General features: G+C 42.4%; 52 protein-coding genes, 3 tRNA genes, 3 rRNA genes, 1 other RNA gene and 1 pseudogene (2 of these 60 running past the window's edge). 31 read left to right on the top strand and 29 right to left on the bottom strand.

What is annotated here, in order from left to right:
* A protein-coding gene (gene rnhA / locus AACL30_RS09730) for a ribonuclease HI (RefSeq protein WP_339056507.1) crosses the window boundary here: on the top strand, positions 1 to 164 show its 3' portion. 322 nt of this gene lie to the left of the window's left edge; only the last 164 of its 486 coding nucleotides appear in the window; its start codon lies off the left edge, out of view; its stop codon occupies positions 162 to 164.
* Between the two features lie 29 nt (positions 165 to 193).
* Here the strand turns inward: rnhA and AACL30_RS09725 are convergent, their stop codons facing one another.
* The gene (locus tag AACL30_RS09725; RefSeq protein ID WP_339056506.1) at positions 194 to 907 is read right to left on the bottom strand and encodes a class I SAM-dependent methyltransferase; all 714 of its coding nucleotides are present in this window, start codon (positions 905 to 907) and stop codon (positions 194 to 196) included.
* Positions 908 to 950: 43 nt separating this feature from the next.
* On the opposite strand from AACL30_RS09725, the gene gloB reads away from it, so the two are divergent.
* The 9 genes from gloB to tig all read left to right on the top strand — a co-directional run bounded on the left by gloB (position 951) and on the right by tig (position 11304).
* Positions 951 to 1706 (top strand): hydroxyacylglutathione hydrolase, encoded by a 756-nt coding sequence (gene gloB, locus AACL30_RS09720; protein WP_339056505.1) that lies wholly within the window; start codon positions 951 to 953, stop codon positions 1704 to 1706.
* Between the two features lie 87 nt (positions 1707 to 1793).
* A complete protein-coding gene (mltD, locus tag AACL30_RS09715) occupies positions 1794 to 2990 on the top strand; it encodes a murein transglycosylase D (RefSeq protein WP_339056504.1) in 1197 nt (398 codons plus the stop codon).
* A gap of 174 nt (positions 2991 to 3164) precedes the next feature.
* Positions 3165 to 3947 carry an endonuclease/exonuclease/phosphatase family protein gene (locus AACL30_RS09710; RefSeq protein WP_339056503.1) on the top strand — a complete coding sequence of 261 codons (783 nt, stop codon included), beginning with the start codon at positions 3165 to 3167 and terminating at the stop codon, positions 3945 to 3947.
* A gap of 353 nt (positions 3948 to 4300) precedes the next feature.
* Positions 4301 to 5843, top strand: a 16S ribosomal RNA gene (locus tag AACL30_RS09705).
* A 102-nt stretch (positions 5844 to 5945) separates the two neighbouring features.
* Positions 5946 to 6022 (top strand) — tRNA-Ile (locus AACL30_RS09700).
* A gap of 87 nt (positions 6023 to 6109) precedes the next feature.
* Positions 6110 to 6185: transfer RNA gene (locus AACL30_RS09695), tRNA-Ala, on the top strand.
* Positions 6186 to 6297: 112 nt separating this feature from the next.
* Positions 6298 to 9208 (top strand): 23S ribosomal RNA (locus tag AACL30_RS09690).
* Positions 9209 to 9278: 70 nt separating this feature from the next.
* A 5S ribosomal RNA gene (gene rrf / locus AACL30_RS09685) occupies positions 9279 to 9394 on the top strand.
* The 16S, 23S and 5S rRNA genes sit together here with 2 tRNA genes alongside, the layout of an rRNA operon.
* Positions 9395 to 9996: 602 nt before the next feature.
* The gene (gene tig / locus AACL30_RS09680) at positions 9997 to 11304 is read left to right on the top strand and encodes a trigger factor (RefSeq protein WP_339056502.1); all 1308 of its coding nucleotides are present in this window, start codon (positions 9997 to 9999) and stop codon (positions 11302 to 11304) included.
* Positions 11305 to 11438: 134 nt separating this feature from the next.
* On the opposite strand, the gene coaE is transcribed toward tig, so the two are convergent.
* The gene (coaE, locus tag AACL30_RS09675; RefSeq protein WP_339058446.1) at positions 11439 to 12059 is read right to left on the bottom strand and encodes a dephospho-CoA kinase; all 621 of its coding nucleotides are present in this window, start codon (positions 12057 to 12059) and stop codon (positions 11439 to 11441) included.
* A 185-nt stretch (positions 12060 to 12244) separates the two neighbouring features.
* On the opposite strand from coaE, the gene htpG reads away from it, so the two are divergent.
* The 3 genes from htpG to AACL30_RS09660 all read left to right on the top strand — a co-directional run bounded on the left by htpG (position 12245) and on the right by AACL30_RS09660 (position 15392).
* Positions 12245 to 14239 (top strand): molecular chaperone HtpG, encoded by a 1995-nt coding sequence (gene htpG, locus AACL30_RS09670; RefSeq protein ID WP_339056501.1) that lies wholly within the window; start codon positions 12245 to 12247, stop codon positions 14237 to 14239.
* A 107-nt stretch (positions 14240 to 14346) separates the two neighbouring features.
* Positions 14347 to 15180: a 2,3,4,5-tetrahydropyridine-2,6-dicarboxylate N-succinyltransferase gene (gene dapD / locus AACL30_RS09665; protein WP_339056500.1), complete on the top strand. Its 834-nt coding sequence runs from the start codon at positions 14347 to 14349 to the stop codon at positions 15178 to 15180.
* 139 nt (positions 15181 to 15319) lie between these two features.
* Positions 15320 to 15392, top strand: a tRNA-Lys gene (locus tag AACL30_RS09660).
* Between the two features lie 400 nt (positions 15393 to 15792).
* Here the strand turns inward: AACL30_RS09660 and slyA are convergent.
* Both slyA and rpmE read right to left on the bottom strand, forming a co-directional pair.
* Complete coding sequence (gene slyA / locus AACL30_RS09655; RefSeq protein ID WP_339056499.1) at positions 15793 to 16233, bottom strand: transcriptional regulator SlyA; 441 nt, start codon at positions 16231 to 16233, stop codon at positions 15793 to 15795.
* Positions 16234 to 17429: 1196 nt separating this feature from the next.
* Positions 17430 to 17645 carry a 50S ribosomal protein L31 gene (gene rpmE, locus AACL30_RS09650; protein WP_339056498.1) on the bottom strand — a complete coding sequence of 72 codons (216 nt, stop codon included), beginning with the start codon at positions 17643 to 17645 and terminating at the stop codon, positions 17430 to 17432.
* Positions 17646 to 17945: 300 nt separating this feature from the next.
* Here rpmE and priA point away from each other — a divergent pair, with 300 nt between their 5' ends.
* Positions 17946 to 20144: a primosomal protein N' gene (gene priA, locus AACL30_RS09645; protein WP_339056497.1), complete on the top strand. Its 2199-nt coding sequence runs from the start codon at positions 17946 to 17948 to the stop codon at positions 20142 to 20144.
* Between the two features lie 111 nt (positions 20145 to 20255).
* On the opposite strand, the gene AACL30_RS09640 is transcribed toward priA, so the two are convergent.
* On the bottom strand, positions 20256 to 20507 hold the full coding sequence (locus tag AACL30_RS09640) for a hypothetical protein (protein ID WP_339056496.1): 252 nt from the start codon (positions 20505 to 20507) through the stop codon (positions 20256 to 20258).
* Between the two features lie 52 nt (positions 20508 to 20559).
* Here AACL30_RS09640 and cytR point away from each other — a divergent pair, with 52 nt between their 5' ends.
* Entirely contained in the window at positions 20560 to 21636 is a 1077-nt protein-coding gene (gene cytR, locus AACL30_RS09635) for a DNA-binding transcriptional regulator CytR (RefSeq protein WP_339056495.1), read from the top strand.
* A gap of 241 nt (positions 21637 to 21877) precedes the next feature.
* Here cytR and AACL30_RS09630 read toward each other — a convergent pair whose 3' ends face one another.
* Positions 21878 to 22507 (bottom strand): MBL fold metallo-hydrolase, encoded by a 630-nt coding sequence (locus AACL30_RS09630; RefSeq protein ID WP_339058445.1) that lies wholly within the window; start codon positions 22505 to 22507, stop codon positions 21878 to 21880.
* A gap of 360 nt (positions 22508 to 22867) precedes the next feature.
* A complete protein-coding gene (tilS, locus tag AACL30_RS09625) occupies positions 22868 to 24208 on the bottom strand; it encodes a tRNA lysidine(34) synthetase TilS (RefSeq protein ID WP_422389602.1) in 1341 nt (446 codons plus the stop codon).
* 230 nt (positions 24209 to 24438) lie between these two features.
* Between tilS and AACL30_RS09620 the strand changes: the two genes are divergently transcribed.
* The 3 genes from AACL30_RS09620 to AACL30_RS09610 all read left to right on the top strand — a co-directional run bounded on the left by AACL30_RS09620 (position 24439) and on the right by AACL30_RS09610 (position 27386).
* The gene (locus AACL30_RS09620; RefSeq protein ID WP_339056493.1) at positions 24439 to 25899 is read left to right on the top strand and encodes a hypothetical protein; all 1461 of its coding nucleotides are present in this window, start codon (positions 24439 to 24441) and stop codon (positions 25897 to 25899) included.
* Between the two features lie 85 nt (positions 25900 to 25984).
* A protein-coding gene (locus AACL30_RS09615; protein WP_422389587.1) for an IS5 family transposase occupies positions 25985 to 26748 on the top strand; the annotation gives its coding sequence in 2 pieces (ribosomal slippage) (positions 25985 to 26345 and positions 26345 to 26748; 765 coding nt in all).
* A gap of 17 nt (positions 26749 to 26765) precedes the next feature.
* Positions 26766 to 27386, top strand: coding sequence for a hypothetical protein (locus AACL30_RS09610; RefSeq protein WP_339056492.1), 621 nt, complete (start codon positions 26766 to 26768; stop codon positions 27384 to 27386).
* 514 nt (positions 27387 to 27900) lie between these two features.
* On the opposite strand, the gene yihA is transcribed toward AACL30_RS09610, so the two are convergent.
* Positions 27901 to 28539 (bottom strand): ribosome biogenesis GTP-binding protein YihA/YsxC, encoded by a 639-nt coding sequence (yihA, locus tag AACL30_RS09605; RefSeq protein ID WP_422389542.1) that lies wholly within the window; start codon positions 28537 to 28539, stop codon positions 27901 to 27903.
* Positions 28540 to 28859: 320 nt separating this feature from the next.
* The gene (locus AACL30_RS09600; protein ID WP_339056491.1) at positions 28860 to 29072 is read right to left on the bottom strand and encodes a SlyX family protein; all 213 of its coding nucleotides are present in this window, start codon (positions 29070 to 29072) and stop codon (positions 28860 to 28862) included.
* A 255-nt stretch (positions 29073 to 29327) separates the two neighbouring features.
* Between AACL30_RS09600 and fkpA the strand changes: the two genes are divergently transcribed.
* Positions 29328 to 30149 (top strand): FKBP-type peptidyl-prolyl cis-trans isomerase, encoded by an 822-nt coding sequence (gene fkpA / locus AACL30_RS09595; protein WP_339056490.1) that lies wholly within the window; start codon positions 29328 to 29330, stop codon positions 30147 to 30149.
* A gap of 491 nt (positions 30150 to 30640) precedes the next feature.
* Positions 30641 to 31039, top strand: a complete 399-nt coding sequence (gene tusD / locus AACL30_RS09590; protein ID WP_339056489.1) for a sulfurtransferase complex subunit TusD — start codon at positions 30641 to 30643, stop codon at positions 31037 to 31039.
* Positions 31040 to 31378: 339 nt separating this feature from the next.
* Here tusD and rplS read toward each other — a convergent pair whose 3' ends face one another.
* From rplS to pdxH, 7 genes are all read right to left on the bottom strand, one after another.
* Entirely contained in the window at positions 31379 to 31726 is a 348-nt protein-coding gene (gene rplS, locus AACL30_RS09585) for a 50S ribosomal protein L19 (RefSeq protein ID WP_006706498.1), read from the bottom strand.
* Positions 31727 to 31938: 212 nt separating this feature from the next.
* Positions 31939 to 32649: a tRNA (guanosine(37)-N1)-methyltransferase TrmD gene (gene trmD / locus AACL30_RS09580; protein ID WP_422389601.1), complete on the bottom strand. Its 711-nt coding sequence runs from the start codon at positions 32647 to 32649 to the stop codon at positions 31939 to 31941.
* A gap of 101 nt (positions 32650 to 32750) precedes the next feature.
* Positions 32751 to 33299: a ribosome maturation factor RimM gene (gene rimM, locus AACL30_RS09575; RefSeq protein ID WP_339058442.1), complete on the bottom strand. Its 549-nt coding sequence runs from the start codon at positions 33297 to 33299 to the stop codon at positions 32751 to 32753.
* 28 nt (positions 33300 to 33327) lie between these two features.
* Positions 33328 to 33576: a 30S ribosomal protein S16 gene (rpsP, locus tag AACL30_RS09570; RefSeq protein ID WP_339056487.1), complete on the bottom strand. Its 249-nt coding sequence runs from the start codon at positions 33574 to 33576 to the stop codon at positions 33328 to 33330.
* A gap of 151 nt (positions 33577 to 33727) precedes the next feature.
* Positions 33728 to 33853, bottom strand: coding sequence for a hypothetical protein (locus tag AACL30_RS09565; protein WP_339056486.1), 126 nt, complete (start codon positions 33851 to 33853; stop codon positions 33728 to 33730).
* Between the two features lie 84 nt (positions 33854 to 33937).
* Positions 33938 to 35299 (bottom strand): signal recognition particle protein, encoded by a 1362-nt coding sequence (gene ffh / locus AACL30_RS09560; protein WP_339056485.1) that lies wholly within the window; start codon positions 35297 to 35299, stop codon positions 33938 to 33940.
* A 208-nt stretch (positions 35300 to 35507) separates the two neighbouring features.
* The gene (gene pdxH, locus AACL30_RS09555) at positions 35508 to 36164 is read right to left on the bottom strand and encodes a pyridoxamine 5'-phosphate oxidase (protein WP_339056484.1); all 657 of its coding nucleotides are present in this window, start codon (positions 36162 to 36164) and stop codon (positions 35508 to 35510) included.
* A gap of 457 nt (positions 36165 to 36621) precedes the next feature.
* Here pdxH and AACL30_RS09550 point away from each other — a divergent pair, with 457 nt between their 5' ends.
* Together AACL30_RS09550 and ampC are read left to right on the top strand one after the other, a co-directional pair.
* Positions 36622 to 37089: a glycine zipper 2TM domain-containing protein gene (locus tag AACL30_RS09550; protein ID WP_176488654.1), complete on the top strand. Its 468-nt coding sequence runs from the start codon at positions 36622 to 36624 to the stop codon at positions 37087 to 37089.
* A 301-nt stretch (positions 37090 to 37390) separates the two neighbouring features.
* Positions 37391 to 38557 (top strand): class C beta-lactamase, encoded by a 1167-nt coding sequence (gene ampC, locus AACL30_RS09545; protein WP_339056483.1) that lies wholly within the window; start codon positions 37391 to 37393, stop codon positions 38555 to 38557.
* Between the two features lie 91 nt (positions 38558 to 38648).
* Here the strand turns inward: ampC and AACL30_RS09540 are convergent, their stop codons facing one another.
* The 4 genes from AACL30_RS09540 to trxA all read right to left on the bottom strand — a co-directional run bounded on the left by AACL30_RS09540 (position 38649) and on the right by trxA (position 41763).
* A complete protein-coding gene (locus AACL30_RS09540; RefSeq protein WP_339056482.1) occupies positions 38649 to 39041 on the bottom strand; it encodes a hypothetical protein in 393 nt (130 codons plus the stop codon).
* A 585-nt stretch (positions 39042 to 39626) separates the two neighbouring features.
* Positions 39627 to 40886, bottom strand: coding sequence for a transcription termination factor Rho (gene rho, locus AACL30_RS09535; protein WP_339056481.1), 1260 nt, complete (start codon positions 40884 to 40886; stop codon positions 39627 to 39629).
* A gap of 13 nt (positions 40887 to 40899) precedes the next feature.
* Complete coding sequence (locus AACL30_RS09530) at positions 40900 to 41040, bottom strand: hypothetical protein (RefSeq protein WP_339056480.1); 141 nt, start codon at positions 41038 to 41040, stop codon at positions 40900 to 40902.
* Between the two features lie 396 nt (positions 41041 to 41436).
* Positions 41437 to 41763 carry a thioredoxin TrxA gene (gene trxA / locus AACL30_RS09525; RefSeq protein WP_339056479.1) on the bottom strand — a complete coding sequence of 109 codons (327 nt, stop codon included), beginning with the start codon at positions 41761 to 41763 and terminating at the stop codon, positions 41437 to 41439.
* A 118-nt stretch (positions 41764 to 41881) separates the two neighbouring features.
* Between trxA and rhlB the strand changes: the two genes are divergently transcribed.
* Complete coding sequence (gene rhlB, locus AACL30_RS09520; RefSeq protein WP_339056478.1) at positions 41882 to 43177, top strand: ATP-dependent RNA helicase RhlB; 1296 nt, start codon at positions 41882 to 41884, stop codon at positions 43175 to 43177.
* Between the two features lie 6 nt (positions 43178 to 43183).
* Positions 43184 to 44083, top strand: a pseudogene (locus AACL30_RS09515) (guanosine polyphosphate pyrophosphohydrolase); the annotation flags it as partial.
* Between the two features lie 195 nt (positions 44084 to 44278).
* Here AACL30_RS09515 and queF read toward each other — a convergent pair.
* The 4 genes from queF to AACL30_RS09495 all read right to left on the bottom strand — a co-directional run bounded on the left by queF (position 44279) and on the right by AACL30_RS09495 (position 47652).
* Positions 44279 to 45118 carry an NADPH-dependent 7-cyano-7-deazaguanine reductase QueF gene (gene queF / locus AACL30_RS09510; protein ID WP_339056477.1) on the bottom strand — a complete coding sequence of 280 codons (840 nt, stop codon included), beginning with the start codon at positions 45116 to 45118 and terminating at the stop codon, positions 44279 to 44281.
* A 129-nt stretch (positions 45119 to 45247) separates the two neighbouring features.
* Positions 45248 to 45829 carry a conjugative transfer signal peptidase TraF gene (gene traF, locus AACL30_RS09505; protein WP_339056476.1) on the bottom strand — a complete coding sequence of 194 codons (582 nt, stop codon included), beginning with the start codon at positions 45827 to 45829 and terminating at the stop codon, positions 45248 to 45250.
* Positions 45830 to 45956: 127 nt separating this feature from the next.
* The gene (locus AACL30_RS09500) at positions 45957 to 47147 is read right to left on the bottom strand and encodes an amino acid aminotransferase (protein WP_339058441.1); all 1191 of its coding nucleotides are present in this window, start codon (positions 47145 to 47147) and stop codon (positions 45957 to 45959) included.
* Between the two features lie 256 nt (positions 47148 to 47403).
* Positions 47404 to 47652, bottom strand: a complete 249-nt coding sequence (locus tag AACL30_RS09495) for a GrxA family glutaredoxin (RefSeq protein ID WP_339056475.1) — start codon at positions 47650 to 47652, stop codon at positions 47404 to 47406.
* Between the two features lie 349 nt (positions 47653 to 48001).
* Here AACL30_RS09495 and feoA point away from each other — a divergent pair, with 349 nt between their 5' ends.
* Positions 48002 to 48226, top strand: coding sequence for a ferrous iron transporter A (feoA, locus tag AACL30_RS09490; RefSeq protein WP_006704934.1), 225 nt, complete (start codon positions 48002 to 48004; stop codon positions 48224 to 48226).
* A 108-nt stretch (positions 48227 to 48334) separates the two neighbouring features.
* On the opposite strand, the gene ffs is transcribed toward feoA, so the two are convergent.
* Positions 48335 to 48431, bottom strand: an RNA gene (ffs, locus tag AACL30_RS09485) — signal recognition particle sRNA small type.
* 547 nt (positions 48432 to 48978) lie between these two features.
* On the opposite strand from ffs, the gene aroQ reads away from it, so the two are divergent.
* The 5 genes from aroQ to panF all read left to right on the top strand — a co-directional run bounded on the left by aroQ (position 48979) and on the right by panF (position 53323).
* The gene (gene aroQ, locus AACL30_RS09480) at positions 48979 to 49440 is read left to right on the top strand and encodes a type II 3-dehydroquinate dehydratase (protein WP_339056474.1); all 462 of its coding nucleotides are present in this window, start codon (positions 48979 to 48981) and stop codon (positions 49438 to 49440) included.
* A gap of 21 nt (positions 49441 to 49461) precedes the next feature.
* Positions 49462 to 49917, top strand: coding sequence for an acetyl-CoA carboxylase biotin carboxyl carrier protein (accB, locus tag AACL30_RS09475; protein ID WP_339056473.1), 456 nt, complete (start codon positions 49462 to 49464; stop codon positions 49915 to 49917).
* Between the two features lie 25 nt (positions 49918 to 49942).
* The gene (accC, locus tag AACL30_RS09470) at positions 49943 to 51292 is read left to right on the top strand and encodes an acetyl-CoA carboxylase biotin carboxylase subunit (protein ID WP_339058440.1); all 1350 of its coding nucleotides are present in this window, start codon (positions 49943 to 49945) and stop codon (positions 51290 to 51292) included.
* 362 nt (positions 51293 to 51654) lie between these two features.
* Positions 51655 to 51897, top strand: a complete 243-nt coding sequence (locus AACL30_RS09465) for a YhdT family protein (protein ID WP_006707829.1) — start codon at positions 51655 to 51657, stop codon at positions 51895 to 51897.
* Positions 51887 to 53323, top strand: a complete 1437-nt coding sequence (gene panF, locus AACL30_RS09460; protein ID WP_339056472.1) for a sodium/pantothenate symporter — start codon at positions 51887 to 51889, stop codon at positions 53321 to 53323. Before AACL30_RS09465 ends, panF begins: the two co-directional genes overlap by 11 nt.
* Positions 53324 to 53449: 126 nt before the next feature.
* On the opposite strand, the gene AACL30_RS09455 is transcribed toward panF, so the two are convergent.
* The 3 genes from AACL30_RS09455 to AACL30_RS09445 form a co-directional block, all read right to left on the bottom strand.
* Positions 53450 to 54169 carry a LuxR family transcriptional regulator gene (locus AACL30_RS09455; RefSeq protein ID WP_339056471.1) on the bottom strand — a complete coding sequence of 240 codons (720 nt, stop codon included), beginning with the start codon at positions 54167 to 54169 and terminating at the stop codon, positions 53450 to 53452.
* A gap of 93 nt (positions 54170 to 54262) precedes the next feature.
* Entirely contained in the window at positions 54263 to 55153 is an 891-nt protein-coding gene (locus AACL30_RS09450) for a PAS domain-containing protein (RefSeq protein ID WP_339056470.1), read from the bottom strand.
* On the bottom strand, positions 55089 to 55349 hold the full coding sequence (locus tag AACL30_RS09445) for a hypothetical protein (protein ID WP_339056469.1): 261 nt from the start codon (positions 55347 to 55349) through the stop codon (positions 55089 to 55091). Before AACL30_RS09445 ends, AACL30_RS09450 begins: the two co-directional genes overlap by 65 nt.
* Before the next feature lie 326 nt (positions 55350 to 55675).
* Here AACL30_RS09445 and AACL30_RS09440 point away from each other — a divergent pair, with 326 nt between their 5' ends.
* A complete protein-coding gene (locus AACL30_RS09440; protein WP_339056468.1) occupies positions 55676 to 56989 on the top strand; it encodes a cytosine permease in 1314 nt (437 codons plus the stop codon).
* Here AACL30_RS09440 and AACL30_RS09435 read toward each other — a convergent pair.
* On the bottom strand, positions 56986 to 57671 hold the 3' portion of the coding sequence (locus AACL30_RS09435) for a hypothetical protein (protein WP_339056467.1). The gene runs 466 nt beyond the window's last position; 686 of the gene's 1152 nt are visible here — the last part of the coding sequence; its start codon lies beyond the right edge, outside the window — the gene reads right to left on this strand; the stop codon is at positions 56986 to 56988. The genes AACL30_RS09440 and AACL30_RS09435 overlap by 4 nt on opposite strands.

The raw sequence follows: 57671 nt of genomic DNA, 5'->3' as shown, positions 1-57671 counted from the left end.
ATGGCGTGATCCAAAACCATCAAGTGACCTGGTTATGGGTGAAAGGTCATGCAGGTCATCTTGAAAACGAACGCTGTGATCAATTAGCACGAACAGCTGCCAACAACCCAAGTCAAAAAGACATCGGTTATGAAGCTTCATCCCTGTCAGATCAAGGCACCTGACGATATAAGCTGAATTAAATTGGGCTGATTCAGCTATAGTTTTTGGTCACACCCAGGGCACGGTTAAAGCAAGGCTTTCTTGTGGCAAATTTGATTGGCATCAACGTTAATGGCAACGTACGTTTACGTGCAATGGTCAGGCTAATACAACCCAGCGCGGTAAGATGAGTATTCATAGCACTTCCGCCGCCTCTCTTATGCCAGGGTAATACGTGAAAATGAGATTGATGCATCACCTGGTAATTGAGCAAATTAAGCCAATCAAGTATACGTATTCGGGTAAACATTCTGCTGACATAAGGTTCACGATGGCGTAATAGCGGTAATAATTTTCCCACTCCTAATAAACTTAGCGGATTGAAGTGAGTGGTGACTAACCAGCCGTCGTCGGTTAATATTCGATCAACTTCACGTAAAATACGATGAGGATCCGTCCCGTAGGCTAAAGTATGTAAAAGTAGACAAACATCCACTGATTTTTCGGCAAAAGGGAGTTGATAAGGGCTAGCGAGCACTTGTGTATTGTAACCTTGTTCAACAGCACTCACTTGGTGACTGATGCTACACTGATCACTGGCGATTTCAGCACTGAGATGACCTATCTTGAGTAAATGAAAACCAAAAAATTTTGACCACCAGGGCTGCATTGCCTCTTCAATAGCAGCCCGATAATACTCTCCCCAAGGGAGTTCGCTCCAAGATGTGGGCGCATGAGTCTTCAGGTATAATTGCGCAGGTTTCATGTTTTATTATCTTCATATTTGAATGGTTGAGCATAGGTATCGGATGAATCTGATCAGTATTCCAGCATTACAAGATAATTACATTTGGTTATTAATAGACGAACAAGATCATTGCATTATTGTCGATCCTGGAGAAGCGTCTCCCGTTTTAGCCATCTTAAATAAACGACATCTCATTGTGGATGCCATTTTATTAACTCATCATCATCAGGATCATCTCGATGGTGTTCCTGAATTGCTAAAACATTTTCCACAGATACCTGTTTACGGGCCGCAAGAAACAGAAAAAAAAGGTGCAACCAAGCTAATAGAAGAGGGCGATGATTTGATTATTGGTCGTCAAAATTTTTCGGTTATCGCTGTTCCGGGGCATACATTGGGTCATATTGCATACTACAATGCGCCTTATCTTTTTTGTGGAGACACGCTATTTTCTGCCGGTTGTGGCCGGTTATTTGAAGGTACCGGCGATCAAATGTATAGATCATTGCAAAAAATTATGCAATTGCCTGACGATACCTTAATTTGTGGTGGCCACGAATATACGCTCTCCAATTTAGCCTTTGCTCGTTCAATTTTAGCGGAAGATAAAAAAATTGAAGCCTATCAAAAAAAAGTAATGCAATTACGGGCAGAAAAACAACCTAGCCTACCGACAACTTTGCAATGGGAACGTGAGATCAATATTTTTTTACGTTGTGATGAGATTGAGCTACAAAAAAGAGTTCTGGGGGGAAAATCCTTAACTTCTCTTTCTTTAGTTTTCTCTGCTTTACGGATGATGAAAGATCGTTTTTAAAGCTTTTAGTTGTTTTATTTGTCAGATCAAAGTATTATCGCTCATCTTTTAACCAGGAAAGATGAGAGTAACAGAGATATATAATAGATGAAGACTAAAGCGATATTTCTCGCCTCGGTCTTGCTGGTGGGCTGTCAAACATCAAAATTAGGTACACAGCTCCCCATACAGCATGCACAGAGTTTGTCTTCGGCAAGTGTAGAAAACGAAGCAAGAAAATACATAGATAGCAATCAAGAGAAATTGGGACGGTTAACGAAAGGTAAAGATAGCCTCTCGCAACCCAATCTGTGGCACTTTGTTAGTAGCGAGCTGAAGATGAAGTTTCAGGATAACAGCCTGATCCGTGAACAAAAAATAAAATATTTAAAAAATAAGAGTGATCTCCACCATGTTATAGCACGAGCTAACCCGTACATGTACCTGATTGTATCTGAGATCCAAAGACGTGAGATGCCGATGGAATTGATACTGATACCCATAGTGGAGAGTGCTTTTGACCCCAGTGCAACTTCTGGAGCCGGTGCCGCCGGGTTGTGGCAGTTCGTGCCTAGTACTGGCTTGCATTATGGCTTAAAACAAAATCGATGGTATGACGGTCGCCTGGATATTGTGGCGTCTACTAAAGCAGCGCTTGACTTAATGGAGAATTTAAATCGCAGGTTTGATGGTGATTGGTTGTTGACGCTCGCGGCGTACAATAGTGGTGCAGGGCGAGTTAATAAAGCGATAAGCGCTAATAGACGACAAGGTAAATCAACGAATTTTTGGGAATTATCTTTGCCACGTGAAACCTCTATTTACGTGCCAAAAATGCTCGCTTTGAGTCATATTATCAAAAATCACAAACAGCATAACTTTAAATTACCTAATACCGATAAAAGACATGGGTTAGCCCGTGTGGATATTGGGCGCCAGATGAAACTCAGTCGAGTTGCTGAGATGTCTGGTTTGTCGTTAGCTCAGTTGAAATTTTATAATGCTGGCTATAAATTAGATGTAACAGCGCCTAACGGCCCTCATTACATCGTGCTGCCTGAGGATAATGCTAGGCATTTTAAAAATTCACTCGCCGAGGCTAAATTTATGGTGCCTCAGCCTGCGCGATTGGTGAAAAATAATCCTAATGCAGAGTCAGTTTTACAATATAAAGTACGCCAAGGGGACACTTTATCTACGATAGCCAAGCGTTTTAATATCGATCCATATGATTTGCAAAATTGGAATAACTTAACTACGTCAGATTTTTTGAAAGTTGGCCAAACTTTAAAAACAGGCAGGTAGGAGAAGATAATATACCCAATGAATTTCGAGTTACGGCAAGGAGGCCATCAATCGAATCCCAGGAGTGTACAAATAGTACATGACAGAGGAGGATAAGTGATCGTTGCCAACGCCGTCTTAACTTGAAAGGCGAAGGGTATAGAATAGATATGAGCGATGGAATAGACAATTAGCGTGCCGAAACGAACACATGCAATGCGATATGTGGCTGGTAAACCAGTTGAACAGATCTTTTCAAGCTCTGCCTATTTTCCCAGGCAGGGCTTGCCTTTGTGTGCGCCGTTACAAGCATCAAAATTTTTACGGGTTGTGGTGTGGAATATTTTTAAGCAACAGCGGGTCAGCTGGTTGGCTGTACTAAAGAAATTTGGTAAAGATTCTCAATTGATGTTGTTGCAAGAAGCGCGAACGACGCCTGAAATGGTGCGCTTTGCTACCTCTCACTATTTGACAACAGATCAAGTGCCTGCTTTTACTTTGCCTCATCATCCTTCTGGCGTAATGACGTTAGCTGCTGCTCATCCTATTTATTGTTGCCCGCTGCGTGAACGAGAGCCATTGTTACGTTTGTCCAAATCAGCTTTAGTTACAGTTTATCCCATTCAGGATGGACGATCACTGATGGTGGTTAATATCCATGCGGTAAATTTCAGTGTAGGGGTGAATGTTTACAGTAAACAATTTAGCTCGATCGGCGCAAAAATTGCGTTGCATCGTGGGCCACTAATACTCGCAGGAGATTTCAATGCTTGGAATCGTCAGCGGGTGAATGCTTTACGTTTATTTACCCGAAGCATGGAATTACAAGAGGTAGAATTTTTTATTGATAATCGTAGTCGAGTATTTGGGTTTCCACTGGACTTTATTTTTTTCCGTGATTTGTATGTGGCCGAAGCATCTGTATTAGTAACACGCGCTTCGGATCATAATCCTCTACGTGTTGATTTTTTACTATAATGAAATCTTTTGAACGATAAATAGACATCTAATTTTTTTTCTTAAATTAAAGGTTGCGGGCGTTAATAAAGGGGCTATAATGCGACCCCACAGAAGAAGGGGAGCTTAGTAAAAGAAGGCCTTGACTCTGTGAGAAGAAAGGGTAGAATGCGCCCTCTCGTTGTAAGGCTAGACGAGAAGCTCTTTAACAATTTATCAGACAATCTGTGTGGGCACTGGCGAGTGCGCTGTTGTGCTGCTCTGTAATATTGAGGGCAGTAAAAGCAGTATAAAAGCTGACAGCGGATTGGAATTTGTTTTTTTTATGGAAACATAATAGAAAGCAGGGTCTATGAAGTTGTTAAAAAAGTAATAAATTGAAGAGTTTGATCATGGCTCAGATTGAACGCTGGCGGCAGGCCTAACACATGCAAGTCGAGCGGCAGCGGGGAGTAGCTTGCTACTCTGCCGGCGAGCGGCGGACGGGTGAGTAAAGTCTGGGGATCTGGCTTATGGAGGGGGATAACCATTGGAAACGGTGGCTAATACCGCATGATGTCGCAAGACCAAAGTGGGGGACTTTAGGGCCTCACGCCATAAGATGAACCCAGATGAGATTAGCTAGTAGGTGCGGTAATGGCGTACCTAGGCGACGATCTCTAGCTGGTCTGAGAGGATGACCAGCCACACTGGAACTGAGAAACGGTCCAGACTCCTACGGGAGGCAGCAGTGGGGAATATTGCACAATGGGCGGAAGCCTGATGCAGCCATGCCGCGTGTGTGAAGAAGGCCTTAGGGTTGTAAAGCACTTTCAGCGGGGAGGAAGGAGGTAAGAGTAATATGCTTATCGATTGACGTTACCCGCAAAAGAAGCACCGGCTAACTCCGTGCCAGCAGCCGCGGTAATACGGAGGGTGCGAGCGTTAATCGGAATAACTGGGCGTAAAGGGCATGTAGGCGGTAAGTTAAGTCAGATGTGAAATCCCCGAGCTTAACTTGGGAACGGCATTTGAGACTGGCTGGCTAGAGTTTTGTAGAGGGGGGTAGAATTCCAGGTGTAGCGGTGAAATGCGTAGAGATCTGGAGGAATACCGGTGGCGAAGGCGGCTCCCTGGACAAGGACTGACGCTGAGGTGCGAAAGCGTGGGTAGCAAACAGGATTAGATACCCTGGTAGTCCACGCTGTAAACGATGTCGATTTGGAGGTTGTGACCTAGTGTTATGGCGTCCGAAGCTAACGCGATAAATCGACCGCCTGGGGAGTACGGCCGCAAGGTTAAAACTCAAATGAATTGACGGGGGCCCGCACAAGCGGTGGAGCATGTGGTTTAATTCGATGCAACGCGAAGAACCTTACCTACTCTTGACATCCACGGAATTTAGCAGAGATGCTTAAGTGCCTTCGGGAGCCGTGAGACAGGTGCTGCATGGCTGTCGTCAGCTCGTGTTGTGAAATGTTGGGTTAAGTCCCGCAACGAGCGCAACCCTTGTCCTTTGTTGCCAGCACGTGATGGTGGGAACTCAAAGGAGACTGCCGGTGATAAACCGGAGGAAGGTGGGGATGACGTCAAGTCATCATGGCCCTTACGAGTAGGGCTACACACGTGCTACAATGGCGCATACAAAGAGCGGCGAGCGTGCGAACGTAAGCGAACCTCATAAAGTGCGTCGTAGTCCGGATTGGAGTCTGCAACTCGACTCCATGAAGTCGGAATCGCTAGTAATCGTGGATCAGAATGCTACGGTGAATACGTTCCCGGGCCTTGTACACACCGCCCGTCACACCATGGGAGTGGGCGGCAAAAGAAGTAGGTAGCTTAACCTTCGGGAGGGCGCTTACCACTTTGTGGTTCATGACTGGGGTGAAGTCGTAACAAGGTAACCGTAGGGGAACCTGCGGTTGGATCACCTCCTTACCAAAGATGGCGGCTACGCTGAGTGCTCACACAGATTGTCTGATGAAAGTAGCGAGCAATTTTAATAAGAAAGCGGGTTAGGTTTAGCAATCGAACCTTGTTGGGTCTGTAGCTCAGGTGGTTAGAGCGCACCCCTGATAAGGGTGAGGTCGGTGGTTCAAGTCCACTCAGACCCACCAACGCGGCACGATAGGACGAAGAACTGCTTTGTGAGGTGATTCTACCAGGGCGTGCTGTGACGATGGGTCAAGTTAATTTTTGCCTATGGGGCTATAGCTCAGCTGGGAGAGCGCCTGCCTTGCACGCAGGAGGTCAGCGGTTCGATCCCGCTTAGCTCCACCATGTGAAGTGGTCAAAATTTATTCTAATGTATTAAAATGCTCTTTAACAATCTGGAACAAGCGAGTAATGAACAGCGAGAAGTGTTTATTAGTAAGACACTTTCGGGTTGTGAAGTTAAGTGATAGAAGCGTACAGGGCGGATGCCTAGGCAGTCAGAGGCGAAGAAGGGCGTGCAAATCTGCGAAAAGCGACGGTGAGCTGATAGGAAGCGTTATTAGCCGTTGATACCCGAATGGGGAAACCCAGTGCAAGCAGTTGCACTATCGTTAGATGAATAAACTAGTTTAACGAGGCGAACCGGGAGAAGTGAAACATCTAAGTACCCCGAGGAAAAGAAATCAACCGAGATTTCCTGAGTAGCGGCGAGCGAAAGGGAAGCAGCCCAGAGTGTGCATCATTGTTGTTATCAGAGGAAGGGTCTGGAAAGGCCTGCGAAAGAGGGTGATAGCCCCGTACTCGAAGGTAGCAATAGTGTGAGCTCGAAGAGTAGGACGGGACACGAGAAATCCTGTTTGAAGAAGGGGGGACCATCCTCCAAGGCTAAATACTCCTGACTGACCGATAGTGAACCAGTACCGTGAGGGAAAGGCGAAAAGAACCCCGGGAGGGGAGTGAAATAGACCCTGAAACCCTGTACGTACAAGCAGTGGGAGCCTGAATCATACGCGAGTGTGGTAAGGGTGACTGCGTACCTTTTGTATAATGGGTCAGCGACTTATATTCTGTAGCGAGGTTAACCGAATAGGGGAGCCGTAGGGAAACCGAGTCTTAACTGGGCGAATAGTTGCAGGGTATAGACCCGAAACCCGGTGATCTAGCCATGTGCAGGCTGAAGGTTGGGTAATACTAACTGGAGGGCCGAACCGACTCCTGTTGAAAAAGTAGCGGATGACGTGTGGCTGGGGGTGAAAGGCCAATCAAACCGGGAGATAGCTGGTTCTCCCCGAAAGCTATTTAGGTAGCGCCTCGTGGGTTAATCTTTGGGGGTAGAGCACTGTTTCGGCTAGGGGGCCATCCCGGCTTACCACCCCGATGCAAACTGCGAATACCGAAGAATGTGACCACGGGAGACACACGGCGGGTGCTAACGTCCGTCGTGGAAAGGGAAACAACCCAGACCGCCAGCTAAGGTCCCGAAGTGAGGGTTAAGTGGGAAACGAAGTGGGAAGGCGAAAACAGCCAGGATGTTGGCTTAGAAGCAGCCATCATTGAAAGAAAGCGTAATAGCTCACTGGTCGAGTCGGCCTGCGCGGAAGATGTAACGGGGCTAAACCCTCCACCGAAGCTGCGGCAGTAGCGTTGGAGACGACGTTATTGGGTAGGGGAGCGTTCTGTAAGCCGTAGAAGGTGAGCTGAGAGGCGAGCTGGAGGTATCAGAAGTGCGAATGCTGACATAAGTAACGATAAAGCGGGTGAAAGGCCCGCTCGCCGAAAGACCAAGGGTTCCTGTCCCACGTTAATCGAGGCAGGGTGAGTCGACCCCTAAGGCGAGGCTGAAAAGCGTAGTCGATGGGAAACGGGTTAATATTCCCGTACTGGTTGTGACTGCGAAGGGGGGACGGAGAAGGCTAGGCTATCCGGGTGACGGTAATCCCGGTTTAAGCGTGTAGGTGGAAAGAGTAGGCAAATCCGCTTTTTCATAGACACTGAGGCGTGATGACGAAGCACTTAGGTGCAGAAGTAGTTGATGCCCGGCTTCCAGGAAAAGCCTCTAAGCTTAGGTTACAGTCAATCGTACCCGAAACCGACACAGGTGGTCAGGTAGAGCATACTAAGGCGCTTGAGAGAACTCGGGTGAAGGAACTAGGCAAAATGGTGCCGTAACTTCGGGAGAAGGCACGCTGGCATTAGGTGAGGGGACTTGCTCCCTGTAGCTGAAGTCAGTCGCAGAGACCAGCTGGCTGCAACTGTTTATTAAAAACACAGCACTGTGCAAACACGTAAGTGGAGGTATACGGTGTGACGCCTGCCCGGTGCCGGAAGGTTAATTGATGGGGTTAGTAGAGATACGAAGCTCTTGATCGAAGCCCCGGTAAACGGCGGCCGTAACTATAACGGTCCTAAGGTAGCGAAATTCCTTGTCGGGTAAGTTCCGACCTGCACGAATGGCGTAATGATGGCCAGGCTGTCTCCACCCGAGACTCAGTGAAATTGAAATGGCTGTGAAGATGCAGTGTACCCGCGGCAAGACGGAAAGACCCCGTGAACCTTTACTATAGCTTGACACTGGGAGTTGAAACTGACTGTGTAGGATAGGTGGGAGACGTTGAAGCGATGACGCCAGTTGTTGTGGAGTCGCCGTTGAAATACCACCCTGTGAGTTTTGGTTTTCTAACTCAGCGCCGTAATCCGGTGCGAGGACAGTGTCTGGTGGGTAGTTTGACTGGGGCGGTCTCCTCCTAAAGCGTAACGGAGGAGCACGAAGGTTAGCTAATCACGGTCGGACATCGTGAGGTTAGTGCAAAGGCATAAGCTAGCTTGACTGCGAGAGTGACGGCTCGAGCAGGTACGAAAGTAGGTCTTAGTGATCCGGTGGTTCTGAATGGAAGGGCCATCGCTCAACGGATAAAAGGTACTCCGGGGATAACAGGCTGATACCGCCCAAGAGTTCATATCGACGGCGGTGTTTGGCACCTCGATGTCGGCTCATCACATCCTGGGGCTGAAGTAGGTCCCAAGGGTATGGCTGTTCGCCATTTAAAGTGGTACGCGAGCTGGGTTTAGAACGTCGTGAGACAGTTCGGTCCCTATCTGCCGTGGGCGTAGGAAGATTGAGGGGGGCTGCTCCTAGTACGAGAGGACCGGAGTGGACGCATCACTGGTGTTTGGGTTGTCATGCCAATGGCATTGCCCGGTAGCTACATGCGGAAGAGATAACCGCTGAAAGCATCTAAGCGGGAAACTTGCCCCGAGATGAGTCTTCCCTTGAGGGACGTTTAAGACTAAGACGTTGATAGGCTGGGTGTGTAAGTGTGGTGACACATTGAGCTGACCAGTACTAATGACCCGATAGGCTTAACTTCACAACACCGAAAGTGTTTTGGTTTACGCGCTTGTTAACAGATTAGCTGTGTACGCAGCATACAGAATTTGCCTGGCGGCTATAGCGCGGTGGCACCACCTGAGCCCATTCCGAACTCAGCAGTGAAACACCGTTGCGCCTATGGTAGTGTGGGGTCTCCCCATGTGAGAGTCGGTCACCGCCAGGCACCCAATACCACAAGCCTCTTGTTCAATGCCAGAGGCCTTTTTCTCGAAAATCAAAAAATCGGTGGTGCGGTAGTTCAGATGAAACACGGTGTTTTTCAATTATGAGTAAAATTCGTCGTGGGTATAAGTTACTGTACTGTAAAACCGTTTTATTCACGGATTTTTTAATTTCTTAAAACCCTCCTCAAATATAAATAAAAATCTCTTCGCATCGCTTTCGTCAGCCGGAATTTTATGGGGCGATCATGAGCAAATACCTTACTTCCCTCGACTCATATCCTATGCTTCGCTATAATGCTGCCTCTCATTTTTCCAGAATGGTTTCGGGATACTTGTGATATTTGGGGCACTCAGTATTTGTAATACGGTTGTCCTGGTTTCTAGGAGACATTTTCAAAGTTAGCTATGATTATTACCGTTCGCCTTTAAGTTGCCACTAGGCGGCCAGGGCGAGAGACCGATGAGCGTAGACATGCTACGTGATTTGGCGAGCACCCGCAGCTAACAACGCGGTGGGGCTTCAAAGGCGAACGGTATATGCTGCTTTGTTATGCATTCTACAGTTGACCGAGCATGATAATATTTTTTTGAGGTAACATAGATGCAAGTTTCTATTGAAACCACCCAGGGTTTGGGTCGCCGTGCCACTATTACGCTTATTGCTGATCCTATTGAAACCGCAGTTAAAAATAGACTCATTAAAAAAGCTCAGAATGTTCGAATTGACGGTTTCCGTAAAGGTAAAGCACCAATGGATATTGTTAAACGTCACTACAGTGTTGAGGTGCTTCAATACGTGTTGGGTGATATGATGGAGCGTAATTTTTTTGATGCGATTGAAAAAGAGAATATTAATCTTGCTAGCCCTCCAAGTTATTTTCCTGGTGAATATAAAAAAGGTGAAAATTTTAGTTACTCTGTAGAATTTGAGGTTTATCCGGATATCGAATTAAAAAATCTGCAAGATATTGAAGCAGAAAGGCCTATCGTTGAAATAAATGATGCTGATGTTGACGCCATGCTGGAAACCTTACGTAAACAGCAAGCTAGTTGGCAAGAAACTAACGATGTGGTAAAAGCTAAAGATCATCGTGTAACCATTGATTTTGCTGGTTCTATTGATGGTGTGGAATTTGAAGGAGGATCAGAGACGGATTTTATTCTGGTTATGGGTGAAAATAAAATGATCCCCGGTTTTGAAGAGGGTATTTTAGATCATAAAATCGGAGATAAATTTGTCATCGAGACAAATTTTCCAGAGGACTACCAAGTTGAAAAATTACGCGGTAAATTGGCCAGCTTTGCTATAGTCTTGAAAAAAATAGAAGTCCGACAATTACCAGAATTAACTGAAGAGCTTATTAAAAAACTTGGTATAGTTGATGGTTCTTTAGTTAATTTACGTGGTGAAGTACGTAAAAATATGGAACGTGAGCTGAAAAATACGGTACGTAACAGTATTAAAACTAAGCTTATAGAAGAATTGCTAAAATCGCATGAAATTGATGTTCCGAAAGCGTTAGTTGAGAAAGAAATTGATGCCCTCTATGGACAAGTCATCAGACGTTTTAGTGATAATAAAACATCAATGTCAGGACTACCGCGTAAGCTATTTGAAGAAAAAGCAAGGCAGCGCGTAGTTGTTGGTTTGTTGTTCGCAGAAATAATTTCTAAAAATGATCTGAAAGTTGATAAAGTACTGTTGGATAAACGACTATCAGAAATTGCATCAGCTTATGAAAACCCGCAGCAAGTTATCGATTATTATAATAATAACGAAGAATTGTTGAATAATATACGTAGCGCAATTTTAGAAGAGAAGGCAGTAGAATATATTTTAGATAAAGTAAAAGTTATTGATAAAAAAATGAATTTTACTGAATTAATGAGCCAAGTACCTACTATGTAGTGTTTATCGTATGGTTGTGGATTAATGTTAATTTTTAAGATTTTAAAGGATAAATAGCATTATTACCGGGTACAATAATATTTGTGCCCTTTTTTTATATAATATTGGCAAGCAGAATCGTTTTTTCATGTAATTTAAAATTTTTTAGTTAAATTTGGTAACAATAAAAAATCTAAATATTGCTGATGTAGGGTGCTAACCATCGATGAAAGCTCTGCAAAATTGCCATTATTATTAATAACATCATCAGCACAAGCTAACCGTTCTTTTTGTGTGGTTTGTGCGGATAAAATTTGTTTTGCTTGCTGACGAGTTATATTATCTCGGGATATTATCCTAGTTAATTGTATTCCTTTATCTACATCGACTAATAAAACTCGGTCGGCTTGAGAAAATAAGTTATTTTCGATCAATAGAGGAATAACCCAAATTAGATATGGTTCTTTAGTTGCTGTTATTCTGCGCTGGGTTTCTTGTTGGATAAGAGGATGCAATAGCGAATTTAACCATGCTCTTTCTTGTTGCTCACTGAATATTTTTTGCCGTAATACCGCTCGATTTAGCGAACCGTCAGCAAGCAATATATTATTTCCATAACGTGTTACAATCTGACTCAATGCATCTGTGCCGAGCTGAACTACTTGACGAGCAATGACATCTGCATCGATTAAAGGTACTCCCAAATTGGCGAACGCTTCAGCGACAGTGCTTTTTCCGCTACCGATTCCACCTGTGAGTGCGACAACATAAGTCATTAATAGTATATCTTTCGGTTTTTCATTGCATGTTAACATTATAGTTAGTATTACACTTATATTTACTCTGTAAATTTTTATAGAAATCGTTTCCTCTTTTTTTATTGCCACACTTGAAACCCTTTCAGGTTACCCCCATCTGATCTGCACTGCTTTACTTATCAGCCTTGGATTGAGGTAATTTAATGAGTACGAAAAATCAAGAAACACGTGGGTTTCAATCTGAAGTCAAACAACTGCTCCATTTGATGATCCATTCACTTTATTCTAATAAAGAAATATTTTTGCGTGAATTAATTTCAAACGCGTCGGATGCTGCAGATAAGCTGCGTTTTCGCGCGCTTTCTAAGCCAGAATTGTACGAAGGAGATACTGATCTACGGGTTCGAGTTTCCGTTAACAAGGAGAAACGCACCCTTACCATAAGTGATAACGGTATTGGTATGAGCCGTGATGAAGTGATTGATAATTTGGGAACCATTGCTAAATCAGGTACCAAAGCTTTCCTTGAATCTATGGGTTCAGATCAGAGCAAAGACAGTCAGTTAATCGGTCAATTTGGTGTTGGTTTTTATTCTGCTTTTATCGTAGCAGATAAAGTCACCGTCTGTACCCGCGCAGCTGGCGAGCCAGTCGATGCTGGCGTATTGTGGGAATCCTCTGGAGAGGGCGATTACACTATCGCCACTATCACCAAAGAAGCTCGTGGTACTGAAATTACACTGCATTTACGTGAAGGTGAAGATGCATATCTCGACAACTGGGGAATACGCTCAATCATCAGCAAATATTCCGACCATATTGCATTACCAGTAGAAATCGAGAATAGAACAAAAGTAGAAAAGGCAGTAGAAGCGAAAAAAGATGAAAACGCAGAGGCCGATCAAGAATCTGTTATTGACGCTGAAGCCACTGATGATGCTGCTCAAGATCCTGCAACACCTACTGAGACAGAGGAAACGGTTACCTGGGAACAGATCAACAAAGCCAAGGCGTTATGGCTTCGTAGTAAAAATGAAATCAAAGAGGCGGAATACAATGAACTTTACAAGCATATCTCTCACGATTTTGTCGATCCTTTGCTGTGCAGTCATAATCGTGTAGAAGGCGAGCAAGAGTATACCAGTCTACTGTATATTCCTGCGCAAGCCCCTTGGGATATGTGGAACCGTGAGCATAAACACGGTTTAAAGCTGTATGTGCAGCGGGTATTTATTATGGACGATGCAGAACAGTTTTTACCTAACTATTTGCGCTTTGTCCGTGGTTTAATTGACTCCAATGATCTTCCTCTCAATGTTTCACGCGAACTTTTGCAAGATAACAAAATTACTCAAAGTTTGCGTAGCGCATTAACAAAACGTGTGCTGAAAATGTTAGCGAAATTGGCTAAAGACGACAGTGAAAAATATCAAAAATTTTGGCTGCAATTTGGCAAGGTATTAAAAGAAGGGCCGGCAGAAGATTATGCCAATAAAGAAAGCATTGCTAAACTGCTACGTTTTGCTTCAACACATAATGACAGCTCGGAACAAACCGTTTTACTGGAAGAATATATTGCTCGCATGTCCTCAGAGCAGGATAAAATTTACTTTATCACTGCAGACAGTTACGATGCTGCGAAGAGTAGCCCACATTTGGAATTATTCCGCAAAAAAGGAATTGAAGTGCTACTATTATCTGATCGTGTCGACGAATGGATGATGGGATACTTCACTGAATTTGAAGGAAAAAAATTACATTCCGTGAGCAAGGCAGATGATTCTATCAATAAACTGGCTGATGAAGAAAAAAAACCGGAGCAGAAAGAAGCAGAAAAAGCGCTAGAGCCTTTTGTTAAACGGGTAAAAGAGCTCTTGGGTGACAAAGTAAAAGAAGTGCGATTAACACATCGTTTAACAGAGACACCGGCTATCGTCACCACGGATAGTAATGAAATGGGCACGCAGATGGCGAAATTACTTGCTGCTGCGGGTCAGAAAGCACCGGAAGTAAAATATATTTTCGAATTAAATCCAGATCATCTTTTGGTAAAACGTGTTGCTGATATGAGTGATGATAAACAATTCGCAGAATGGATTGAGCTATTCCTCGATCAAGCATTATTGGCCGAGCGAGGTACTTTAGATGATCCTAACTGTTTCGCACGTCGTATAAATCAATTATTGTTGAGTCTGTAATTTTTATTAATGTCGTCTCTAATCTTTATTTTAGGGGCGGCATTAATGCTTTGCTTAAAATGATTTGCTTGTCAAAATTTTAATCTCTTTTCAGGAAAAAGCATGATATGCAGCAACTACAAACTGTGATTGAGCAAGCTTTCGACCTGCGTACTGCGCCAGATAAGATAGACTCGAGCGCCCGTATTGTGATTAACCAAGTGATAAATGAGTTAGACACAGGTTTACTGCGAGTAGCAGAAAAAATTAATGGTCAGTGGATCACGCATCAATGGCTAAAAAAAGCGGTATTACTCTCTTTTCTTATCAATAACAATCAGTTAATTTCAGGTGCTGAAACGCACTATTACGACAAAATCCCATTGAAATTTTCCAACCATGATACAGCACGCTTTCAACTTGAGGGTGTGCGGGTGGTTCCTCCGGCTAGTGTACGAAAAGGGGCATTTGTCGCACCTGGCGCCATTTTGATGCCCTCTTATGTTAATATTGGTGCCTTTATTGATGAGGGGTCGATGGTAGACACCTGGGCTACCGTAGGATCTTGTGCACAAATTGGTAAAAATGTTCATCTCTCTGGTGGTGTTGGCATTGGTGGGGTGTTGGAGCCATTACAAGCTAATCCGACAATTATTGAGGATAACTGTTTTATTGGTGCTCGCTCCGAAGTAGTTGAAGGGGTCATCGTAGAAGAAAACACAGTAATCTCAATGGGAGTTTATCTTGGTCAAAGCACCCGTATTTATGATCGTGAAACTAAGAGAATTTCTTATGGCCGTATACCCGCAGGCTCTGTTGTTGTGTCGGGTACTCTTCCCTCACAAGCAGGTGATTACAGCTTATACTGTGCGATTATTGTGAAAAAAGTGGATGCAAAAACCCGGGCTAAAACAAGTATTAATGAGTTGTTACGTAATATTGATCAATATTCATTAAAATGATTGTATTTTACTCGAGATGAACAAATAAAAAACAATCAGTTATTTTATAAGAAATTTAAGTTGCACTAAAAAGATAAGATAGTAGCATATGCTTTCATTGTCAGGGTTAGATAGAAAATCCAAGCAATAAAGAAATAGGGGGTCGTTAGCTCAGTCGGTAGAGCAGTTGACTTTTAATCAATTGGTCGCTGGTTCGAATCCAGCACGACCCACAAAACAGTTGTCTAGTTACAAAAGCTTATTCGAAATTTTTCTAGCACAACGCCGATAAAAAATGGGCAAGAAAATTTAAATGGGTCTTAGTGATCTTATTGGTTTAAGCTGAAGCATGTTGTCATTGCCGGTTTCTAACTAATACCTTCTAAAAATACCATAAACTCTTTTGATATAGCCGAAATCAGCTTAATTTGATTTAAGGCGGAGGAGCGCGCAGCAGTACAAATAGTACGGCAAGCGACGACAACACAGAATCAAATTAAGCTGATTTCGGCTATAGTCAGGCTCTGGGAGCGATTGTGTTCCTTATTGGATGGTAAATTGTATAAAGCCGAGTTTTACTCGGCTTAGTTTTTTGTATTGTGGAAAAGGACATGAATGAAATTTTATTATTACCTACCGCTTCGTGTCTTGCAATTTTATAATATTATCTTCAAGTTTTTTGATGATTTTTGATAAGAATTCAAGATCCTCTTTTGGTATATTTTCTAAAATTTCTTTACATGTTCTTTCAATAATGACGCAATTAACGTGTTCGATAATAGGCTTGGCAGCCTCAGTTAACTGTATCTTTTTAGCACGACGATCATTTTTACACGTATGCCGTACTATTAATTTTTTTTCCTCTAATTGATCTAAAGTTCTAACAAGTGAAGGTTGTTCGATACCGATGGCTTTCGCAAGTTGTATCTGGGATTGCTCTTCTGGTAAACAATTAATATTATGTAATGTAACCCAATGGGATTGAGTCAGCCCCTGTGGTTTTAGCCTCTCATCGATTACTGTCCGCCATTGGCGAACTAATCTTGCTAAATCAGCTCCTAATGTTGATTCCACCTGCCTCTCCTTATAATTAGCTTGCTATCATAATTCCCATGGTCCAATATATTTCAAGACAACAATATTAAAAACACGAACATATATATACTGCATAATGTTATGATTAGGCAATAAATATAGTGAATGCATTGGCCGTAGTGAGATATTCGTTTAGGTTAATTCATTCAAAGTACAGTATTACTTTTTAATTCACTTATTGAACCCCACTTTCGTTGTGTTTGTCCGTCTACGCCGTCACTACAGAAACTATGTTTTGACATAGTTTCTGTACAGTCATTAACATTTAGCGGTATTTCTTTTAGCAGTGATAGGTGACAATGATCTTTACACCCCACAACCTATTTGCCCCAAAAATCTGTAGCCGGTTGGCAAGAATACTAGTCCATGATAATCAATTGATCACTGAAGGAAGTCTGATAATGATTGTTTTACTGTAATTTTATCAATTTGTGACTGCTCCCCACTCTATTAGGCGAGCCCTCCCCGCTTCACAGGTCGCCGCTTGTGCATGAAAAGTCTTAGAGCCTATTTGAAATCCCTTGTCTTCGCTGATATTTTGTCAAAAACGGGCTTAAAATGCTCATTTACTGCCTTGTTTTGTATAAAAAAGGCCGCTGCGCTTTTTCCTCGTTTGAGCGTCGTTCAAGAAGATTTCGAATAAATTTTAAGGCCGCAAAATTTTCATTTATACCCTGTAACCGGTACGCCACTAGCTAAAGCACCATAGAATTTCTACAAAATTTAGTGTTTTAAGAGCTATAAATGCCTTGCCATACAATGTTTTCATTAATGGTGTTGTGATTATTGTGTGTTATATGCATCGTTAATAGAAACTCATTGAGCATAACAATCCAATTTCAAGGGTGCATAGCCTATCATTTCTGTGCCAGACACGCTAGCAATGTCAATAGGGTTAATACCTTGAAAAAGATATCATGGTTAATAAATCATTACTATAATTTATCATCTCTAACTGTGACGACATCCTCCTCATCGAGGATCATTTTCGGCTTAAGCTCTAAATAGGTTGCAGCATGCCACTAATGATAATTCCTGATACGGGAAAAACACTCATACACAACCAGAGATATATAATCTTGATAGTATAGGATTTTGAATCTTTTATTTAATTTTCTGTTATCATGGAAAAGACGCCTAAGGCGCCTTTCTTTGTATGTAGATTGAAGAGATTATTATCGAGAAATGCTAGGCATAGTAAAACGTTTGTTAAAGCGATCAACACGACCACCTGTAGCTACCTCACGTTGTTTACCGGTATAAAAGGGGTGGCATTTACCACAAACATCTAAGTTTATGTTGTGATTAAGGGTCGAACAGATATTCATAACGTTACCACAAGAGCAAGATGCAGTAATTGAATGGTATTGCGGGTGGGTATTATCTTTCATAGCAAAGCTCTCTTTAAGACCGTGTCGCTATCAGGCCTTTATCCCGCCAGACACCACACGTAGTTATCAATAGTCGCGGATCATACAAGATGTTAACCTTCGACGCAATCTAGCCATATATCCCCTTCGCATTTGAAGTTGCCTTCGGCTGCCAGGGCGGCCGACCGATGAGCGTGGACATACCATGAGGGCGAGAGAGCTGGCAGCCAACAACGCGGCGGCTTCAAAGGCGAAGAGGATATGTTGTTATTAACAATGTAAGCGCCACTCATTTTTATTTACCAAGAAGGATGAGATCCCATGCTCGTTTTTCAAATTGCATTACCTGTACCGCTGGCTCGTACTTTCGATTATCAGTTAGGTAATACCATGGTGTCTCCAACGGTGGGAGCGCGGGTTAGAGTTCCTTTCGGAAAACGCACAGCGATTGGTATAGTGACAGCGATAAGTACAACGAGTGAACTACCCCCTGAAAAACTTAAGACGATTGATGCCATTTTAGATAAGCAAAGCCTATTTCCTACCGCTCTTTGGCGTATTCTTTTATGGGCATCTGATTATTATCATTGCCCTATCGGCGAAGTTCTGTTCCATTCATTACCTGTTTTATTACGCCAAGGTAAACCGACTCAACTTCCTCCAAGATACGAGTGGGTTGTTACTGAAAAAGGCAGGATGACTCCTTTAGATAGTTTGAAAAGAGCACCGAAACAACAACAAGTGTTGGCAATATTGTTAAAACAATCGCTTTACTGTGATGAAGCGCAAAAAATGGCTTTAGCTACAAGGGCATTACATACGTTACACAGTAAGGAATTAATTACACTGCGTGAGCAGAAACCTGTTTTTAATGATTGGCGTCACAAAGCTTTAGTAGTAGGTGAACCTTTACCGCTTAACACTGAGCAATCCGCTGCGGTAACTGCGATTAGTAATGAAGCTCACCATTTTGTGGCTTGGTTATTGGCGGGCGTAACAGGCTCGGGTAAAACCGAAGTTTATCTCAGTATATTAGAAAATATCTTGGCTCAAGGGAAACAGGCTCTTATTTTAGTGCCTGAAATTGCGCTAACCCCTCAAACTATTACTCGCTTTCGGCAACGCTTTAATGTGCCTGTTGTAACGCTGCATTCAGCATTAAATGACAGTGAACGATTATCGATATGGTTACGGGCGCGTAGCGGTGAGGCTGCTGTTGTTATAGGTACTCGCTCTGCATTGTTCACCCCTTTTTTACGATTGGGTGTGATTATTATTGATGAAGAACATGACAATTCGTATAAACAGCATGAAGGCTGGCGTTATCATGCGCGTGATCTTGCAGTATGTCGCGCGAAGGAAGAGGATATTCCGATCATCATGGGATCGGCGACCCCTTCTTTGGAAACGTTACACAATGTGCAGATAGCAAAATATCGGCAGCTAAGGTTATTAAAACGCGCCGGTAATGCTAAACCTGAAGTCCAACACTTAATTGACTTGAAAGGCTTGGCATTGACTGTAGGGCTTTCACAACCTCTGTTAGCACGGATCAGAACTCACCTTCAGGCTAATAATCAGGTAATGTTATTTCTAAACCGTAGGGGCTATGCTCCCGTGTTGCTTTGCCATGAATGTGGTTGGATTGCAGAATGTCAGCGTTGTGATCATTATTATACTCTGCATCAAAATTTGCGTCAGCTACGTTGCCACCATTGTGATAGTCAGCGGCCTGTCTTAAAACAATGTCTCAATTGTGGTTCTACTCATTTGATTACCGTCGGGGTAGGCACTGAACAATTGGAAAATCATTTATTGCCGTGCTTCCCTGATATTCCAATTACACGTATTGATCGTGATACTACTAGCCGCAAAGGAGCATTGGAAAAATATTTGGCAGAGATTCATCAAGGTGGAGGCCGTATTTTGATTGGTACTCAAATGTTGGCTAAAGGGCATCATTTTCCAGATGTTACTTTGGTGGCACTATTGGATGTCGATGGTGCACTTTTTTCTTCTGATTTTCGTTCGGCGGAAAATTTTGCTCAGCTTTATATTCAAGTTTCTGGCCGCGCTGGCCGAGCGGGTAAGCCAGGAGAAGTTTTTTTACAAACACATCATCCGGAACATCCCTTACTGCAAATTTTATTGCAACAAGGCTATAACGCCTTTGCTGAACAGGCATTAATAGAGCGAAAAAGCGTATCTTTACCCCCTTATAGCAGTCATATCGTCGTGCGTTGCGAAGATCACGATAACCAACAATCAGCATTATTTTTACGACAATTAAAAAGTTTACTGGAATCTAGTCCTTGGAAAGACGAAGCATTGTGGATCATGGGACCAGTACCTGCTTTACAAGCAAAGCGCAGTGGACGCTTTCGTTGGCAACTATTATTACAACATCCTTCTCGTTCATTATTACAACGGTTAATTACCCATGCCAAGCCACTGATCAATAAATTACCATTAGCTAGAAAGGTTAAATGGGCGTTGGATATTGATCCTATCGATCATTAGTTTATTTTTTGTTGCTGCAACAAAGAAAAGATTCACAGATTTTGCGTGTCGGATCGAAAAAAATAATTTTGAGTATCTATTTTAGGTGTATTAGGTAACACATGGCGCTAATTATCTGTATATATACCCTTCGCCTTTGAAGCCGCCGCGTTGTTGGCTGCGAGTGTTCGCCGAATCACGTAGTTGTCTACGTTCATCGGTCTCACCCCCTGGCCGCCTAGCGGCAACTTCAAGGACTGTGGGTATATACCCTTCGCCTTTCAAGTTACGGCGGCGTTGGCTGCGGGTGTTCGCCTCATCAGGTAGTATGTCTACGCTCATCGGTCGGTCGCCCTGGCCACCTAGCCGTAACTCGAAATTCATTGGGTATACAATATACGAATTGTCAGTTGCAGCCAGCGGGGGGAGAAAACTGTTGGAGCAGAAAAAAAAACTAACCATGAAAAATGTTGCTGAAATAGCAGGTGTTTCAACTGCCACGGTATCCCGTACATTGATGAAACCGGAAAAAGTCTCATCTGATACGAGGAAAAAAGTAGAACAGGCTGTAGTCAAAGCGGGGTATTATCCGAATGCTCTTTGTCGCAATGTTAAACATCGTAAATCACATAATATTTTGGTTATTGTACCGGATATCAGCGATCCATTTTTTTTAGAGATTATTCAGGGGATCAAAGAAACGGCACTCGATCATAGTTACCTTATTATTATTGTTGATTGCGTACAACAAATTTGGTCAAAAAAAACCATTATTGATCTTACTATAAGTAAAAAAATTGCTGGTATGTTGCTTTTGGGTGCCAATCTGCCTTTTGATATTACTAAAGAACAACAACCCAATTTGCCACCGATGGTGATGGCTAACGAGTTTGTGCCTGAATTGGAGCTTTCTACGGTACACATTGATAATCTCAGCGCGGCTTTTCAAGCTGTTAATTACCTCTACAAGTTGGGTCATCAACATATTGCTTGTGTCGCCGGATTGGAAACTATGCCACTGAGTTATTATCGTTTACAGGGCTATATTCAAGCATTGCGTCGTAACAACATTGCAATAAAAAATGAATATATTGTTCGTGCACATTGCAGCTATGAGTCTGGCATAAAGGCATTTGCTACTTTAATGGCTCTGCCTTATGCACCAACCGCCATATTTTTTTACAGTGATATTATGGCGGTTGGGGCAATTTGGCAGGCAAAACAATTGGGATTACGGATCCCACAAGATGTTTCGTTAATCGGTTTTGATAATTTGAAGTGTTCGCAGTATTGTGATCCTCCATTAACTACGGTAGCACAACCTAGCTATCAAATTGGTCAAAAAGTGATGTTATTGTTACTTGACCAATTAGCTGGAAAGCGAGCGAAAACGGGTTCTCATTTACTAGATTACGAATTAATTATTCGAAAAAGTACTGCTATACCCACAGCCCTTCAAGTTGCCGCTAGGCGGCCAGGGCGTGAGACCGATGAGCGTAGATATACTACGTGATTCGGTCGAACCCCGTAGCCAACAACGCGGCGGCTTCAAAGGTGAGGGGTATGGTACATGACAGAGGATGAGTGCCAGCAGCCAACGCCGCCGTAACTTGAAAGGCGAAGGTATAGACATACTACCCGATTCGGGCGAATCCCCGCCGCCAACAACGCAGCGGCTTTAAAGGCTAAGGGTATAATCTTAAAGTGACCGGTTAGCCGGCAGATAAATACGCTAAAGCGTTAATCATGGGTATTTAACTGATAAAAGGATTATGCTTTCTTTCATCGCCGAAAGTTGAAATTTTTCCATGGCCAGGAATGAAGGTTATATCATCACCGAGAGGTAATAATTTATTCCGGATAGAAGAAATGAGTTGTGAATGGCTGCTGCCTGGAAAATCAGTACGCCCCACACTACCATGAAAAATGACATCACCGACTAAAGCTAAACGGTCTTTTCGATTAATGAATACGATATGGCCAGGTGTATGTCCAGGACAGTGCAAGACCATTAATTTTATATCGCCGATAGTAATTTCATCACCTTCTTTCAACCAGCACGTTGGCTCGAAGGGTTGGCATTCATCAAGACCAAACATTTTGCTTTGTATGGGTAATTTTTCTAATAAAAAGCGGTCTTCTACTGCTGGGTCATGAATGGGAACCTGAAAATGTTTAGCCAATTGAGCAGCGGCACCGACGTGATCCAAATGCCCATGCGTTAATAATATTTTGCTGATGGTCACTTTTTTGTGGTTTATTGCAGCAGTTAATTTATCCGCGTCACCGCCGGGATCGATTAACACCGCCTGATGCGTCCTTTCGCACCAAATTAATGAGCAATTCTGATTAAATGCTGTGACCGGAAGAATTTCATATTTCATTATCGGAAGAGTTTTATACTTCATGTCAATCTAGCCCAATAAACAGTACCAAAAAGAAATAATATAATAGCAATCTATAGCTGAATCATTTTAATTTGATTCAAGGTGGAGAAGCAAGACAGTACAAATAGTACGGCAAGCGACGACGACACAGTCCCATTATTGGGGGCGAACTTTTAGAGGGTTTACTCAACCCTACCCTTTAACTCGAAATTCATTGGCTATAGACCTCAAACCTACTGCATGACGTGAATCCTGCGTTGCCCGGTGCGCGTAATCCTCATATACTTTATGTCAACGAAGGTTGCTGTGTGCCGGGTGCCTTGATTTCACATCATTCGCTACGGTTTCAAAAGAGGTCTATTGCATTGATTTATTCCAATGCAAATGCCAACAATGCTCACCTTGTTTTGCTTGTCCTTCAGCAGTAACAAAAAAATCACAGGCTGCGATTAGTTGTTCATTAAAATACAACAATGGGATCTGATTCCTCATCAAAGGAGCAACTCCCAGCTCTTGCCATAATTTTTTACTTTCTCTTGAACGATCACGCCCGACAATTTTCACCCTTCCTTGCAGGCCAAAACGGATCTTCACGCTTTCATCTGGCCTTGCTGCCCGAATTTGTTGTCCATCGGCATTAGTCAGGCGCAGAACCCCTAAGTTAGCGGGAAGTAATAGATCTTCACTGACACACCAGTGTAAACACTGGGGGGTTATGTTGATTTGTTGCGAGGATGATAAATAGAGACGCTGGCGAAAACGCCGTACTTGATGTTGCCCTAGTTGTAAACAAGGATTGGCATCGATACGCGCTAATACAACTTCATGCCATAAACGTTGTAACTGATCTCGAGACGGCATGCTGACATGGTGGCGAGATAACCAGCGCCGCAATACCGCATTGCGTTTCACTTCTGACATAGTGATTAATCCGTCAGTCGCTAGAGACCCATCAGTATGCTGCCATTGATCTAATGTGGCAGTGAGTAATTCATCAAGCAATTGTTCTTGCTCTGCACAAAGGCTAGCACTGCGCGTGACCGTTTGGGAAAAATGCGGCCAACGTTGATTGAGCAAAGGGATAATTTCTTGCCGTAGAAAATTACGATCAAAACGTCTATCTTGATTACTCCCATCCTCTACCCACTGAATTTGATGCCGTTGCGCATAGTCCATTAAATTTTGTCGGGAACAGCTCAATAAAGGACGGAGTAACTGACTTTGCGCGAAAGCCATTTTTGACGCCATGGCAGACAACCCCGTTGGCCCACTCCCCCGTTTTAATGCCAGCAGAAAGGTCTCACATTGATCATCTTGATGTTGAGCGGTCAATAACACTTCTTTGTCGGTGAGATGGGTGGAAAAAGCGTGATAACGCGCTGTGCGCGCAGCGGCTTCAATGCCATTTTTGTGTGTATTCAGTTGCACCGACACAATTTCTAGTGGTACTTGCCATTGTTGACATTGATATTGACAATGTTCTGCCCAATCGTTTGCCTGTGGGTTGATTCCATGGTGGATGTGGATCGCTCGAATGCTCAGATCAGGCCGTTGGCCAGTGCGTAGACGAGTCAGTAGATGCAGCAAAACACTGGAATCCAGTCCGCCACTAAAACCCACTAGCAGCTCTCGATATCCCGCTAGCTGCTTGTTAATCTGGAGTAAAAGATCATCATTTTTATTCATTGATAGTGTTATAAAATAAAAAATATCTTATTAGAAGTTTTTTCAGTGTCTATTAGAAGATCCTTCTAATGAACACAAGGAAGTATACCCTTCGCCTTTGGAGTCGCCGCGTTGTTGGCTGCCAGCTCTCGCCCTCATGGGGTATGTCCACGCTCATCGGTCGGTCGTTCTGGCTGCCTAGCGGTAACTTCAGAGACGAAGGGTATATTCAAGGATCCACGAGGGTAGGACACACCAAGCTTATGTTAAAATCAATAAAAAAATATTCATTGACTTCTCTGCCAGTCTGGCAGATTTTGAAAAAAATCCCTACTACTTGGTTTATCTATGTTTTATTTTTTGCTTACGGTTTAATCGGTATTTTTGATCGATTCCCTTGGAAAGCAGACGAGCCTTATTCCTTCGGCATTATTTGGAACATCATCATTAACAATCAATGGCTGATCCCGCATGTCGCGGGTGATCCCTTTGTAGAAAAATCTCCACTCATATTTTGGATAGGCGCAATATTTGCTAAAGCACTGCCTTTTATCCCCGCACATGAATCATCGCGACTGACTATTGTACTTTTTATGGCAGTAACAATAGCTGCATTTTGTTTCATCGCATCGCGTCTGTTCGACGAAATAGACAGACAATCACTGTCGCTAGCGCCTTCCCACACATCAATTTCTTATCGTGTGCATTCAATAACCTTGTTAGTCGCCATCATTGGTTTGACCGAACACATTCACAAACTTACTGCCGATATAGCTCAACTTGCTGGGGCTACTTTGGCTTTGGCAGCACTAGTTGGCAATAAACCTCTTTCGAAACCCGGATCCTGCGTTGCCCGGTGCGCGCAATCCTCATGTACTGTAGGCAACGAAGGTTGCTGTGCGCCGGGTGCCTTGACTTCGCATAACGAACTACGGTTTCGAAAGAAGTCTAATGCTTCAAAAGAGGTGAAAACCAGGCAAGTTATCAGTGGTTTTTTATTCGGCGCTGGCATTGGTATCGCTTTTTTATCAAAAGGATTGTTCGTCCCTGGTATTGCTGGATTAACATTATTACTTTGCTTGATTCTCTTTCAGGATTTTCGCAATCACACTAAGCTAAGATTCTACCTCACGGCTTTTATCGGTGTTTTACCTTTCGTCATATTGTGGCCATTAGCCTTGTATCACCACTCAGCAGAACTTTTTCATGAATGGTTTTGGCTAAATAATATTGGTCGTTTTATAGGATTGTCTGATGCCCCGCTCGGCGTCTATAACAAAAACTATAGCGAAAAGATAATCGCAATACTGGTTAACGGTGCGCCAACATCCATTTTATTTGTGATAGGTGCCATTTTTGCTTTTATCCGTTGGATATCGTACAAAATAAAACATCATAGCTTCGTGTTTATACCCACAGTCCTTGAAGGTGCCTTCGGCCGCCAGGGCGACCGACCGATGAGCGTAGATAGACTACCTGATGAGGCGAACACTCGCAGCCAACAACGCGGCGGCTTCAAAGGCGAAGGGTATAAAATGATATTCAGGCCACAATTATCAGCATATGCCATCGTTTTGCTCTTTTTTACCACTGGCTTCTTTTCACTCTTCTCATCAGCTTCAATGCGAGATATTTATCTGCTGCCATTGTACCCACCCTTGGCTTTACTAACAGTGCCATTCATTCCTTTATTACATAGCTTAGACAAGACAGGCTCTAAGTAGTGTCGTCACGTAATAAAAAATATATTATCATGTAACAAATAACGACAACTGTTGAGATGATTCAATAATGAAAGATGATTCGGGAATGAATTTAGCCCATCGCCGCCACGATATATCCGATCATGTTTGGAGCCTATTGGAAGCTCATCTCCCGGGGAGAAAAGGCACTTGGGGTGGCATAGCCAGAGATAACAGGCAGTTTATTAATGCTGTTTTCTGGATATTGAGAACCGGCGCTCCCTGGCGTGATTTACCGCCTGATTATGGCGGTTGGAAAAATACTCATCGCCGGTTTTGCCGCTGGCGTGACAAGGGGCTATGGGAGTCTCTGCTCGAAGCGCTGATTGTGGAGCCAGATTTTGAATGGCTGATGATTGATGCCACTCATAGCAAAGTTCACCCTCATGCAGCAGGCGCAAAAGGCGGTAATCAGGATATGGAGCGCACAAAAGGGGGCTCAACAGTAAGATACATCTGGCCGTGGATGCGCATGGTATGCCGGTCAGAATTTTTATTACATCAGGTACCACAGCAGATTGTCAGCAAGCAACGAATTTAACCAAAGGTATTGCAGCAGAATATCTGTTGGCTGACAAGGGCTATGACAGTGATAACATCATTAAAAAAGCAGAAGAAGCCGGCATGCAAATCGTAATACCACCTAAAAAGAATCGTAAAATTCAACGTGAGTACGATAAAGCGCTCTACAAGCATCGACATCTCGTGGAAAATGCTTTTCTGCACCTAAAGCGCTGGCGAGGTATTGCTACTCGTTATGCAAAAAATACCTCCTCTTTTCTCGCTGCTGTACAAATACGATGCCTTGCTCTATGGCTCAAGATCTCATGACGACACTATATAAGGTAATGAACATTTTTTTCGGTATCACACTGTTAATAATAGTATTGACTTGGTTTAATCTTGTTATGGATGGTGAGGCACGGTTACTGCAAGTATTGTGGTCTGACATTGATAATGTATTACCCTTGCCCTTTGCCTTACAAACGAAATGGTATCTATTTACATTAGCCATGATTATTATCATTTTATGGTTAATTATTATTAAAAAATCGGATAACCATTCGATGTTGCTGTCATGGGCCTCGGGGTTAGCTGTAACCTGGTCTATCACATTTTTACTATTGATGCCTTGGATCAACGCCGCACGCAGCTATCAAGACACTTTCCTAACACTTGCTCCTTTTATTCAGAATAGTGAATGTCTTGCAACCAGTGGCCTTGGAGAGTCCGAACAGAGTATGTTGCATTATGTGACAGGTAAAGTGGCGATAAAAATCTATGAAGGCCACTCAGGTGAAGGTGATGGGGTGACACTCAATAAAAACGCCCAACGTTGCCTATTTTTGCTAGTTCAAGATAATGTGCACCATCCTGAAAAAATACAAGCTGATCACTGGATCCCGATTTGGGTTGGACAACGTCCGGCTGATAAAAATAACTTTACGTTATATAAATTCACTCAGTGACTGCTCCCCGCCCTATGGGACGAGGCTTCCCACTTCAAAGGCGAAGGAAATATGGCACTGTTAACAAAGTGTATTCATTTAACTTATTGAAATTATTATAATTTAAATGCATTCAAAGTAAACGGTTCCTCTTTAAAAAAAACAGATGAATCGATTTTTTATGGCAGCGATCGGCGAATTCTCTCAATGATGAAGCCGATCACAAAAAGTATTATTTTTATCTCATCATTATTTTATGCGTCCTAAATATTTTTATAAATTCTTTTTTATTCAATAATTTAACTTTGTTAACAGTGCCATAGCCGAATCAGTTTAATTTGATTTAAGTGTTGTCGTCACTTGCCGTACTATTTGTACTGTCTACGCTCCTCGCCTTGAATCAAATTAAACTGATTCGGCTATACCATGAAATTTCTTGCAAAACTGCCGGTAGGTTTTGTAATAAGTCTCCTGTGTGACTAAGAGATTGACATCACAGCAGCCTACCGCGGCAAATCCGTAGCGCGCCGATATTTTATATATTTGCTGTTACGATGCCATTAAACCAGTTATCCAATTTTGCACGTAATTTATCGACTCCTGTTTTTTTCAGTGATGAAAAATTTTCTACTTGAATATCCCCCATAAAAGGGAGCACCGCTTCGCGTACCCTATTAAGTTGCGCTTTAGCCGCACTGGTAGCTAATTTATCTGCTTTTGTCAGCAGTAAAAAAATGGGAATGTCGACAGCAACCGCCCAGCTAATCATCTGTTGATCTGACTCTTTTAACGGATGGCGAATGTCCATCAGTACCACCAGACCTTTCAAGCATTCACGTTTATTTAGGTAGTCATTTAAAGCATGCTGCCACTGATTTTTTATTTCTTTTTTCACTGCGGCGTAACCATAACCGGGTAAATCTACCAAACACTTTCCATCGGCAACTTCAAATAAATTGATTAGCTGGGTACGTCCTGGTGTTTTACTGGTTCGTGCTAAACCTTTTTTATGAGTCAACGCATTCAGTGCACTCGATTTACCTGCATTAGAACGGCCAGCAAATGCAATCTCAATTCCCTCATTAGCTGGAAGATGATGAATATCTGGTGCGCTACTGATAAAACGCGTTGTAGTGTAATTAAGTTCTTTAGTGGTCAAATTTTTCGTTTCCATGATGATGAATGGATATTGTGTAGCGGTGTTATACCCTTTGCCTTTCAAGTTATAGCCGAATCAGTCTAATTTGATTCTGCGTTGTCGTCGCTTACCGTACTATTTGTACTATTTGTACTGTTTGTGCGCCTCCGCCTTGAATCAAATTAGACTGATTCGGCTATACAGCGGCGTTGGCAGCGATCATTTATCCCTGTCATGTACTACCTGTACACTCCTGGGATACCGCCTTGCCGTAACTCGAAATTCATTGGGTATAGAGCCTATTGCGAGCACCGGTAACGCAGAAATTCACACCACGCAGTAGGTTATACAGAAGTCTAATAATGGGGTGGTGGCGCTTCTTCTGAAACAGCTGCTAGAATTGATGTTTCTGGCAATCTTTCACCGAGTAAATGCAGTTGCTTTTGTAATTTATCGATTGTATTGCGGTTTTCCGTCACAATGAGTTCCAATTCTTCAATGCTTTTATCCTGAAAAGCTATCTGGCTTTCCAGTTTTTCTAGCCGCTCTTCAAATGACAAAGGTTTCATGATATTTTCCTGCCGGTGGAGAATCATTACGCATAATTGATCGCTATTATTTTAACCTGAAGTGGTGTTATATCTGTTAGCGTCTATTCGAAATTTTTTTAAGCTGAGCTCAGGGAAAGATGAACAAAAGCACAGTTTACACGAAGTAAACGAGTATTTAAGCCCTATTTTCGTAAAGTATCAGCGAGCACAAGGGATTTCGAATAGGCTCTTAAAACTGTTGCTGAAGAAAGAATTAATCTATTGGAGAAATAAATGAAATCACGGTTTAAATTTACCCTGTTGGCGATGACCATCACGCTAACCCTAAACACCTCTCAAGCATTCGCCATTGCAGAAACCGCAGATAAATCTGTAACAACAAAAACTGACAATAACTTCAAAACTGAAGGTGAAAAAACTTCCTATGCTTTAGGGGCTTCTTTGGGAGTCTACATGGCAAATTCTTTTCAAGAACAAAAAAAATTGGGCATAGAATTAGATAAAGAGCGATTTGTAACCGGAGTTCAGGAAGCGTTAAACGATAGAAAAAAACTCAGTAACGAAGAAATAAACACTATTTTAAAGGCATTTGAAGCACAGGTAACAGACAAGACTAAGGTAAGAATGGAAAAAGAGGTGAAAGAGGCGGAAGATAACGAGGCGGCCGGTAAGAAATACCGTGAAAAATTCGCTAAAGAAAAAGGCGTGAAAAAAACAGCATCTGGTTTACTCTATCACATAGAAAAACCAGGGACAGGTCAGGCTCCAAAAGATACGGATACTGTGACAGTTCACTACAAAGGAAATCTGATTGATGGCACTGAATTTGATAACTCTTATAAGCGTTCTGAACCGACCTCTTTCCCTCTTAATGGTGTTATTCCAGGTTGGCAAGAGGGTATGAAACTGCTGAAAAAAGGCGGTAAGATTACCTTAGTCATCCCCCCTGATTTGGCCTATGGTAAAGAGGGCGTCCAAAATAATATCCCTGGCAATTCCACGCTGAAATTTGAAGTGGAGCTGCTGGACGTGAAATCAAAACCCGTATCAACAGAAAAAGCGCCTTCCACTACCGATACGCCAGCACCTAAATAATTAACTGTGTAAAGACCGCGGATATAGCCCAATCATTTTAATTTGATTCAATAAAATGATTGGGCTGTGCCGTGCAACAAGTCTATCCTCTTCGCCTTTGGAAGTTTGCAGCTTTGTTGGCTGCGGGTGCTCGTCTGAATCACATATAGCCGAATCAGTTTAATTTGATTCAAGGCGGAGGAGCGCAGACAGTACAAATAGTACGGCAAGCGACGACAACATAGAATCAAATTAAACTGATTCGGCTATGTATCCTTTGTCTTTGAAGTTGCCGCTAGGCGGCCAGGGCGTGAGACCCGATGAGTGTAGACCTACTACATGATTCGGGCGAGGGCTCGCAGCCAACAACGCGGCTGCTTCAAAGGCGAAGGGTATAGTAGTTTGTCTATGCTCATCAGCCCCTAACACCCTGACCGCCGCGCTGCGACTTGAAGGACTGTGGATATATAAATAAATATTCGCGTCGAGCATAGATTTTGCAGAGGTTTAATATGGAGCCTTTAAGTTTAAGTTATTGTTTGCTGGTTACCGGCTCAGCTTATGGCACTCAGCAGGCAAGCAGCGCTTATCAATTTGCTTTGGCTCTGTTGGAGGCAAGACATCGGCTAAGCAATATTTTTTTCTATCGTGAAGGTGTTTTAAATGCTAATCGATTGACCGCCCCGGCCAATGATGAGTTTGATTTGGTCAGAGCCTGGTCACAGTTAGCCAAAGACAATAAAGTGCAGCTAAATGTGTGTATTTCAGCTGCTCAACGGCGGGGTGTTTGTGATAAGAATCAGACTGAAGATCATACTGTCGCTATCAATCTACAGCCCGGGTTTACGCTAGGTGGGCTGGGAGCATTAGCCGAGGCGTTATTCACCTGTGATCGCATTATCCAGTTTTAAGAAATTTCTTATGCTCGCTGATACTTTAGACTGCTTGCATAACCTACTGCGTGGTGTGAATTCTGCGTTGCGCGGTGCTCGCAATCCTCATGTACTAGCATATGTACACTGCGGTTGCTGCGTACCCTGTGCCTTGACTTCACACCCCTCGCTACGGTTTTGCAAGAAAGTCTTTTGTCAAAAACGGGCTCAAAATGTTCATTTACCTTCTTGTTTTTGTAACAAAAGGCAACTGCGCTTTTTCGCCCGTTTTTTTATCAATTGAGTGTCGCTTAAGAAGATTTTGAATAGGCTCTTAATGGCGGCTACACAAGTAAAAAATGTGAAGCTGCTTATCTCTTACTTGAGACGTTCTTTGATACGAGCTGCTTTACCTGTGCGCTCACGTAGATAATATAATTTGGCTTTACGAACATCTCCGCGTCGTTTAACAGTAATGCTGTCAATGATAGGAGAGTGTGTTTGGAATACACGTTCAATGCCTTCGCCGTTAGAAATCTTACGTACAGTAAATGCAGAGTGTAGACCGCGATTACGCACCGCAATAACGACCCCTTCAAAGGCCTGAAGACGTTTTTTTGCCCCTTCAACCACCCATACTTTTACTTCTATGGAATCACCAGGTCTGAATTTGGTGACATCTGGTTTCATTTGTTCTTGTTCAAGTTGCTTAATGATATTGCTCATAACCAATCTCTTATCCTAGATAAACTGATATAAATTAAGGGCTAGTTGGCATATCCTCTTCACCCTTGAGGCCGCCGCGTTGTTGGCTGCGGGTGCTCGCCGAATCATGTATCATCGGCCTCACCTTTGGCCGCCTAGCGGCAACTTAAAAGACTGAGGGTTAGAAAGATGCACAACATTCCTCTCATCGCTTTTGCATGGTACTGTGTTACTCAAACTGTGTGTTCCTGTTGGAACTCAGCTAGCAACAATTTTTGCTCGTCAGTCAGAGCTAGGTTTTCCAGAAGTTCAGGTCTTCTAAGCCAAGTACGTCCCAGAGACTGCCTTAAGCGCCAGCGCTGGATCTCAGCATGATTGCCTGACAGTAATACCGCAGGTACTTCCAGCCCCTCTAACCTTTCAGGACGGGTATAATGCGGGCAGTCCAACAGCCCATCAACAAATGAATCCTCCTCAGCTGAGGCCTGATGACCTAAAACACCCGGTATAAAACGGGAGATAGCATCAAGTAAAACCATTGCAGGTAACTCACCACCGCTGAGAACGTAATCACCAATTGACCATTCTTCGGTAATTTCCGTATCAATCACACGTTCATCGATGCCTTCATAGCGACCACACACTAGAATAATTTTCTTATGCGTTGCCAATTCACGAACACCTTGTTGGTCAAGCTTACGTCCTTGGGGGGATAAATAGATAACTTTTTCTACTACACCACCCAGCGCTTTTTTTGCTGCATGAATTGCTTCGCATAAAGGTTGCACCATCATCAACATTCCGGGTCCACCGCCATAAGGACGGTCATCTACGGTATGATGCCGATCAATAGTGAATTTACGTGGATCCCAACATGTTATCTTGAGCAGGTCATTTTTTACGGCTCGCCCCGTGACACCATAATCGGTTATGGCGCGAAACATTTCAGGAAACAGGCTAACAACCCCGATCTCGATCGGGTCATTTGTTTTAGTCGTGTTTAGCTCAATTTTTTTCGACGCACCATCGTGAAGTAATCTCGAGTTCAAAAATTAGGCTCCCAATCCACTTCAACCCGTTTATCGTCAACATTAACTCGCTTTACAACTTGCTTATCGAGATAGGGGATCAAACGTTCCTTAATACCAAACGCATCTTTTAGGTCTGCCTTTACAACCATTACGTTGTTAGAGCCAGTTTCCATCATATCAATGATTTTACCCAATTGATAACCACTCGTTGTGATTACCTGGCAACCGATTAGATCCTTCCAATAGTAATCATTCGTGCTCAACACCGGTAATTGTGTCGAGTCAACCACAATTTCACAATTAGTTAGCTGACTTGCCGCCCCCTGATCATCGACGCTTTTGATTTTTATGATCAGATCGTGGTTGTGGTGCTTCCATCCTTCTAGTTCAATAGATTGCCACCGTCCGGCATGCTGTATAAACCAGGGTTGATAGTCAAAGATATTACTCGCGATTTCGGTAGACGAAAACAGCCTTAGCCACCCCCGAACACCATAAGTCGAGCCCATTTTTCCCACCACAATTTTCTGAGTGGGAACAACAAAATCCGGTGTTCTTTTCATCATTATTACTTGAGCTGAAGATGATTTATCAAGCGGCTTTTTCAAAATTTTTGATCAGTGTCACTACACGTTCAGAGGCGCTAGCACCTTGTTCGAACCAATATTTGATACGCTCCAAATCTAAACGTAAAACATCAGCCTTACCCGATGCTATCGGATTGAAAAAACCGACACGTTCGATAAAACGACCATCACGAGCATTACGACTGTCAGTGACGACTACTTGGTAGAATGGCCGCTTTTTAGCGCCGCCCCGAGCCAAACGAATGGTTACCATAACATCCTCTTTCAATTAACAAATTAACAAAACAATCAGATCTCGCGTGGAGACGGAACCTGCTACACGTAAAAAGTTTCAAAATTCTACTGACTTCGGTGCAAAAAGCAATCTAAAGCGGTATTTTCTTGAACTCAATTTATTTTAGAGCCTATTCAAAATCTCTTGTGCTCGTTGATATTTCATCAAAAACGCGCTCAAAATGCGCATTTACTTTTGTATACCCCTCGCCTTTGAAGCCGCCGCGTTGTTGGCTGCTGGCTCTCATCCCCGTCATGTACTATTTGTACACTCCTGGGATTCGATTGATTGCCGCCTTGCCGTAACTCGAAATTCATTGGGTATAGTCTCTTAGACTGAGTTAACGACCGGGAAAACCTGGTGGTATCATACCTTTCATTCCCCGCATCATTTTTGCCAGCCCGCCTTTCTGCATCTTTTTCATCATACGTTGCATATCATCAAACTGTTTCAACAAGCGATTAACATCCTGAACTTGCATACCTGAGCCACTGGCGATACGCCGTTTGCGAGAGCCCTTAATAATTTCAGGTTTAGTGCGCTCTTTATGGGTCATGGAATTAATCATCGCCTTCATGCCTTGCGTCATTTTGTCATCTATGGGTACTTTTATATTACTGGGCAAGGCGTTAGCACCGGGTATTTTATTTAGCAGACTGGTCATACCGCCCATCTTTTCCATCTGCTTGAGCTGCTCAAGAAAATCGGTCAGATCAAATCCACGACCTTTCTTCAGCTTAACTGCCATTTTTTCAGCTTGTGTTCGATCGACTTTGTCTTCAATGTGTTCAATTAATGACAATACATCGCCCATGCCAAGAATGCGCGAGGCTATTCGATCAGGATGGAAGGCTTCCAATGCTTCACTTTTTTCACCCATGCCAAGAAATTTTATTGGCTTTCCAGTGATGTGGCGGATAGATAAAGCTGCCCCCCCTCGCGCATCGCCATCAACTTTAGTTAATATTACCCCCGTGAGTGGCAGCGCGTCGTTAAAGCTTTTGGCGATATTCGCAGCATCCTGTCCTGTCATCGCATCAACGACAAATAAGGTTTCTACTGGATTAATGGCAGAATGTAATTGTTTAATTTCGTCCATCATGGTTTCATCAACATGTAGACGACCTGCCGTATCGACGATGAGAACATCATAAAATTTAAGTTTTGCTGTCTCAAGAGCCAGATTAACGATATCAATTGGTTTTTGGTGTAAATTTGAGGCGAAAAAATCGATGCCAACACCCTGTGCTAAGGTTTCTAACTGTTTTATCGCCGCTGGGCGATAAACATCAGCTGATACTACTAACACTTTTTTCTTCTGTTTTTCTTTAAGAAATTTGCCGAGTTTAGCAACACTGGTGGTTTTACCCACTCCCTGCAAACCCGCCATTAATATCACTGCGGGGGGCTGAGTCGCTAAATTTAACTCGCTATTGACCTTCCCCATCGCGGAGGTCAATTCATCCTTAACTATTTTTACCAATTCCTGCCCTGGAGTAAGGCTTTTATTGACTTCACGCCCCACTGCGCGTTCTTTAATCAGGTTGATAAAATCATTCACAACTGGCAGGGCTACGTCAGCTTCCAACAAAGCTATGCGGATTTCACGCAACGTGTTTTTAATATTGTCTTCTGTTAGCCGCCCACGACCGCTGATATGACGCAATGTACGCGATAATCGATCAGTTAAATTGTCAAACATTTATTTTCTGCTCAAAGTGTAAGGTGTAAAGAAGCCGCGTTAACGACACTGTAGAGTGATTATAACACGAGGTTAATGTGATCTCTGCTAGGCTTTACTATGAGATATATAGCCAAATCAGTTTAATTTGATTCTGTGTTGTCATCGCTTGCCGTACTATTTGCACTGTCTGTAATAGGCTCTAAGAAGTCCAGTACCAAAATTCTGATCATGGTGCTAATCGACTCTTTTCCCAGCCCTCTTTACTGCGTTGATAGAGAAAACGATCATGAAGACGGGATGCTCTTCCTTGCCAAAATTCTACCGAGTCAAAACAAACACAAAATCCTCCCCAATAATCTGGAACCGGAACTGTGCTCTGTTGATATTGCTGCTGACATTTACTGAATTCCGCTTCCAATACCTGGCGGCTAGCAATTGTACAAGATTGATGAGAAACCAAAGCAGCAATTTGGCTATCCTTTGGCCGACTGGCGAAATAACTTTCTACTTGATCACGCGGCAGCGGTTCAGCTTTGCCAAGAAAAGTAACTTGTCGATCTAATGCATACCATGGAAATAATAAACTGATATATGGATTTTCTTTTAAATGCAGCGCCTTACGACTCTTTAGATTGCCGTAAAATACCATACCTTGTTCATCATAATGTTTAAGCAAAACGGTGCGTTGAAAAGGTCTGCCATAGCCATCGACCGTAGCAACACAGATCGCGGAGGGATCTTTGATCTTCTCTTCTTGCTTTGCTTCTTCGAACCAGGCGGTGAATAAGACTAACGGATCAGAGGGAAGATCCTTACTGCATAGCTTGCCGCCTATATATTCACGCCGTAAATTTTCAATTCCAGATTCATTGCATTCAGACATAAAAACCTTGATGGAAGCGAGGATTGAATGGTTATTATTTTACTCTCAGAGCCTATTCGAAATCTTCTTTAATAAGCATAAGAGATTTCGAACAGGCTCTTATTTTAATCGGTATTTATAGAGCCGGTTAGCAATTTCTTATGCTCGTTATAAAGAAGGTTTCAAACCCGCTATTATTATTGGCGTCATGTTTTGGCCGAGTTGTTTTTTTTCTGCTAGAATCGCATAATTGAGTTATCAATTTTGCTTTTAGCAAAATTCGTCGTAACCCCTCGCATAATATGGGCGGGGAGCAGTCACAACATCACATCAACATTGAGTATTTGTTAGAGCCTGCTCGAAATCTTTTTAAGCTCATATTTGACGAAGTATCAGTGAGCACAAGATATTTCGAACAGGCTCTTAGATAAATGCAATTAACTTTACAACGATCATCTATTTCTAAACAGGAGCTTTTATGATTAAGTCTTTACTCGTTGTGACTATTGCCACAGCTACTTTGACAGGCTGTACTAATCTTAGCACCACATCCGGTGATGTTTTTAGCGACCACCAAGCTAAGCAAGCACAGGCTGTATCCTACGGCACAGTGATCTCTGTGCGTCCCGTTACTATTCAAGGAGGAGATAAATCCAATGTCATGGGCGCTATTGGTGGTGCTGTTTTAGGCGGATTTTTAGGAAATACCATCGGTGGGGGTAGAGGCCAAAGCTTAGCAACTGCGGCCGGTGCAGTAGCCGGGGGGATGGCGGGTCAAGGGATACAAGGCAAGCTAAATACGACTAAAGGTGTTCAGTTAGAAATTCGTAAAGATGATGGTGTCACTATTTCAGTGGTACAAAAACAAGGTAAAACCCAATTTAGCCCTGGTCAACGTGTACTCTTGGCAGGTAGTGGTAATAATGTCACCGTTAGCCCCCGTTAAAAAATTTTCTAGAACGAGCCTTAATTAAGTAAAAACAGGCGATAAAGTGTAATTTACAGAGTAAATGAACACTTATCGCCCTTTTTTTTATCTAATATACCTATCGTCCTTGAAGTTGCCGCTAGGCGGCTCAGGGGGTGAGGCCGATGAACGTAGACCTACCATGAGGGCGAGGGCTGGCAGCTAACAACGTGGTGGCTTCAAAGACGAAGGGTATATCAGCGAACACAAGAGAGTTCGAACAAGCTGCTAGGATTTTTGTCGATGTCATTCACTTGCCTCATCTTAATACGGAGAATATATGCGCTATGTGTTTATCAAGAAGGTATTGCAATCATTGATGTTTTTTTGTCTAAGTTTGATGGCTACTCGCAATTATGCTGCGGAAAATATTTATCAAGCTAGGATCGATAAGATTGTCAATGATACCGTTCAGCCATTAATACAAGAATATAACATCCCCGGCATGGCGGTTGCTGTCACCCTGGATGGTAATCATTATTTTTACAACTATGGTGTCATGTCAAAAGAAGCAGCTGCGCCTATAACCAATCAAACGCTTTTTGAAATAGGTTCAATCAGTAAGACCTTTACTGCAATATTGGCTTCTTATGCCGCGGTCAGTAATAAACTTTCGCTTTCAGATCATGCCAGTGAACACCTGCCTGATCTTGCAAAGACCGCGTTTGATAAAATTAGTTTATTAAATTTGGCTACGCACACATCAGGCCTGCCGTTGTTTGTTCCTGAAAATATTAAGAATAAAGATGAACTAATGGACTATTTTAAGCAATGGCAACCTCCTTACCCCATTGGTACATATCGAGTTTATTCCAATCTAGGCATTGGTCTGCTTGGCATAGTAACGGCTAAAAGTTTGCAGGGCTCTTATGATAGTTTGCTGAAAAATATAATATTGACACCACTTGGAATGACTCACACCTATATTGATGTTCCAGCGGATAAAATGAAGGATTACGCGCAAGGTTACACACAGACAGGCTCTCCGATTCGGATGAAACCTGCTGTGTTGTCATCTGAAGCCTATGGTTTGAAATCCTGCACCCATGATCTCGTTCGCTATATTCAAGCTAATATGAACGAAATAACCGTTAATCAAAAACTTCAGGATGCGATAGATAACACGCATCTCGTTTATTTCAAAGCAGAGGGGATAACACAAAATTTAATGTGGGAGCAATATCATTATCCAACTGACATTAAAGAATTATTTAAAGGAAATGCCGCACTTCTTAAAGATACACCTACTACTCGCATCATCTCTAATTTACGGCCAACCGCAGATGTGTTGATCAATAAAACAGGCTCAACCAATGGTTTTGCCAATTACATCGCTTTTGTGCCGAGCAAAAAAAGAGGCGTTGTGATATTGGCCAACAAATCTTATCCCATCGATCAAAGAGTAAAAGCGGGATATGAAATTTTAGAGCAACTCGATAAGTTGTAGTAGATTTACAGCGGCAGGCTCTTAGAGCGTTAGGTCGTACCAGATCGCGTTCAGGTTTCAATCTGAACGCAGATCCTGGCCAGGGAGGATGTTAAAGTGTGCTAAAGACCCTGTGAATATCTTCTGCAGTTAGTTTTCTGGCGCTAAATCTGTCTAAAATATTGTGGATCGACTGATTGATGGAAGCAGAATTATTATCTGTTGCAGCTGAAGCATGAAAAAGTTTAGTGAAATATCTATCCAAACTTGAGAAGGTTTTCGAAATAACCAGATTAGGCGCGCGTAAAGTTGGCGGATCGTTTAAAGCGTCAAGCAGTACTTCCTTTTCTTTATTATCACTATCGGCTGTTTTTTCAGTGCTACAAAAACAAGATATAGGTTGTTTATTTTCACCTGAAATAGGAAGATCTTCTGTCCCTGGTGTGATTTTTATTATTGTATCCTCCTGTAAAGGATCGTTTTGCACAGTAAAAGATGATGACATTTTAACGTTCTCTGTTGTGATTATAGGAGCTAGTAGTTATTTAATTGGGTTGAAAATATAGTGTTAATTTTTATATTCAATTTGTAAAAATAAATATCAAAACACCACCACAACCCTTACTCATGTTTACATATAAATACAAAGTGACTTTATACGGAGTATTGCTTTAGCTCGCTTTCAAAAAACGCTTTTAAAAATAAAATAATTGATTATGAATCAAAAACATTATAGTAAATCATGCCTTGTTTTTAGCTAATCGCTTAACCTCTTTTTTGAGAGCCTGTTCAAAATATCTTGTGCTCGCTGATACTTCATCAAAAACGAGCTTAAAATGCTCATTTACTACCTTGCTTTGTACAAAAAAGGCAACTGCGCCTTTTCGCCTGTTTTTTCCTCGTTTGAGCATCGCTCAAAAAGATTTGGAACAGGCTCTTAAGTTACAGTTATGACGTTTAATACGCTGAGAAAGTATCACAGATTTTTTAATCTCGTACTGATTACCGTCAATTAAGACTAACGACGAACACTTACTCAAAAACGTTTTTTCTGTAAGCGGTGTTTATTTAATTTTTATGATGATGAAATTTACGAACGTTTCATCATGTCGAAAAATTCATCATTAGTTTTGGTCATAGCCAATTTGTTGATAAGAAATTCCATTGCATCAATTTCGCCCATGGGATGGATAATTTTACGCAGTATCCACATTTTTTGTAATTCTTCCACAGAGGTGAGAAGTTCTTCTTTTCTTGTGCCAGAGCGGTTGTAATCAATGGCAGGGAATACACGTTTTTCAGCAATTTTACGTGATAAATGCAGTTCCATGTTGCCTGTACCCTTAAATTCTTCATAGATGACTTCATCCATTTTAGAACCGGTATCAACCAATGCAGTAGCGATAATGGTCAAACTACCGCCTTCTTCAACGTTACGCGCTGCTCCAAAAAACCGTTTAGGCCGATGTAAAGCATTAGCATCGACACCACCCGTTAAGACTTTACCTGAAGCGGGAACCACTGTGTTATAGGCGCGGGCTAAACGAGTAATTGAGTCTAATAAAATGATGACATCTTTCTTATGTTCAACTAATCTTTTTGCTGTTTCAATCACCATTTCAGCCACTTGAACATGACGAGATGCAGGTTCGTCAAAGGTAGAAGCAATAACTTCGCCTTTAACTAAACGTTGCATTTCTGTGACTTCTTCCGGACGTTCATCAATCAACAGTACCATCAATACACAATCGGGATGGTTATGGGCAATGTTAGTGGCAATATTTTGCAATAACATTGTTTTTCCTGCTTTGGGTGGAGCTACAATCAAACCTCGCTGCCCACAACCGATAGGTGCAGCAAGATCGAGCACTCGAGCGGTTAAATCTTCCGTTGAACCATTTCCTCGCTCCATCCTTAGCCGCAAATTAGCATGTAGAGGCGTCAGATTTTCAAAGAGTATTTTGTTGCGGGCATTTTCTGGTTTGTCGTAATTAACTTTGTCCACTTTCAACAGAGCAAAATAACGTTCGCCTTCTTTAGGTGGCCTAATTTTACCGGCAATGGTGTCGCCAGTACGAAGATTAAAACGACGAATTTGGCTAGGAGAAACATAGATATCGTCGGGGCCGGCAAGGTAGGAACTGTCTCCTGAACGGAGAAAACCAAATCCATCTTGCAATATTTCCAACACACCATCACCAAAGATATCTTCGCCACTTTTAGCGTGCTGTTTAAGGATAGAAAAGATAATGTCTTGTTTTCGCATACGAGGTAGATTTTCTAGCCCCATTTCTTCGCCAAGTTTTATTAACTCAGCAACTGAGGTGTGCTTTAATTCAGTAAGATTCATAATGGTGGGTTCTTTAAATTGGGAATTGTCTCGAAGTATTGTTTTGGATTGTGTGATAAAGCAGTCGGCGAACCACGCTATACCCTTCGCTTTTGAAGCTGCCGTGTTGTTGGCTGCGGGTGTTCGCCGAATCACGTAGTATATCTACGCTCATCGGTCTCACGCCCTGGCCGCCTAGTGGCAGCTTCAAAGGCGAAGGGTATAAACACGCGTGACAATGGCAGCTTCGAGGTTAAATGTTTAGACTGATTCTTTGGCGGCACCCCCGACCTTTAAGCCGGGGAACCCTACTACGAATATGATTAACCTTCACTCGCTTAGATGAGTTTTTACTTGATTAAATCGTCAGGCAACAATTAGCTAGGTGAAGAGCGCTCTGCCATCAATGCATTCTGTGCAGCGAGAACAGTGCTTAATTCTGTTTTTGAAAGAAATAAGCCGCGCAGTGAATGAACTAAATCTAACATGCTTCTTTGCAATCGTCTAGCTGCCAGCGAGAGAGAAATCATATTTTACGTTAAATATCTGACTGTGATGATGTCAAAATCGATTACAAATGGGTATCCAGAAGTTTCTTGATGTCAGTTTTCGATACAAGTCCTACCTGATTCGCTGCTATCTTCCCGTCTTTAAATAACAATAGTGTTGGGATGCCGCGTACACCATATTTTTTAGCTGTTTCCTGCTGGTCATCTATATTTAACTTCGCGACAGTTAACTTCCCTTTATATTCGTTAGCAATTTCATCCAAAATTGGAGCAAGTGTTTTACATGGACCGCACCATTCCGCCCAAAAATCAACTAACACCGGATCACTGGCCTCTAACACATCAACTTGGAAGGCTTTATCTTCAAGATCCTTTATATTTTTGCTCATACTCTACTCCAAAGTATTGTGTCAACTGGTTTGATATAGTATTAATCAAGAAAAGATTGACTTTATTTCACCGGATACGCTTTCTTAAAGCAACAATTAGCTGATATTCTACCACACTATGAGCAAAACACACTTGACCGAACAGAAGTTTTCCGACTTCGCCCTGCACCCACAGGTTATCGAGGTTCTTGAAAATGAAGGATTTCATAATTGCACGCCTATCCAGGCGTTAACGTTGCCAATCACCCTAACCGGGCAAGATGTGGCGGGTCAGGCGCAAACAGGTACTGGAAAGACGCTCGCGTTTTTAGCGTCTACTTTTCATCATTTACTTTCTTTCCCAGTGGAAGAGGGAAAAATGATTAATCAACCACGCGCTTTAATTATGGGACCGACACGGGAGTTAGCCCTACAGATTCATGCAGACGCGGTGTCTTTATCTCAATCCAGCGGCTTGAAATTAGGTCTGGCTTACGGTGGGGATGGTTATGATAAACAACTTAAGGTACTGGAAAAGGGCGTTGATATTCTAATTGGCACCACTGGCCGTATCATTGATTATGCAAAACAAGGCTATATTAATTTAGCTGCAATTCAGGTTGTGGTGTTAGATGAAGCTGATCGTATGTGTGATATCAGTTTTATCAAAGATATACGTTGGCTTTTTCATAGTATGCCATCAGCAGATAAACGCTTGAATATGCTATTTTCCGCCACCCTGTCTTGCCGAGTACATGAGCTTGCATTTGAACTAATGCATAATGGCCAATATGTTGAAGTAGAGCCGCTACAAAAAACAGGCCACCGTATTCAAGAAGAATTATTTTATCCTTCAAATGAAGAGAAAATGCGGCTATTACAAACACTGATTGAAGAAGAATGGCCAGATCGTTGTATTATTTTTTCTAATACTAAGCATCGTTGTGAAGATATTTGGCGTCATTTAGCCGCTGATGGCCATAGAGTTGGGCTATTGACAGGAGATGTTGCGCAAAAAAAACGTCAACGTATTTTAGAAGAATTTACAAAAGGCGATCTAGATATTTTAGTTGCGACGGATGTCGCTGCCCGTGGGTTGCATATTCCATTAGTGACACATGTTTTTAATTATGACCTACCTGATGATTGTGAAGATTATGTTCACCGCATAGGTCGTACTGGGCGGGCGGGAGAAAGTGGTTATTCAATCAGTTTAGCTTGTGAAGAATACGCACTAAATTTGCCGGCAATTGAAGCCTATATCGGTCATCGGATCCCGGTCAGTAAATATAATAGTGATAGCTTGTTAACAGATTTGCCTCAACCCAAACCTCTGCCACGTGCCCGTCGCACTCTCGTCAGTACGCGCCGCCAATCTGTATCACGTAGCGACAATAATGTATTACGTAACAACCGTAAACGATCAGGTCAATAATATACGATGTCCAATGCTACCTCAGACCATGCTGTTATCGACCTGGGATCCAATAGTTTTCATATGTTGGTAGTACGTAAGGTAGCTGGCAGTTTTCAACCATTAACCCGTATTAAGCAAAAAGTACGCTTAGCAGCAGGTCTAGATGCTAAAAATTGCTTATCGCAAGCGTCACTAGAACGAGGTTGGCAATGCTTAACATTATTTGCTACCTCTTTACAAAATATTCCTCGTCATCAGATCCGTGTGGTTGCAACTGCGGCATTAAGGTTAGCATCTAATGCGGATCTATTTTTGGCCAGAGCACGTGATATTCTAAATTGTTCTATCGAGGTGATTAGTGGTGAGGAAGAAGCACGACTCATTTATCAGGGAATGGCACAAAATACCATAGGGTCGGAAAAGCGTTTAGTGGTTGATATTGGGGGAGGCAGTACCGAACTGATTGCGGGCATTGGGACACAAGCCAATATTCTAGTCAGTCTGCCCATGGGTTGCGTTACTTGGCTGGATCGTTATTTTCACGATGCTGTGCTATCAACCCAAAATTTTGCTCAAGCTGAACAAAGTGCGCGAGAAATTATTCAGCCAGTTGGCGTGAATTTTCGTCACCATGGTTGGCAAATTTGCGTTGGGACTTCTGGTATTGTTCAACGATTGCAAGAAATTATGATCAATCAAGGGATGGACGAATTGATCACCTTAGAAAGGTTACAGCAATTGAAACAAAAAGCGATTGTCTGCGGCAATATAGAGAATCTGGATATTGCAGGATTGACGTTAGAGCGTACCGGTGTTTTTCCCAGTGGTTTGTCGATTTTGATCGCTATTTTTCAGGAATTAAATATCGAAAGTATGGGTCTTTCAGGAGGAGGGCTGCGGGAGGGGCTGTTGTACGAGATGCTGTGTTAGCACCTGCTCGAAATCTCTTGTGCTCGCTGATACTTCGTCAAAAACGGGCTCAAAATGCTCATTTACTGTATGTAAACTGCGCTTTTTCGCCCATTTTTTCCTCAATTGAGCGTCGCTCAAGAAGATTTCGAATAGGCTCTTAGCAAAATTCGCTGTAAACTGTTGTCCAATAGGGCGGGGAGCAGTCACTTATTGTCTGACTAATCGCCCTATGGCTGATGTCGATTCGTAATCGCTTCTAAAGGGATTAATATCTAATCCTCCTCGACGTGTATATCTGGCAAAAACCGTTAATTTTTGTGGATGACAATATTTTTTTATATCTAAAAATATCCTTTCTACACATTGCTCATGAAATTCATTATGTTTTCGGAACGAGATAATATATCGAAGCAACTTTTCTCTATCTATTTTTTTGCCTTCATATTTTATAAAAACACTGGCCCAGTCAGGTTGCAGGGTGACTAAACAATTAGATTTTAAAAGATTTGACGTCAGGCGCTCAGTAACAAAAGGTGATTTTTCTGTCACTGCATTTTTTAAATGATCAGCATTAAATTTATAGTCATTGACCTCTATATCGCTTTCATCAATGCTAATGTAGTCAGGCTCATCAATTTTTTTGCTGTAATTTTTCATCCCCTCAAATAGTGTCACTTTCACTTCAGCTTCAGCGATGTGAGAGAGGTCTTTTGAGATATGTTGGTGAACCTCTGAAGAATCGAGATGGGATTGGTTTAGACTATTTAAATAAAGTTTGAGTGATTTGGATTCAATCAAATTTGGGGATGTGGCGGGTACAGTAAACTCCGCCATAGCAACCTGCGGTTTTCCTTTTTTATTCAACCAAGAAAGTTCATATGCCGTCCACAAATCAAATCCAGTGAAGGGTATTTGTTCATCGATTAAGCCTATTTCTTTTCTTCCTGCTGACCGAGGTATGGCTACTAATAATTTTTCGTTGTATGTATCTATATACTGTGATTTTTGACCAAGATGTTTTGAATAAACGTGTTGACTACTATTCATCTCTTATTTCCTTATATACCCTTCGCCTTTCAAGTTACGGCGGCGTTGGCTGCACACTCTCATCCCAGTCATGTACTACTTGTATACTCCTGGGATTCGCTTGATTGCCGCCTTGCCGTAACTCGAAATTCATTGGGTATAATTTTTTAATTGATTATATCTTTTTAAAAACCATTGACCCCAATAGGTTGAAGACGTTAATACGGGGCGTATAACAGAGACAACTTGGGTTTTATTAACAGGTCCAAAATAACGTGAATCAAATGAAGTAGGGCTTTGCTCCGTCATGAGTAATAATTCGGATTCACTTAAGGTATAAGATGCTATGCTGATTTGTGGTAACGGTTGCCCAGCTCTGTCGGTTGGCAAAGGGGTGGTATGAGGCAGCAAGGTATCGTTCACGCTAACACCCTGAGCGGTAATCGCAATGTTGTCACCTTGGAGAGCGACAATTTTTTTCATCATATAACTATAGTTACCAGGGCATAAACCGAAACCAATATAACCGCGCCGCTTTGCTTCTTTAAATGCGGCTTGTAATGGGGGGCAAAAAATAACATATTCGCCTTTTGTCATTGGCTTGTCAGTTATCCAATACAAACCCAACGGCATACTGTTGCTCGTATTGAGGCGCCCTCCCGCTAGAAAGAGAGCACCACCTAATCCAATGGTAACCACAGCTAATACCGCTATTAGCGTGATTATTCTCATAGAGTACCTATTAATCAGCTATAGCCAAATCATTTTAACTTGATTTAAGTGTTGTCGTCGCTTGCCGTACTATTTGTACTGTCTGTGCTCCTCCGCCTTGAATCAAATTAAACTGATTCGGCTATAACTAAAGAACCTCAACAATGGCTTTACACAGCGTTGACATATTTTCTTTCGTCATCCCTGCAATGTTAATGCGGCCAGAAGAGGCGGCATGAACAGAAAATTCTTTGCGTAAACGTGTTACCTGGTTAGCCGTTAAACCACTGTAGGAAAACATCCCATTCTGTTGTTTGATGAAACTGAAATTTGCTCCTTCTTTCTCCAATGTCTCAACGAACAGATCCCGCATCTCTTTAATACGTTGACGCATAGCTGTCAATTCTTTTTCCCAGAGAGGGCGTAACGTCGTTTTATCATTGAGGATAGCGGCCACGACAGCAGCACCATGAGCGGGTGGATTTGAGTAATTCGCACGAATAGTCGCTTTTATCTGACTAAATGCGTTATCCGCATTTTTCGGGCTGGCAGCAACCAGGGTGCAGGCACCGACACGTTCATTATATAAGCCAAAATTTTTCGAATAAGAGCTACAGACTATTAATTCATCATGCTTTTCTGCAAAAGCTCGTAACCCTTCAGCATCTTCCTCAAGCCCTGTTGCGAAGCCTTGATAGGCAAAATCAAACAAAGGCAACAGGTTTTTTTCCTTCAAGAGTTCAGCCAATTCTTGCCATTGTTTTAGTGTCGGATCGATGCCAGTTGGGTTATGGCAACAGCCGTGGAATAATACAACATCACCGGCTTGCGCCTTGTTTCTTAAGTCAGTTTTTATTTTATCGAAATCCAGACAGTGATTGAGTGCATCGTAATAGCCGTATTCAACCACTTCTAATCCGGCGGCGGGAAAAATATTGTGATGATTTGGCCAAGTGGGATTACTCACCCACACGCGTTTAGCATCGGTTTTTTTGGCGATAAAATCAGCGGCAACCCTCAGCGCGCCAGTTCCGCCCGGGGTCTGTGCAGTTCGCGCTCTTTTTTCTTTTATAATGTCGCTGCTCTCACCAAAAAGCAGTGCCTGTGTGCAGCCGGCAAAATTTTGTAATCCGTCAATGCTAAGATAATTTTTGCTGGTTTCATTTTCTAGCAGGTACTGCTCCGCTTTTTTTACACTAGATAACACCGGTGTTTTACCGGTTTCGTCTTGGTAGACACCAATGCCGAGGTTAATTTTATTTGGCTGTGGATCTTTATTAAATTGCTCAGCAAGGCCTAAAATGGGATCAGCGGGGGCAAGCTCGATGTTTTCAAACATAAGAGAAATTTCCATAGCAATGGGTTTAAACAGATTGAGCCGTCAGATTAACCTGAGTATATGGCTTTGCCAATTATTAGTTATAAAAAAGAAATGAATATTGTGAAACCTATCTGTTTTTAGCCTTTTCATGGTTGATGCAAATGATGTTTTTTGACATATACTCTTCGCCTTTGAAGCCGCCGCGTTGTTGGCTGCGAGCCCTCATGGTATGTCCACGCTCATCGGCCTCACACCTTGGCAGTCGAAGGCAACTTCAAAGACGAAGGATATAGGCTTCAAAATCGGTACAACCCCCAATATGTTTTTCATCAATGAAAATTTGTGGAACAGTTTTAACCGGTTGGCCAACACTTTTTTCTAGGTCTGCTTTGCTAATATTTTCTTCATTAATGTCTATGTAGCGAAAAGTAAAATCGTCGCGTTTAGCCGCCAGTGTTTCTGCCAATTGTTTTGCACGGACACAATAGGGACATCCAGAACGTCCAAAAATTACAGTATGCATTTTTTATACCTAGTCATTTAATTTTAAATTAAAAAATAGAAGAGCGAAAAGTGATCGAAACCCGTTCAGCATTCCTCTCTATTTAGATTGTCTTTTGAAGCTTTTACGATGTTTATACCCATAGTCCTGCAAATTGCCGCTAGGCGGCCAGAGGGGAAACCGATGAACGTGCAGCCAACACGCGGCAGCTTCAAAAGCGAAGAGCATAAACATCGTAAAAGCTTCACAATACATTTGCAAATAGTATGTACTAACGGTTTTATTGTTTATTTTTATCTTAAAGTAAATTAGAATAATAAATATTCTCATTATTATTTAGTAATTTTTGGTTATGCGATACAGAGGTCATATGCGGTTTGTTCCTCAGCAATATTATAAAATAATTCATTTTTTTCCCGAGATCCTACCTACCTACCGGCAAAAATTACTTTCTTTAGGCATGTTACCTGGCGCATCATTTCAAGTGATTCGTTTGGCGCCCTTTGGAGATCCTGTTCAAATTCAAATTCGAGGCGTTAGCTTATTATTACGCAAAAAGGATTTGAATTTTTTGAGGTTAGAAGCGCATTCTTAGCGCCTGTTCAAAATCTTCTTGAACGAGGAAAGCATGTGCAAAAAAGCTATGTGAGAAGAAAAATCTAGGGAATATTAAGGGAGGATAAAATGTATATTTTGGTGGTGGCTCTGAAAGCTACATCCCGGCACATACATCGCCTGCTACGGCTGCTTCCTTCCGGATCTGACCGAATTCACAAGTTAGTACTGCGAGAGAACCAACAGAGCCACCATTGAATGCCCCTTTATGTTTCGGAGCGGGCGGCATTATTCACTATGCTTGAACAAATAGCAAGAGCTGCATTGGTGTTGTAGCTAAATCATTTTCACTTGGTTCTGTGTTGTCGTCGCTTGCCTTACTATTTTTACTGTCTGTACCCCTCCGCCTTGAATCAAATTAGTAGGTAGCTGAAAAAACAAACTTTATTGCGCGGGATAAAATATCTTCGAGGATAAAAGCAGTATTTAGCTGCTAATTGCTACGATATCGTTATAATGCTGAACTTTACTTCTGGCTGCCATGGCAGTCTTAGAGACTGTTTGGAATCTCTTGTGCTCGCTGATACTTCGTCAAATATGAGCTCAAAATGCTCATTTTCCTTATGTAAACTGCGCTTTTTCGCTCATTTTTTCTCAATTCAGCGTCGCTCAAGAAGATTTGGAACAGGCTTTTAGAGTATAAAGTAACAAATCAGTTATCTCGGACGATTTTGATGTCGTCAATTTGTCGACCTTTTAGTAACTGCTTTTAAAACACCATTTGGATACAGCATGTCGGATAAGTTTCATATTTTGCTTATAAACGGCCCTAACCTCAATTTGCTTGGGACGCGTGAACCAGAAAAGTACACCGCGATCACGCTGGAAGAAGTGATTAGCGGATTGAAACAAAAAGCGCAAGAATTGAATGTCGAATTATCTTGCCTGCAATCGAACGTAGAGCATGAACTTATCGATAGAATTCATCAGGCACAAGGAAATATCGATTTTATTTTGATCAATCTGGCCGCTTTCACGCATACCAGTATCGCTTTGCGTGATGCATTATTAGCAGTGCGAATTCCTTTTATTGAAATTCACCTTTCTAACGTGCATGCCAGAGAGCCTTTTCGCCATCATTCGTACTTTTCCGATATTGCAATTGGCACAATTTGTGGGTTAGGTGCTGATGGCTATAGTTTTGCTTTACAAGCAGCCGTCAATCGCTTATCTAAATATAATAAAATGACATAGAGAAAATACGGAATTACTCTCATGGATATTCGTAAAATTAAAAAACTTATCGAACTGGTTGAGGAATCTGGCATTTCAGAGCTAGAAATTTCAGAAGGTGAAGAGTCAGTACGCATTAACCGTGCACCAACCCTATCACATTATCCAATAACGCAACAACCGCTGCCTTGTATCCCCACAGCGGCGGGAAAACAACCTGATGCTACCACGACAGTTCCTTCGGTCGTTGAGCCCGCATTGAATCATCATGTTATCCGTTCGCCGATGGTTGGTACCTTCTACCGTACACCAACCCCAGAAGCCAAAGCTTTCATTGAAATAGGACAAAAAGTTTCTGTCGGTGATACTTTATGTATTATTGAAGCCATGAAGATGATGAATCTTATTGAAGCAGATAAGTCCGGTACGATAAAAGCTATTTTGGTAGAAAACGGTCAACCGATTGAATTCGATCAGCCTCTTGTCGTCATCGAATAATGAGGCCACTATGCTTGATAACCCTATGATTGAAAAAATTATTATCGCTAACCGGGGAGAAATTGCTTTACGGATATTGCGAGCTTGTAAAGAACTCGGGATAAAAACGGTGGCAGTTCACTCTACGGCGGATCGTGATCTAAAACATGTTTTATTGGCGGACGAAACAGTATGCATTGGCTCCGCGCCTTCGGTTAAAAGCTATTTGAATATTCCTGCCATTATTGCAGCAGCAGAAATAACCGGTGCCACTGCTATTCATCCGGGATATGGTTTTTTGTCTGAAAATGCAGATTTTGCCGAACAAGTAGAGCATTCAGGATTTATTTTTATTGGCCCAACAGCAGAAACGATTCGCTTAATGGGCGATAAAGTTTCCGCCATCAACGCCATGAAAAAAGCAGGGGTTCCTTGTGTACCTGGATCTGACGGTTCATTAGGCAATGATGCCAAAAAAAATCAGGCGGTGGCAAAAAAAATAGGCTATCCGGTTCTTATTAAAGCCTCCGGGGGAGGGGGGGGACGAGGTATGCGGGTAGTTCATGATGCTAAAGATTTAGAAAAAGCTATCGATATGACCCGAACAGAGGCTAAAGCTGCTTTTAATAACGATACGGTTTATATGGAAAAATATCTTGAAAATCCTCGCCATATCGAAATTCAAATCTTAGCCGATGGTAAAGGTAATGCGCTTTATCTCGCTGAACGTGACTGTTCAATGCAGCGCCGTCATCAAAAAGTGGTGGAAGAAGCCCCCGCCCCTGGTCTTAGCAATGATATTCGGTCTAATATCGGTGAATGCTGTGTCAAAGCCTGCATTGATATTGGCTACCGTGGCGCCGGTACCTTTGAATTTCTGTATGAGAATGGTGAATTTTATTTTATTGAGATGAATACACGTATTCAGGTTGAACATCCCGTCACCGAGATGATAACGGGTATTGATCTGATCAAAGAACAGCTGCGGATTGCGGCAGGTCAACGACTTTCTATTCAACAAGACGATGTGGTAGTTCGTGGCCATGCGATTGAATGTCGTATTAACGCGGAAGACGCAAAAACTTTCCTACCTAGCCCTGGAAAAATTACGCGGTTCCATGCCCCAGGAGGGTTTGGTGTACGCTGGGAATCGCATATTTATACCAATTACACTGTGCCACCCTATTATGATTCGATGATTGGAAAACTGATTACTTATGGTGAAAATCGTGAAGCGGCGATTGCACGTATGAAGCATGCATTGACGGAGCTGATTATTGATGGAATCAAAACTAATATTGAATTGCATCAACAAATTATGGATGATGAATGCTTTCAGAAAGGGAGTACCAATATCCACTATTTGGAAAAAAAACTAGAATTACAAGAAAATTAATTATACTCACAGTTCTTTAAGTTGCCGCTTTTTTTTATCCAAAATTTCGTGGAACTGTTGATACATCAATGTTATACCCTTTGTCTTTGAAGTTGCCTTCGGCTGCCAGGCAGGGCGTGAGACTCGATGAGCGTCGACATACCATGAGGGCGAAGGCTCGCAGCCAACATCAAAGGCGAAGGGTATATAGCCGCATCAGTCTAATTTGATTCAAGGCGGAGGAGCACAGACAGTACAAATAGTACGGCAGGCGACGACAACATAAAATCAAATTAGACTGATGTGGTTATATTGACATCCTCTTCATTTCTCCCCGACTTAGGTCGATGGGATCCCCCTTTCGGAAAATGATGAAAGCAATAATGAATAAAAGATTCATTCAAATTCACAAAGAGGCACGATGGTCTTTAGGCTTAACACTGCTGTACCTAGCAGGATGGATAATAAGCGCTTACCTACCTGGCAATGCCCTTGGGGTAACTAGACTGCCTTTGTGGTTTGAAATAGCCTGTATTTTCCTGCCATTACTCTTTATTTTCCTTTGTTGGTTGATGGTGCGACTGATTTTTCGTGATATGTCGTTGGAAGAGCCCGATGCAGATTAATGTGGTTTTACCGTTATGCGCCTATCTTATCTTAATTTTCGCTTTATCTTTTTATTCTTATACTCGTCCGCGAACTGGAAGTTTTCTTAACGAATATTTTGTCGGCAATCGTTCTATGGGGGGGTTTTTGTTAGCGATGACATTAACCACCACCTATATTGGCGCTAGTTCGTTTATCGGCGGGCCAGGGGCGGCATATAAATATGGATTAGGTTGGGTATTATTGTCGATGATCCAACTGCCAGTAGTCTGGTTATCTTTAGGCGTATTGGGCAAAAAACTGGCTATTTTGGCACGTCGTTATAACGCTGTCACATTGAACGATATATTGTATGCCCGTTATCAAAGCCGTTTACTGGTTTGGTTAGCCAGTATCAGTTTACTAATGGCTTTGATTGGTGCGATGACAGCACAATTTATCGGTGGGGCGCGTTTATTGGAAATCGCGGCGGGTATCCCGTATGACGCTGGACTACTGATTTTTGGTCTTAGTACTATTCTGTATACCGCTTTCGGTGGCTTCCGTGCTAGCGTATTAAACGATGCGTTACAGGGGTTGGTGATGTTAATCGGCACTATTTTACTTCTTATTGCCGTAGTCTATGCCGCTGGGGGATTAACGCAAGCAATCGAAAAATTGGTAGATATCGATCCCAATCTGATTTCACCACAAGGGAGTGAGCAGCGCTTAGATTTGCCTTTCATGGCTTCTTTCTGGGTGTTGGTCTGTTTTGGCTTGATTGGTTTGCCTCCTACGGCAGTACGCTGTATCGCTTATAAAGATAGCAAAGCGGTGCATCAAGGGATGATCCTTGGCACTATTGTTGTGGCGATATTAATGTTGGGAATGCATCTGGCGGGAGTATTAGGCCGTGCTGTCTTACCTGATCTTAAGATCCCAGATCAAGTTATTCCAACGTTAATGATCATGGTGCTGCCATCATTTGCTGCTGGAATATTTCTAGCGGCACCACTCGCCGCAATTATGTCGACGATCAATGCCCAGTTGTTACAATCATCTGCAACGATTGTCAAAGATCTGTACCTTAATCTACAGCCTGATCAAATTAAAAATGAGCGAAAACTCACCTATATTTCTAGTTTGTCGACACTCATCTTAGGCCTGTTATTACTCTTAACGGCTTGGTATCCACCAGAGATGATTATCTGGCTTAATCTACTGGCGCTAGGAGGTCTTGAGGTCATCTTTTTATGGCCATTATTACTAGGGTTATATTGGGAGAAAGCCAACGCATATGGTGCCATTAGTTCGATGATGACGGGTGGGATGTGTTATACATTACTGGTTAGCTTTAATATCCATCTTGGCGGTTTTCATCCGATTGTCCCTTCGTTGGCGTTTAATCTGTTGGCTTTTTATATCGGTAACCAGTTTGGTGATAGAAAGCAGACCGTTACCCCCTAATCAGACTTGACATTCTCCCCGACTAAATTCAGCGGAGGATCATCGGTGATGACTGATTTTTAGTACAGAGGGGGAACCTTACAAGGTCAGTACGGTATGCTCTGTCGCTAAAATTAGAGCAGCGACTTAAATGAATTGCACTCCAGCTTTAAAAAATCTGGCGGGGATATACTGATCAAAACCTTCTGCTCTGCAAAATTCTCTTAATTGATTTGATGAATTAACGCCTGCTTTTTGCTTGTATAGCACTTGCAGTTTATTTTCTACTGTGCGGTGAGAAAGATTTAATTTTTTCCCTATTTCCTTCGCACTCATATGGGTATGTAGCAAGCAGAAAATGATTTCAAGTTCTTTTTCAGTAAATTTAAATTTATTGTCCGGTGGCGTTGTAGTTAGCACTGGCGGTATTCTGTCGTTAAACAGTTCATATAAAGAAACAAAATTGAACTTTCTTACATGGTATACGGTGCCAATACACTGCTTGTCGTTGTTAAAGAGGGGAAATTTTTCGCAAAGGGTGTGCTCCCTTCCCCATAAGTTAGTTTGAATCATCGCACCGCGTTTTTTGTTTTTCTCCACCTCTCGATCTTGCTTTTGCAAGTCAGCTTCGAAATCCGCCCAAGAAGCTCCCGAGCATTCACTGTCTAATTTATTTTCCATCTTAAAATTGCTAGGTAATCCACTAAATCTCAGCGTCGATTTATTTGCATACACAAAGCGAGAGCTACAATCCTTCACTCCCCAAGGCTCTTCATTATTTTCCATAAAAGAGATAAGTGAACCCAAAGATTCTGTCTTTATACATTGAGAATCAATGGTTTTTTCGTGGTCTATTGTATTTACCATGATCTTATTCCTCTATCTTGTCTGCCATCGCCTACTTGTAAAAAGTACTTGCTACAAGTCGATATTGCAAGAGCTTCTGAGTAATGTTTTGTATTAATTTTGAGCGTTTCCCGAGTCTAGATCATTTAAGTCCCATTCAGTAAAGGGAATTATGACAGAACTGGGTCGTAATAATTTTTGTGGGACGTAACCCTGATATCCCCTTTTTTTACAAAAATCATTCAAGCTTGCTAGAGACTCGGCTTGCGCCTTTTGATAAATAGTTTTTCGGTGCTGTGCGACCTCTTCTTCAGAGAGTGATAATGCTTCAGCGATGACCGCATCATTGGCGTCTTCACAAAGATAAAAAAGCACTGCAAATTCCTGATCTGTTAAAAAATCATCTGGTTTTTCAACCAGGAAATTAACCGGAGATTCGTGGTTACGGTATTGTTCACCAGTGAAAAAATCCATTTTTTTCCCGTGAAAGATAATACCGATATATTCTTTTTTAGCATTTAACAATGGAAACTTATCAAAAAGATAAGGTTGTATTTTTTCTTCTCGACCAAAACAATAGGTTTCAATTGAAGATACTTTTCTCTTGGTTTTTTTCGCTTGTTGTTCTTGCTCAGTAAATTGAGATAAAAATTGAGAAAAATGGCTATCGGATTGCTTAGTGTCCGGTAATTTTTCGATATTAGATTCTAATGGCAAATTCAATAAATCAAAGAAAGAAGCATTTGCATACAAATAACGTGCATTATGATCTTTGAATCCCCAAGGATCACCGCTATCTTCCCACGATGAAACAAGTGGCGCTGGAACTTCTTCAGGTAGAAATGATAAAGCAGCCTTAGACATATAACCTCCTAGAAAATATTCTTTATACCCTTCGTCTTTCAAGTTACGGCGGCGTTGGCTGCGGGTGCTCGCCGAATCACGTAGTATGTCTACGCTCATCGGTCTCACACCCTTGCCGCCTTGCCGTAACTCGAAATTCATTGGGTATATACCCTTCGTCTTTGAAGCCGCTGTGTTGTTGGCTGCGGGTGTTCGCCTCATCAGGTAGTGTGTCTACGCTCATCGGTCGGTCGCCCTGGCCGTCTAGCGGCAACTTCAAAGACGAAGGGTATAAAACTTGTCGAAATCGCTTGTACTCGCTAATACTTTCATCAACAAAACTAAAACGCTCTTTCATGTCATAAATAGCAGGGCGTTTTAGCTCATTTTTTCATCAAGTTGAGCGTAGTTCAAGAAGATTTCATATGGGTGTTTACGATTAATCGCTAAGTGACTTTTAAAGTAAAACCTATTTAACACCTATAGTGAAAGTAATGCCTGCTCTTTTACATATATTTTACATTGATGAGCAATATCCCCTTTGCCTTTGAAGTTGCCTTCGGCTCCCAGGGCGACCGACTGATGAGCGTAGACATACCATGAGGGCGAGAGCTTGCAGCCAACAGCTCGGCGGCTTCAAAGGTGAAGGGGATCTTAATTTTTAAACAGAAAGGAGAATGCTTAATGAACAAGATGATGCCTATTGGTGATGATTATTCGCTTAGCCGTATCCCCTTGAATGCCCGGTCAAGTTTACTCAGCGTGACATTGGTTCGTGTCGGTGCCATCACAACCTTGGCTCAATTTATGTTAGGTGCCACCTTGGGCCACGCAATGACCTTTAATCAGGCGATGCTGGCCACATTTCTAGGAAGTTTAATCTTAGAGTTTGTTAGCCTTGGGCTGGGTATTGCGGGGGCGCGTGAAGGGCTTTCTACCAGCTTATTAGCGCGATGGTGTGGATTCGGGCGGTTAGGCTCAGTCATTATTGGTGCCGGGATCATGATAAGTTTACTGGGATGGTTTGGTATATTGAACGCCGTGTTGGCCAATAGTGTGGATCACGCTTTAGGAGGATGGCTAGGCTTTGCTTGGGCAGCCGCGATTTCAGGGATATTATTTACCATCTTGGTCGCATTTGGATTTAAAGCCTTGAGTTGGACGGCAAAAATCGCCGTTCCCCTGTTTTTTTTAGCGATCGGCTGGATTTCTTTAACGCTACTGTCGGGTTATTCTATCAGCGAATTATTTTCTTTTGTGCCTACTGGCGAGGCGATGACGATTGGTGCGGGAGCGACCATTGTGGCAGGAGGATATATTGTTGGCGCGTTGATGACACCAGATATTAGTCGCTACTGTAAAAATAGTTGGCATGTGGTGTGGATGACAATGATTTGTATTCTGATCGGTGAATTTATTGTCAATAGTATCGCTATTTTTATTGCTCATACCCTCAATACTGACGATGTGGTGACGATCATGACACAAACATCGGGATGGCTCGGACTCCTTACCGTTATCCTTGCTACCGTGAAAATCAATGATGTTTGCCTGTATTCTGCCTCTCTAGCCTCGGCAAATGTGATAGAAGGGGTAAGCGGAAAAAAATGGAGTCGTACCTGGATCACCCTTGTTTTAGGCACCATAGGCACAGGGCTTTCTGTGATGGGGATTTTAGATAATTTCACTGATTTTCTGCTGTTGCTTGGTGTGATTTTTCCTCCGGTAGCGGGCGTGATGCTGGTGGATTATTACGTGTTACGCGCCAGTCGTCACGTGCTAGATGTGACACGTAAGATACAGCAGCTGCCTAAAGAAGCCCCTTTAATTGGCTGGAATGCTATCATCGCGAGCATAGCGGGGGCTACTGTTGGTCTTATGATCGATTGGGGTGTGCCGTCTTTTAATTCGTTAATGACCGCCAGTGTGGTTTATTGGGTTATTTGCTCCGCGCTATCCTATAGCGCAAGCAGTATGGGTAAGAAGGATACAGCCTAAGCTGTAGCTTTATAAAAATCCGCAGCGGTTGCTTGAAATAGTCGATCCATCGCTTCTATCTCTGCCCGCTGATTGTCAATACCTAATCTCATTTCTGTATGAGCGTCTGCGGAAAAATATCTTGTAAACTCAGTGTGTTCTGGCATGGTTAAAAAAGAGTTTCTTAACTGGCCGGGGGCATTGCTAAAAATTGTTTTGCACTCAGCATAAGCGGCGACCTCAGGGGTATCTTTTACGCTGCCTTGCCAGGTAAATATTTCATTTGACCAAGGGTTGACAATTAAACTGCCCACCTCAGGGAAGTTTCCTAATGCAATGGCATTAATTTCTTCATATTCTGGTGATTGAAAACGAATATAGGTCACTGTAAGTGGAGAGTCGATGGCGCGTAAAAAAGCCAAATCCGCCATCAAAGCACAATTAGCCTGCCCATAGGGTAGTGCATGCTTAATATCCATATAGGTATGAAACAAGAAGCAGTTTTTTGTATCCTCATCAGTATTATCATTAACGCCATTTTTACATAATTCGCTATATTTTTTATTTTTTTCAAAAAGATCAGGAATTCGATTTACAAGACAATCTAGCTGTGCTCTTGAATGCTTAAGTGAAAATCCAGCCAAACTAGGCAGAAAGTGCTGATGCCAATTTTCAAGCCAATTTTCTCCAGCCACGATTTCAT

Origin of the sequence: Candidatus Regiella endosymbiont of Tuberolachnus salignus (assembly GCF_964020115.1) — a bacterium.
In the GTDB taxonomy this organism is placed as follows: domain Bacteria; phylum Pseudomonadota; class Gammaproteobacteria; order Enterobacterales; family Enterobacteriaceae; genus Regiella; species Regiella insecticola.
The sequence above is the reverse complement of the archived record's forward strand: the minus strand, read 5'-3'. Positions and strand labels throughout refer to the sequence as shown.

Bases quoted from the DNA above. Each gene is read 5' to 3' on its own strand.
- coaE (WP_339058446.1), bottom strand. From the start codon at position 12,059: ATGACTTATGTTGTCGCACTCACAGGTGGAATCGGTAGCGGAAAAAGC.
- rplS (WP_006706498.1), bottom strand. From the start codon at position 31,726: ATGAGCAATATCATTAAGCAACTTGAACAAGAACAAATGAAACCAGAT.
- AACL30_RS09620 (WP_339056493.1), top strand. From the start codon at position 24,439: ATGTTAAAATCAATAAAAAAATATTCATTGACTTCTCTGCCAGTCTGG.
- tig (WP_339056502.1), top strand. From the start codon at position 9,997: ATGCAAGTTTCTATTGAAACCACCCAGGGTTTGGGTCGCCGTGCCACT.
- AACL30_RS09600 (WP_339056491.1), bottom strand. From the start codon at position 29,072: ATGAAACCTTTGTCATTTGAAGAGCGGCTAGAAAAACTGGAAAGCCAG.
- fkpA (WP_339056490.1), top strand. From the start codon at position 29,328: ATGAAATCACGGTTTAAATTTACCCTGTTGGCGATGACCATCACGCTA.
- AACL30_RS09450 (WP_339056470.1), bottom strand. From the start codon at position 55,153: ATGAATTTCGAGTTACGGCAAGGCGGCAAGGGTGTGAGACCGATGAGC.
- priA (WP_339056497.1), top strand. From the start codon at position 17,946: ATGCTCGTTTTTCAAATTGCATTACCTGTACCGCTGGCTCGTACTTTC.
- panF (WP_339056472.1), top strand. From the start codon at position 51,887: ATGCAGATTAATGTGGTTTTACCGTTATGCGCCTATCTTATCTTAATT.
- feoA (WP_006704934.1), top strand. From the start codon at position 48,002: ATGCGGTTTGTTCCTCAGCAATATTATAAAATAATTCATTTTTTTCCC.
- AACL30_RS09440 (WP_339056468.1), top strand. From the start codon at position 55,676: ATGAACAAGATGATGCCTATTGGTGATGATTATTCGCTTAGCCGTATC.
- yihA (WP_422389542.1), bottom strand. From the start codon at position 28,539: ATGGAAACGAAAAATTTGACCACTAAAGAACTTAATTACACTACAACG.
- trxA (WP_339056479.1), bottom strand. From the start codon at position 41,763: ATGAGCAAAAATATAAAGGATCTTGAAGATAAAGCCTTCCAAGTTGAT.
- gloB (WP_339056505.1), top strand. From the start codon at position 951: ATGAATCTGATCAGTATTCCAGCATTACAAGATAATTACATTTGGTTA.
- trmD (WP_422389601.1), bottom strand. From the start codon at position 32,649: ATGTTTCGCGCCATAACCGATTATGGTGTCACGGGGCGAGCCGTAAAA.
- rho (WP_339056481.1), bottom strand. From the start codon at position 40,886: ATGAATCTTACTGAATTAAAGCACACCTCAGTTGCTGAGTTAATAAAA.
- dapD (WP_339056500.1), top strand. From the start codon at position 14,347: ATGCAGCAACTACAAACTGTGATTGAGCAAGCTTTCGACCTGCGTACT.
- rpmE (WP_339056498.1), bottom strand. From the start codon at position 17,645: ATGAAAGATAATACCCACCCGCAATACCATTCAATTACTGCATCTTGC.
- AACL30_RS09550 (WP_176488654.1), top strand. From the start codon at position 36,622: ATGATTAAGTCTTTACTCGTTGTGACTATTGCCACAGCTACTTTGACA.
- htpG (WP_339056501.1), top strand. From the start codon at position 12,245: ATGAGTACGAAAAATCAAGAAACACGTGGGTTTCAATCTGAAGTCAAA.
- rimM (WP_339058442.1), bottom strand. From the start codon at position 33,299: ATGAAAAGAACACCGGATTTTGTTGTTCCCACTCAGAAAATTGTGGTG.
- AACL30_RS09725 (WP_339056506.1), bottom strand. From the start codon at position 907: ATGAAACCTGCGCAATTATACCTGAAGACTCATGCGCCCACATCTTGG.
- AACL30_RS09465 (WP_006707829.1), top strand. From the start codon at position 51,655: ATGAATAAAAGATTCATTCAAATTCACAAAGAGGCACGATGGTCTTTA.
- AACL30_RS09530 (WP_339056480.1), bottom strand. From the start codon at position 41,040: ATGAGCGTAGATATACTACGTGATTCGGCGAACACCCGCAGCCAACAA.
- traF (WP_339056476.1), bottom strand. From the start codon at position 45,829: ATGAGAATAATCACGCTAATAGCGGTATTAGCTGTGGTTACCATTGGA.
- ampC (WP_339056483.1), top strand. From the start codon at position 37,391: ATGCGCTATGTGTTTATCAAGAAGGTATTGCAATCATTGATGTTTTTT.
- rpsP (WP_339056487.1), bottom strand. From the start codon at position 33,576: ATGGTAACCATTCGTTTGGCTCGGGGCGGCGCTAAAAAGCGGCCATTC.
- AACL30_RS09610 (WP_339056492.1), top strand. From the start codon at position 26,766: ATGAACATTTTTTTCGGTATCACACTGTTAATAATAGTATTGACTTGG.
- AACL30_RS09455 (WP_339056471.1), bottom strand. From the start codon at position 54,169: ATGGTAAATACAATAGACCACGAAAAAACCATTGATTCTCAATGTATA.
- aroQ (WP_339056474.1), top strand. From the start codon at position 48,979: ATGTCGGATAAGTTTCATATTTTGCTTATAAACGGCCCTAACCTCAAT.
- mltD (WP_339056504.1), top strand. From the start codon at position 1,794: ATGAAGACTAAAGCGATATTTCTCGCCTCGGTCTTGCTGGTGGGCTGT.
- AACL30_RS09630 (WP_339058445.1), bottom strand. From the start codon at position 22,507: ATGAAATATGAAATTCTTCCGGTCACAGCATTTAATCAGAATTGCTCA.
- ffh (WP_339056485.1), bottom strand. From the start codon at position 35,299: ATGTTTGACAATTTAACTGATCGATTATCGCGTACATTGCGTCATATC.
- AACL30_RS09445 (WP_339056469.1), bottom strand. From the start codon at position 55,349: ATGAAAGAGCGTTTTAGTTTTGTTGATGAAAGTATTAGCGAGTACAAG.
- rhlB (WP_339056478.1), top strand. From the start codon at position 41,882: ATGAGCAAAACACACTTGACCGAACAGAAGTTTTCCGACTTCGCCCTG.
- accC (WP_339058440.1), top strand. From the start codon at position 49,943: ATGATTGAAAAAATTATTATCGCTAACCGGGGAGAAATTGCTTTACGG.
- queF (WP_339056477.1), bottom strand. From the start codon at position 45,118: ATGAATAGTAGTCAACACGTTTATTCAAAACATCTTGGTCAAAAATCA.
- pdxH (WP_339056484.1), bottom strand. From the start codon at position 36,164: ATGTCTGAATGCAATGAATCTGGAATTGAAAATTTACGGCGTGAATAT.
- AACL30_RS09500 (WP_339058441.1), bottom strand. From the start codon at position 47,147: ATGTTTGAAAACATCGAGCTTGCCCCCGCTGATCCCATTTTAGGCCTT.
- AACL30_RS09565 (WP_339056486.1), bottom strand. From the start codon at position 33,853: ATGACGGGGATGAGAGCCAGCAGCCAACAACGCGGCGGCTTCAAAGGC.
- accB (WP_339056473.1), top strand. From the start codon at position 49,462: ATGGATATTCGTAAAATTAAAAAACTTATCGAACTGGTTGAGGAATCT.
- tusD (WP_339056489.1), top strand. From the start codon at position 30,641: ATGGAGCCTTTAAGTTTAAGTTATTGTTTGCTGGTTACCGGCTCAGCT.
- AACL30_RS09640 (WP_339056496.1), bottom strand. From the start codon at position 20,507: ATGAATTTCGAGTTACGGCTAGGTGGCCAGGGCGACCGACCGATGAGC.
- AACL30_RS09495 (WP_339056475.1), bottom strand. From the start codon at position 47,652: ATGCATACTGTAATTTTTGGACGTTCTGGATGTCCCTATTGTGTCCGT.
- AACL30_RS09540 (WP_339056482.1), bottom strand. From the start codon at position 39,041: ATGTCATCATCTTTTACTGTGCAAAACGATCCTTTACAGGAGGATACA.